This window comes from Pseudomonas fluorescens (assembly GCF_902497995.1).
Lineage (GTDB): Bacteria > Pseudomonadota > Gammaproteobacteria > Pseudomonadales > Pseudomonadaceae > Aquipseudomonas > Aquipseudomonas fluorescens_BK.
Map to the genome: position 1 here is coordinate 57,672 of NZ_CABVII010000008.1, position 57,671 is coordinate 115,342.

Genomic DNA, 57,671 nt, shown 5'->3' on the forward strand with positions numbered 1-57,671 from the left:
CCGGCCTGGGGTTGGTGATCAGCCGCTCCTTGTGCGAAATGATGGGCGGTCGCTTGCAGCTCGCCAGCGTTCCGGGGGAGGGCACCCGGATCGACGTCAGCCTGGGGCAGCTGAGCTTTCTGGGCCACCAGGTTCTCGAGGCCGAGGACGGCGAGCGCGGCGTGGCGCAATGGCGCGAGCATGAGTTCGATCTGGTCATCACCGACTGCAATATGCCGCGGATCAGTGGTTATGAATTGGCGGGGGCGATACGCGATGAGGAGCGGGCCCAGGGATTGCAACCGACGCTGATTCTGGGATTTACCGCCAATGCGCAGGCCGAGGAAAAGTTCCGCTGCATCGAAGCGGGGATGGACGACTGCCTGTTCAAACCCATCCGGCTGGCAGACCTGAGTGCATGGTTGGCCGCTAGGTTTGCGGGCGAACGGCCCAGGGTGATCGCAGCACCTGCAACGGCCGAGATCGACCTGAGCGGCCTGGAACACTTCGTCGGTGCAGACCACGAGATGATCGAACAATTGCTGCGCGATCTGGCCGTGACCAACCGCGATGACCGCGATCTTCTGCTGCAGCTCCATACCCGCGGCAATCTCCACGACTTGCCGATACTGGCGCACCGGATCAAGGGCGGCGCGCTCATGGTCCGCGCGGTCAGGCTGATCGAGTGTTGCGAGCAACTGGAGCGAGCGTGTGGCGAGGGGCGCGCGGCACTGATCGACGAGGCCGTCGATCAGTTGCAACAGGCCATGACGCGCCTGGATCAAAGCCTTGCGCAGGGCTGACGGTCAATCCCAGTTAGGGGCAATACCTTTGGGACTGGTCAGCCGTTGGCCGCGATCCAGGCCTGCGATCGAGGCCATGTCCGCGTCGCTCAACTTCATGGCGCAGGCTTTGAGGTTGCTGGCCAGGTTGGCACGTTTGGTCGACGAGGGAATCACGGCGTAACCCCGTTGCACGGCCCAGGCCAGGGTGACCTGTGCCGGTGTCGCCTGCAGGCGATCGGCGATCTGGCGGATGACCGGGTCCTTGAGTACTTCACCGTAGGCGAGGGTCATGTACGAAGTGATCCGAATGTCCTGGCTCTGCGCGAACTCGACGACCTTGCGGTTTTGCAGGTACGGGTGCAGTTCGATCTGGTTAGTGGCGATGTTCTCGGCACCGACTGCAGCGATGGCCTGTTGCATCAGGTCGACGGTGAAGTTGGACACGCCGATCTGCCGGGTCAGGCCGAGCTTCTTGGCTTCGAGCAGGGCGCCCATGAATTCTGCCACCGGCACCTGGTCTTCCGGCGACGGCCAGTGGATCAGGGTCAGGTCCAGGTAGTCGGTCTGCAGTTTTTGCAGACTCTCCTTGAGGCTGTCGATCAGGCGGTCCTTGGCGAAGTTGGCGACCCAGATCTTGCTGGTGATGAACAGTTCTTCACGGTCAATGCCGCTGGCGGCGATGGCTTGGCCGACCTCGGCTTCGTTCTCGTAGATTTGCGCGGTATCGATGGCCCGGTAACCGAGCTCAAGGCCAGCGTTCACCGAATCGATGACCACTTGGCCTTGCAAGCGAAACGTACCCAGACCGAATGCGGGAATAGACATCAATGACTCCAGGGTTGCAGGGGGAATGGACACGAGTATCCGCGCCTGCATCCTTGAGAAAAACCGCTGGATCGGCAAAGCAATGTTTACCGAAAGTCACGAATCGGGGGCGACCTGGGTATTGAAAGTGTTTGTTCTGGCGCCTTCGCGAGCAAGCCCGCTCCCACATTTGATCGGTGTCGTACACAAATGCTATGACCGAAATAGATCCAATGTGGGAGCGGGCTTGCTCGCGAAGGCCGCGACTCGGTCTAAAGCCATTACACCCGAGCTACAAGCATCATGCAGCCGGCAGACCCCGTCGCATACAACCGCCCATTCCCATCAAAAATCCACCCTCGGTCAGCGCCGCTCCCCTAGGCAATATCGCTATGGCTGAACTCCTCGCCCAGAAAGTCGATCAACGTCCGCACCGACGGCAGCAACCCGCGACGCGACGGGAATATCGCGTGGACGATCCCGCACTTGGGGGCCCAGCCCGGCACCAGCTCCACCAGGCGTCCGGCGGCGATGTCATCGCGCACCACCACGTTGGGCAGGTGGACGATGCCGATCCCGGCAAGCACCGCGTGACGCAGTGCCAACAGGTCATCGGTGACCATGCGCGGCGCGTGTCGAATCACCGCACTGGCGCCACCTGTGCCGAACAGTTCCCACTGATATTCACGCTGCGCCGTGCCCCAATGCAGGCTCGGCAGACCGCTGAGGTCGGCCGGGGCAGCGGGTGTCGACAGGCGTTCGCAAAAAGCCGGGCTGCCCACCAGGCTCTGGGTGCTGTTGCCCAGTATCTTCATCACCATGTCGGTGTTTTCCAGCGGCGGAAAGCGCACCCGCAGGGCGATGTCGAACCCTTCGTGGATCAGGTCGACCCGGCGGTTGGTGCTTTCGATGAACAATTCCACCAAGGGGTACTTGAGCATGTAGCGGGTCAGCATCGGCCCGACCCAGGAATTGAGCAGGGCGGTGGGACAACTGATGCGCACCAGCCCCTGGGGTTCGGAGCGGTTGCGTTCGATCAGTTCGGCGGCGCTTTGCGCTTCCACGCACATGGCCAGGCAGCGCTGGTAATAGGCCTGGCCGATTTCGGTCAGCGAACAATGCCGACTGGTGCGGTGCAGCAGGCGCACGCCGAGGCGCTCTTCGAGCTCGGCAATGCGTCGGCTGAGCTTGGACTTGGGCATGTCCAGCGCCCGCCCGGCCGCAGCGAAACCGTGGTGCTCCACCACTTGGGTGAAGTAGTAGAGGGTGTTGAGGTCTTCCACCATCGTTCTCCATATAGAACGCTAAGACTGATTTTTGCAGTCTAGTGCATCAAAGGCTTCAGTTTTAAGCTTTACCCATCGCGTCATATCACCGAATGGGAGGAAAGATGAAAAACATCATCGGTATCTACACCAGTCCACGGGCCCATTGGGTCGGCGACGGCTTTCCGGTTCGCACCCTGTTTTCCTACGACAATCTGGGCAAACACATCAGCCCGTTTCTGCTGCTGGATCACGCAGGCCCTGCCGAATTCACCCCGACCACCGAGCGACGTGGCGTTGGTCAGCATCCGCACCGCGGATTCGAAACCGTGACTATCGTTTATAAGGGCGAGCTGGAGCACCGCGACTCCACCGGCAGCGGGGGCAAGATCGGCCCAGGCGACGTGCAGTGGATGACCGCAGCGTCGGGGATTCTCCACGAAGAGTTCCACTCCGAAGGTTTCGCCAAGAGCGGCGGCACCCTGGAAATGGTGCAGCTGTGGGTCAACTTGCCGGCCAAGGACAAGATGGCCGACGCCGGTTATCAGACGATTCTCGATGGTGACATCCCGAGCATCCCGCTCAAGGACCAGGCCGGCAGCCTGCGCTTGATCGCCGGTGAGTTCGACGGCCACACCGGCCCGGCGCGTACGTTTACCCCGATTGACGTCTGGGACCTGCGCCTCAATGGCGGCAAGTTGCTGACCCTGGACCTGCACGAAGGTCGTAACACGGCACTGGTCGTGTTGCGTGGCACGGTTCAGGTCAACGGTGTGGAGCCGGTGCGGGAAGGGCAATTGGCGTTGTTCGAGCGCGACGGCAATCAGCTCAGCCTGGAAGCCGACAACGATGCTGTGGTGTTGCTGCTCAGCGGCGAACCGATCGACGAGCCGATCGTCGGTCACGGTCCGTTCGTGATGAATACCGAGCAGGAGATTCACCAGGCCTTCGCCGACTTCCAGTCCGGCCGGTTCGGCCAGATGAGCGGTTGAATCAATGCGACAGCGCTGTGGCGTGCCAGGTTTGGCTGACTACGCTTGCCTGGCCGCATTTGACGAAAAACAGAGTTCACTCACGCCGGCACCGTTCGGCATCGATTAAAAGCGAGGATTTCCCCATGACGACTTCTTACAAACGTCTCGACAAGGATAACGCCGCCGTTCTGTTGGTGGATCATCAGGCGGGCCTGCTGTCTCTGGTGCGCGACATCGAACCTGACCGTTTCAAGAACAACGTGCTGGCCCTGGCCGACCTGGCCAAGTACTTCAAGCTGCCGACCATCCTCACCACCAGTTTCGAAACCGGCCCCAACGGTCCGCTGGTGCCCGAGCTCAAGGCGCTGTTCCCGGACGCGCCGTACATCGCCCGTCCAGGCCAGATCAATGCCTGGGACAACGAAGACTTCGTCAAGGCGATCAAGGCCACCGGCAAGAAACAACTGATCATTGCCGGCGTAGTGACCGAGGTGTGCGTGGCGTTCCCGGCACTCTCGGCGTTGGCTGAAGGCTTCGATGTGTTTGTGGTGACGGACGCTTCCGGTACCTTCAACGAACTGACCCGTCAATCGGCCTGGGACCGCATGTCGTCCTCCGGCGCGCAATTGATGACCTGGTTCGGCCTGGCCTGTGAGCTGCATCGTGACTGGCGCAATGACGTGGAAGGCCTGGGCACGTTGTTCTCCAACCACATCCCGGATTACCGCAACCTGATGACCAGCTACAACACCCTGACCAATAGCAAGTAACCCGGCCAACACACATATCCTGTGGGAGCGGGCTTGCTCGCGAAGACGGCGGCCCAGTCAATATTGATGTCGCCTGACACACCGCTTTCGCGAGCAAGCCCGCTCCCACAGGTTTTGCATTGTTCTCAGGGCATCAATTGCTCCTACACTGTGCCCATCCGCACGTGTCTGGAGTCGCTCGATGCTGTCCCTGCTCACCGATCATCCATTGCTCTGCGCCCTGGTCCTGATCCTGATCGATCTCGGCCTGTGGCGGTTGATCAGTGCCAATGGCAGGCACTGGAAACTGGTGGTGCGGCTGGTGATTTTCTCGCTGTTCAGCGTCGTGCTGTTCAACGAAGGCCTGAACCCGCTGGAGCCGGCGCCCTGGGCCGACAACGTCCCATTGCACCTGGCGGCGACCGGTTTGCAGATCGGCTGGTGGCTGTTCGGCGCGCGAACCCTGACGGTGCTGATCGGCGCGGTGATGATGCAACGGGTCGGGCACACCGGGCGGTTATTGCAAGATTTGCTCGGTGCGGTGATCTTTTTGATCGCCGTCATCGCCGCGCTGGCCTATGTGCTCGAACTTCCGGTCAAGGGCATCCTGGCCACGTCCGGTGCGTTGGCGATCATCGTCGGCCTGGCCCTGCAAAGCACCCTCAGTGACGTGTTCTCCGGGATCGTCCTCAACACCACCAAACCCTATCAACTGGATGACTGGATCTCCATCGACGGCACCGAAGGCCGGGTCACCGACATCGACTGGCGCGCCACGCGCCTGCAGACCGCCCAGGGCAGCATGGCAGTGATCCCCAACTCACTGGCGGCCAAGGCCAAGATCATCAACTTCAGCCGCCCGAGCGACATTTTCGGCGTCTCGATCAGCTTGCAACTGAGCCCCCACGCCCGTCCGAACACGGTGATCGAAGCCCTGGAACGGGCCATGCAGGGCTGCCGTCAGTTATTGAGCAAACCGGCACCCAGCGTCTCGTTGAAAAGCTCCAGCAGCACCGGGATGGAATACGAGATCAGCGGTTTCGTCGAATCCATGGATCAGAAGCGCATGGTGCGCAATCAGCTGTTCGACCTGGCGTTCCGGCACTTGCATGCATCCGGTGTCAGCCTGTTGTCGAGCGTCGAATCGAATGCACAGGCCAACCTGTCACGGCCACGGGCATTGCTCGACACCTCGAACATTTTCTCGACCCTGCGTCAGGAAGAGAAGGAAACCTTCAGCCAGAACATGACACTGCAAACCTTCCGCGCCGGCGAACTGATTCTGCCGGCAGGGGAGGTCAGCGATCATCTGTTGATCATCGAATCCGGGGTGGTCTCGGTGGAGCTGAGCCGTGGCGGCGTCCTGTTCGAGTCCGGGCGCATGGGGCCGGGCGAGGTGATCGGCGAGGGCGGGATATTGTCCGATACGGCACTCCAGGCGCAGTTCACCGCCAAGACATTCTGCAGCCTGTACCGGATCGAGAAGGAATACCTCAAACCCTGCCTGGATGCGCGGCATGACATCGGCGAGGCGATGAAGGCGCTGCTGGATTTCCGCTTGAACAAGGCTCGCACGCTCACCGAGGAAGTGCCTAAGGCTGTGGAGAAGAGGGGTTTTCTGCAGTGGTTGCGCAACCGAGCGTAGGGGTTCGAAGGTCACGGGGGCGGGTGCAATCGAGTGAGCCGTCAGTCGGCGCCAGGCGAACAAGTTGTTCACCGACCAGGGTGCGGTCATCACTGTTCCAATCCTCGAACGGCGCATGTTGCCAAACCATGCCAACCGGGCCGGCCATCAATTGATGTCGGTGCAGTGATGGCAATTACCCATGTGGATTATTTTCGAGCCAGCCCATTGGCATCCTCGACTTCACAATAATTGGCTATTTGCTAGCTGTCGGTGCGGGATTAACGTAGCGCCACATCCTTTGTTACTGGAGCCCACCATGCAACCTCGTATCGATTTCTACACCGCTTCCCCCGACGCCCTCAAAGCCATGATCGCCCTGGAAACCGCCGTGTCGAAGCTGCCACTGGAAAAGTCGCTGATCGAACTGGTCAAGCTGCGCGCCTCGCAGATCAACGGCTGCGCCTTCTGCATCGACATGCACACCGCCGATGCAATCAAGGGGGGTGAAACGCCACGCCGCCTGTTCGCCGTGACCGCCTGGCGCGAGGCGCCGTTTTTCACCGAGCGCGAGCGCGCCGCCCTGGCCTGGACCGAATCCTTGACCCAGCTCAGCCTGACCCACGCGCCGGATGAAGACTATGAACTGGCGGCCGCCCAGTTCAGCCCCAAGGAAATGGTCGACCTGAGCGTGGCGATTTCCACCATCAACAGCTGGAACCGCCTGGCGGTAGGTTTTCGCAAGATGCCTCAGGAGTAACACGCAAGTCTCAATATTCACTCGCCACGGCCCGTAGTTGCACCTTGCGATCAAAGGCACCATCGCCGTGGCGAGGATGAAACGGACTATGGTCATCTGAAGGACGTTTCTGTAGGACCTATGTAGGAGTGTTCTGATTCTACTTTCAGCGTCGAGGGAGGTGCATTTTTTGACGTAATGCTGCGGTATATTGCGAACACATCTAATTTATCAAGTGTGTTCATATATGCGACTTTCTATCTTCCAGTATTTGCGATTGCTTGGGTTCATCGCCTGCTGTCTTATGGCAGTCACCCCGGCATTGGCCAATAACGATGGCGCAGACACCTCGGTCACAATCGAAAAAGATATTCGCAAGTATGTCATTAACGCAGATGGCAGCTTCATAGCCACCCATGACGTAGTGATCTTGATTAACGAAGAGCGGGCCGTTAAGGTTTATGCACAATATTATTTGAACTACAACCGAAGCCTTGAAAATCTGGAGGTTGTCGAGGCATTCACGCAAAAGCCGGATGGTCGCAAGTTTGTGGTCCAGCCTGACCAGATCAAAGAGCAACAAGAGCGCGGATCAGCAGACGCACCAATGTTTCAGGACACGTTGGTCAAGGTGGTCATCTTTCCCGACGTCGCTGTGGGTGACCGCCTTTTTATTCGATTCAAAACACATCGCAACACTGCATTGTTCCCACAGCACTTCGAGTCGTTATCACATCCCACGTTTCACCCTACCAAGCAATACACGCTTGTTTATGACTTGCCGCAGAGCATGCCATTGTACGCCGATGCTCGAGGCTTCAAGGCCAGCGATCCTGTCACTATGGCGGGACGAACCATTTACCGCTGGGACAATGTCCCTGAAAAAAAAGCTCGTATCGAAAATGGCTCTGTCGCTTATCAGGATTACGGCCAGTATCTAGCAGTTTCTACATTTCCTGACTTCCAGGCATTTGCCCAGGCTTACGATGCCCGGGCGAAGAGTCGTGTAACAGCAGAAATAAGTCAGTTGGCACAAACGATAACCGCCCATCTGGTTGACCCTCGGGACAAAGCGATTGCCCTGAATGATTGGGTACGAAAAAATATCCGCTATGTTGCAGTCTATGTAGGGGCGGGCAGTGTCGTTCCCAATCCGGTCGAAACGATTCTGGCCAATCGCTATGGAGACTGCAAAGATCACGTAGTGTTGTTGGAGTCATTGCTTGCGGCGGTGGCTATCGAGAGTACACCGGCGCTTCTAAATTCCGAGAATGCTTATACCTTGCCCAAGGTCCCAACCCTGGGTGTGATTAATCATGTTATTACCTATATTCCAGCACTGGATCTTTACCTGGACTCGACCGCAGAAGGGGTTGCGGGCGGTTATCTGCCTATTTTCAACCTGGATAAACCTGTCGTTTTCAGCAAGTCAGGAACGCTGGGACGCACACCTTCTACCCAAGGCGGAAAGATTGAGAGCAACACGGTGTTCAAGGTTCGCGCAAACGGTGAGGCTGACTTTACCCACTCATCCCGAATTACAGGTTGGGCAGCAGAACCCAATCGTTACGCTGTTAACGCCATGAGCGTTGTTGATAGAAATCAGTTGGTGCAAAAACTCCTGGCGAGCTACGGACAGAAGGGCAAAGGAGAGTTCAGCGCCACCCCACTTGAGGCCGGCAATAACGAACTTTCAATAGAAATGGTCGGTCTGTCGGAGAATCTGGTTGCCTTGCCGGGGCCTACGGGCGTTTTCACTATGAGCAGCTTCGTTGGAGGTATTGCGCAGAACGTTTTTACCTTCGCAGCGGAGAGCGACCGTGTTCAGGCCTTTACCTGCATCTCGGGAGTGACTGAAGAGCAGGCGCGTTTTGAATTTGCAAAAGAGGTCAGTATTGTCGCGGTGCCTAAGTCAATGACCTTGCGGCATGAGAAGTTCGAGTACACCTCCAGCTACTTAAAAGAGCCTGGTGCAGTGGTTGTTCGTCGCTACTTGAAATTTTACAACCCCAGTGCGTTGTGCAGTCCTGATGATTTCAAAGGTATGAGTTCAGTGATTGGCTCAATGGTAAGCGATTTGAAATCACAGATCGTGGTTCAGGTTCAATAGGGTTGGCGAGTTCGAGGTGTCGCAAAAGTGCCGGTATAAGAGGGTGCGTCGTAGTTGACTGGTTGATTGGAGGCCGCACAGCCTCCAGTGATATTGATCTAACGTATAGACCCACGAGCGTTCTCAATGACCATCCGCACTCGGCGCGGCCGGTGGATGCACCTTGCGCATCAAGGGCACCATCGCCGTGGCGAGGATGAAGCCGACCATGATCATCAGGAACGCGTCGCCGTAGGTTTGCGTCTGGGCCTCGCGGTAGGTCAGCAACCAGAGGTGGCGCAGGCTGGCGGTGACGCCGACGTCGCCGCTCTGGCCAAGGACGGCGAAGTTGTTGCCGACTTGGGCCAGCCACTGATTCAACGCTTCGTTGCTGCTATTGAGGTTTTCGGCCAGTCGGGTGAAATGCAGGTTGGTGCGGTCATTGAGGATGGTCGCGCACGCAGCGATGCCAATGGCGCCCCCCAGGTTTCGCATCAGATTGAACAGTCCCGAGGCATGCTTGAGCCGCGACGGCGCCAGTCCGCCGAGGGTCAGGGTAACGGCGGGCGGCACCGCCAATTGCTGGGCAATCCCGCGCAAGGCCTGCGGCAGCATCAATTCCCTGGCCCCCCAGTCATGGGTGATCGGGCTGAAATCCCACATCGACAGGGCAAACAGCCCAAGGCCGGTCATCATGATCCAGCGCAGGTCGATGCGGTTGGCCAGGAAGGCGTACAGCGGAATCGCCAGGATCTGGAACACCCCGGTGGAGAAAACCGCCAGGCCAATGTCCATCGCACCATAACCACGCACCCGGCCGAGAAACAGCGGCGTCAGGTAAATAGTGGCGAACAGGCCGATTCCGGTGACGAACGAAAAGAAACAGCCGAGGGCGAAGTTGCGGTCTTTCAGGGCCCGCAGGTCGACGATCGGATTGGCCACGTGCAGGGTGCGGCCGATGAAGGCGAGACCGGCCAGTCCGCTGATCCACGCCGTGGTCAGGATCGTGCTGTCGCTGAACCAGTTCCAGCGCGGGCCTTCTTCGAGGGTGTATTCCAGGCAGCCGAGGAACAGCGCCAGGAACAGCATGCTCAGGTAGTCGGCACCCTTGAGCAGCGACAGTTCCGGCTGGTCGATTTTGACCAGCATCGGCACCGCCACAGCGACGAAAATCCCCGGTACCAGGTTGATGTAGAACAACCAGTGCCAAGACGCAATGTCGGTGATCCAGCCACCGATCACCGGCCCCAGGGTCGGTGCCAATGAGGCCACCGCGCCGATGGTTGCAGCAGCGATCACCCGTTGTTTGCCGCTGAAGAAAATAAACGCGGTGGTGAACACCAACGGGATCATCGAACCGCCGAGAAACCCCTGCAGGGCACGGAAGGCGATCATGCTCTGGATGTTCCAGGCCGCGCCGCAGAGCAGGCTGGCCAGGGTAAAACCCACCGCCGAGGCGCAGAACAGCCAGCGAGTCGAGAACACCCGGGACAGCCAACCGGACAGCGGAATCACGATGATTTCGGCGATCAGGTAACTGGTTTGTACCCACGCGGTTTCGTCGGTGCCCGCCGAAAGTCCGCCGCCGATATCCCGTAACGAGGCGGAGACGATCTGGATATCCAGCAGGGCGATGAACATGCCGATGCACATGCTGGCGAAGGCGAAGACCTTGGTCGCCGTCGCCATGCTCGCGGCATCGAATGGTTGCGCGGGGGCGGCGAGGTCGCGGCTCATGGTGCGCTGGCCACGGCTGGGGTTTCAGGCGCCTGGCGGGTATCCACTTCAGCGGTCACCGACAGGCCCGGACGAAGATGGCCAAGCACGCCGTCGGCCGGGTCGAGCAGGATTCGCACCGGCACCCGCTGCACGATCTTGGTGAAGTTGCCGGTGGCGTTTTCCGGCGGCAGTACGCTGAATTGCGAACCGCTGGCCGGGGCGAGGCTGTCCAGATGACCGTGGAATGGCTGTCCCGAGAGCACGTCGGCATGAATGATCACCCGCTGGCCCGGCGTCATGCGTGCCAATTGATCTTCCTTGAAATTGGCGTCAACCCATAGCCCGCGGGCCGGCACGACCGACAGCTGTTGCGAACCGGCCTGGGCATAAGCGCCGGCTCGCGCCCGACGATTGCCAATCACGCCATCGATCGGCGCCCGCAGCTCGGTGTAGCCAACATTCAGTTGCGCCAGGTCACGCTCGGCCCGGGCCTGCATCAACGCAGCGCGGGCTTGTTGTTTTTGGGTTTCGATCACGACCAGCTGGCGTTGTGCGGCCAGCAGTTCGGCCTGGGCCCTGGCACTCAGCGCCTGGGCAGTCTTGAAGGTGGCGTCGGCGCGCTGGGCACTTTCCACCGAGACGGCATTGCTGCTGACCAGGCGTTTGTAGCGTGTATTGTCGTCCCGTGAACGGGCGGTTTCGGCGCCAGCGGCATCGATCCCGGCACGGGCCTGGCCGATCACCGCGTGTTGCAGTTGTTCGGTGGCGTCGAGGTTGGCGAGCAACGCTTGCTCGGCAGCCACCGCACCTTCGGCCTTGGCCAGGTTGGCGCGGTAGTCACGGGAATCGAGCCGAATCAGCACGTCGCCGGCCTTGACCTGCTGGTTGTCGGTGACCAGCACTTCTTCGATATACCCCGCGACCTTTGGCCCGATCACCGTCACGTCGGCACCGATGTAGGCATCGTCGGTTTCTTCGATGAAACGGCCGGCGGTCCACCAGTGACTCGCGTACAACCCCGCGATCACCAGGCCGGCGATGGCGGCAGTCAATAGCAACAGGCGCCTGAGCAGGGCAGGCCTGGGGGATTTCACTGGGAGCGCAAGGTCGGATTCAAGGCTGGGCATGCTGGTCATGGTGGATGGCCTGTCGAAATTTGTTATTACGACCATAATATGATGCATGTAATATTTCGTTGCAAATCATTTTCGCTGCCGATCGTCAGGTCGGATGTAGGAAGCCGAAATCTGGAAAAAACGAGGAGTGACGGAAGGGCTAGGCGGCCATGTAGGAAAAGTCGGCAAAAAGTCAGGCGCGAGTAGGAAACGAAACATAGAAAGTTGAATAAAGAGTAGGAAGCAAGAAAATTTAAGTAAGAAAGATGAAGTAAAAGTAGGGCGCTAGTTGAACTAGTACGCTTAAGGTGTTTAAGCAGTCGTCATTACCATGTTGAATAAATTCGGCAACTTTCCAATGATCCGTCGCATAGACGAAATGGCATTGCGCCCTTTCAGAGATGTCAGGAAGTCAGGTGCCGAATCCTATTCGCGTTGTACCTCGTCGTCCCACTCCGCGCTCGCCATTGTCAGCCTTGTTGCTGGGTTTGAGTATTTCACCACTCTATGCCGCCGAGTCTTCCGCCCCCGGACAGGAAGTATTACGCCAGCAACAACAGCAACAGCGCGACCTGCAACAGATGCAACTGGAACAACGCCGCCGACAACTGGAACGCGGCAGTTTCAGTGGCACACCGACCGCGCCAGAGAACTCCGACCCAGTGGCTGTCGATGAGCGATGCTGGTCCATCAGCGGGGTGCGCGTCGGTGGCGTCACGCTGATCAACCGCAAGACACTTAACCAGCGCATCACCCCGAAATTGTCGCCGTGCATGGGCGCAAACCAGATCAACCAGGTGCTGGCGAGCATTACCGAGCTCTATGTGCAAGCGGGTTACATTGCCAGTCGGCCCTACCTCGGTACGACGCCAGAGGCCGGGCAGTCGCTGGATATCCTGGTCGATGAAGGCTACGTCGAGTCCATCGAGCTGGCCGACCAGAGCCTGCCGGTTGCCCTCGGGGGAGCGTTTCCCGGGATGCTCGGCAAGGCGCTGAACCTGCGGGATCTGGAGCAGGGTCTGGATCAATTGAACCGCCTGCGTTCCGTGGACCTGAGCGCCGACATCGCCCCCGGCAGCGAGCCTGGCGCCTCGCGGATCATCTTGCGCTCGCGCTCCCGCGATCAATCGCGCTGGGCGTTGAACCTGGGCCTGGACAATCTCGGCGGCGCCAGCACCGGGCGCGACCGTAATACGCTCAGTCTTGGTCTGGACTCGCCGCTGCAAATCAATGATGTGTTCAATTTAAGCTTCGGCGACACCGTCAATCAGGGTGATCGCTACAGCCGCAGCGCCAGCCTGTACTACGCCATTCCCTACGGTTACTGGACCTGGAGCGTCTTTGCCAGCCATGGGGAATATCGTGCGCCATTCAAGCTCAGCAGCCTGACGTTTCACAGCACCGGCACGACCGATCAGCTCAGCCTGCGCGCCGATCGAGTGTTATGGCGCGGTCAGGGCCATCAACTCAGCGCCAACCTGCAACTGGCGCACAAAGAGGTCGACAGTTACCTGGAGCGCTCGCGCCTGGCGATTCAGAGCCCGACTCTGACCGTGGCCGAAGCCGGGCTGAATCTGTTCTGGCTCGACAGTGCGGTGTGGAACCTGGACCTCAATTACGCTCAGGGCCTGCGCTGGTTTGGCGCGGACGATGATGCCGAGCGCCGGTTCGACCGTCAGCCCAAGGCGCAGTTTCGCAAGTACCGCGCCAGCCTCGGTCAGTGGCGCAACGGCAGGTTGGGCCAGCAGGCCTGGCAATGGCAGAGCCAGCTCAACGTGCAATACAGCCCTGACCCTCTGCCGGCCATCGAGCAACTGCTGGCCACCGACGATTCGGCGGTGCGCGGATACCGGATCAACAGCGCGTCCGGTGCCAGCGGGGCTATCTGGCGCAACACCTTGCGCCTGCCATTGCAAACCGACTTGCCGGTGCAGATCACCCCGCGCCTGGGGCTGGACAGCGGCGCGGTCCAGGCCGGTCGCGGCGCCCCGAGCCAACGTATGAGCGGGGGCGGCGTCGGGGTCAACCTGAGCTGGAAAAACCTGCAAGTGGACCTCGATTACCAACGCAGCTTCAGCCTGCCCAGCCATTTCAAGCACGAGCCACCGACCTGGCTGATGCGCGTGGGATTGCAGATATGAATCTTACAAAACTGCCGATGGTGCTGTGCGCGCCAGCCACGACAGTCCTTCCAGCGCGCCGTGATACCGCACTTGAATCGAGAGGTTTTTATGTCAGCAAAACCCTTTGCGTTCCATCTTGCTCCCTGCGGCAAATTGCGCTGGGCGATTGCCAGCCTGTTTCTCATCGCGCCTGTGCCAAACGCCCTGGCGACGGGCGTGGTGGTCGCGCCCGGACCCGGCGGCACCGCGCAATTGCAGACCCGGGACGGCGTGCCCATCGTCAATATCGTTGCGCCCAACGGTTCCGGGCTGTCCCATAACCAGTTTCTCGACTACAACGTCGACCGCCAGGGCCTGGTCCTGAACAACGCCCTGCAAGCCGGGCAGTCGCAACTCGCCGGGGAACTGGCCGCCAACCCGCAGTTCCAGGGGCAGGCGGCCAGCGTGATCCTCAACGAAGTGATCAGCCGCAACGCCTCGGCCATCAATGGCCTCCAGGAAATCTTCGGCCGTGGCGCCGATTACGTCCTGGCCAACCCCAACGGCATTTCGCTCAATGGCGCTGGTTTCATCAACACGCCAAATGCACATTTCGTGGTCGGGCGCCCCGAGCTGAACGAAGGCAAGCTGCAAGCCCTGAGCACCCGCGATGCCACGGGTGAGCTGAACGTCCGGGGCGCGGGTGCACACAACAGTGAAGGCTCGATCAACCTGATCGCTCCGCGTATCGACAGCGACGGCAAGCTTGGCGCTCGCGATGACTTGAACCTCACGGTCGGACGCCATTCAGTGGACTACGCCAGCGGGCAGGTGCGGGACGTCGACCCCAGCGGTCACAGCAGCGACGGCCGCATCGACGCCAGTCTGTTCGGCGCCATGCAGGCCGGGCGCATCAATATTATCAGCACTGCAGAAGGCGCGGGCGTGCGAGTCGGCCCGGTGCAGGTTGCCGGTCGAGATGGCGTACAGATTCGTTCGTCCGGCGATCTCGTCATCAGCGGCGGGCTCGTGTCCGACAGCCTTGATGTGGTGAGAGCCGGCGTGCACAGCAGCCAGGGCGATGTCGGCTTGCACAGCGGCAAGGACCTGATGATGGCGGCCGTCGATGTCAGTGGTCGTGATGTCAAGGTCGGCGCCGGACGCAACCTGAAGCTGACGACTGTGGAAAGCCGTTGGCTCCAGGAAAAACGCAACACCTGGAGAAAAGACACCCTCGGCATCACCTGGGAAACCTTCGAGCAGACCCAAACCGAGGGCGATTCGCGGCAGCACGGCAGCCAGATCATTGCCCGCCGTGATGTGGATCTGTCCTCCGGCGGCGATACCGAACTCCAAGGCGCCCGGGTCGAGGCGGCGAAAGATCTCAGGGTGCAGAGCGGCGGTGATCTGCGCCTCACGTCAGCCATTGAAAGCAAGACGAAGTCCGATCGGGGCACACACCGCAAACACCTGTGGAAAGAAAGCTGGGACAACCGCAGCGAAGAGCAACGCAGCGTCACCACGCAATTGAAGGGCGACAACATCGCGTTGACCGCGACCGGGTTGCTGCGCTCTGAAGGCGCGCAAGTGACCAGTCCGAACGATGTCCTGCTCGCCGCAAAACAGGTGGAAATCACCACCGCCACCCGCACCGAGTTCAAACGCGACGATCGCTATTCGGGCGATCTGGTCGGCGGCGGGTTCTTTGGCAAGACCGGCGATACGGACCAGGGCAAGACCCTGCATCAGGGCAGCGCGATCAATGCCGCCGGCAAATTGATCGTCAAGGCCGACGGCGACGTGCGCATCACCGGCAGCCAGGTGCGCGGCACTACGGAGTCCAGCGTCATCACCGATAAGGGTTCACTGATCATCGATGGCGTGCAGGACAAGTCCCACCTCAACAACCACGACAAGGACAGCAAGTTTTTCGGCATCAGCAAAAATGAAACTCGCCAAAACACCCGGGACAGCACCACGGTGCGCAGCGAGTTGACGTCGGACACCAACCTCACCCTCAAGAGCGCCATGGACATCGAAGTCGCGGGCTCCACGGTCAAGGCGGGCGGTACGCTCAATGTGGACGCGGCGGGAGATGTGAAGGTGCATTCGGCGCAGGACACCGTCGACAGCAGCAATACCACTGCCAGCCGTGGCTTCGATGCCTACGCCAAAGAAAACGCGCCGGACGCCGGCCAGTACCGCGCAGGCGTGCGTTTTGAAGACAAGACGCAAACCCTGACCGGCAACGAAGTGCGCCAGCAAGGCTCCAGCCTGGCCGGCGCTGACGTGCAGGTGAAGGCCGGCGGCGAACTGACGCTCAAGGGCGCAGACGTGCAGGCCACCGCGGGCGATACGTCCCTGCAGGGCAAAACCGTTGCACTGCTGGCCGAACAGGACAGTCAACACACCTCGACGGACCAGCGCAACACCGGCGGCGGTCTTTACTACACCGGCGGCCTTGATCGCGTAGGCAGTGGCCTGGACTTCGCGCATTCGACCTCCCAGGACATCCGCGACACAACCACAGCCCAAACCAGCAAGGTCCAGAGCAGCGGCAAGCTGAACATCAATGCCGAAAAACTGATCACTGAAGGGGCGCAAGTCAGGGCTGGCAAAGACCTGGTGGTCGACGCCGGGGAAATTGACAACCGCGTGGCGCGGGACACGGACAGCAGTACGCACAAGGACCGCAACTGGTCGGCCGACATGGGTGTCAACCTCGAGTACAAGGACATCGCCAGGCCTATCGCCGATGCCGTAAAAAGCGCCATCGAGGCCAAGGTCCCGGACGTGGGCGCATTGGGCAAGCTCGGTCAGCCTGATCTCGGGATCGATGTCGCCATCGGGCATCAGAGTGCCGGCCGCCAAGTGCAAAACAGCGGCGATAGAGTCAGTCAGTTCCAGGGCGGTACCGTAGACGTCAAGGTCACCGGCCTGTTGCAGGACCAGGGCACCCGGTATGAGGCCAGCGCCGGGAAGGTCAATATCAGCGCCGGTCAGTTGATCGCCAACGCCGCGAGCATCACCCATGGCAGCACCGATAAGGCGCTGGACGCCAAGGTTGACGTACGGGTCTACACCAAGACCGGGGAAGACCTGAACGTGGCCGGCAGCGGTGAGGGTGGCAGCCTTCAGACACAGAAAAGCACGTCCACCGCAGTGGTCGGCCGCTACACCGGCAGCCAGGGGGTAAACATCAACCTGGGTGGCGACGGGCAGTTCGAGGGCAGCCAGTTCGATGGCGGGGAGGGCGGCGTGACGATCAAGGCCGGCGGCAACCTGGCGCTGAATCAAGCCAACGACCGTCAGGACAGCGACACGTCCAGCCTGCGCGGCAAAGCCTCGCTGAAAGTCGGCACCCTGCCTGGCACCAACGGCACCAATATCAATCTCGGTGCCGGTGCGCAGCTCGATTATAAAGGCGGCCAGACCCGGGACAGCCAGGCCCGCGTCGCCAGTATCGAGGGCCAGGGCCCGGTGACATTGAGCAGCGGCGGCGACCTGGTGCTGCAAGGGACCCGCATCGACTTGCCGGGGGCGATAGACCTGGACGTCGGCGGCAAACTGGATGTGCAAGCGGCGAGCGGTACCCATGTCGTCAAGAACAGCCATCTCGGCGGCGGTCTGACCGTGGGCGGCAGTAAAACCAGCAAGGAGAACAGCGTTGACAAGGCCGGAAACCTCGGCTTCAACCTCAACGCCGGTCGGGAGAATGAAGCGACGCGGACCTTGACTGGCGGCGAACTCAAGAGCGAGCAAAGGATCGGGCTCAGCGGCGATTCGATTTACCTGCAAGGCGCTCAAGTCAATGCGCCGGACGTACGTCTTGAGGCACAGAAGGGCGGGATCCAGCTGCAATCCGCGCAGTCCACGCATAACCGCGGCAGCTTGAGTCTTGAGCTGAAGGCCGGGGGCAACCTTGGCAGCAGTACACCCACCGCCAGCGAAAGCGTCGCGTCCAGCGACCTCGGATTGAATGCCGGGGCCAAGGTCGGGGTCGATTACCTCAACAGCACCACTGAGCAGAACAGCCGGATCAAGGCGGACAGCGCCGAACTCAACAGTGCGGGCGATGCGCAATTGGCGGGAGCGCGGATCGATGCCGGGAAGGTCAGTGGCACGGTCGCCGGCGATTTGAGCGTGCAAAGCCGTCAGGACCGCCAGACCACCGTCAAGGCTGATCTTGACCTGGGGCTGACCGGCAAGAAAGCCGCGCCGGTCGACCAGGACAAACTGGCGGCAAACGCCGGGCTCAAGGGTATGGATTACAAGCCGACCCTCAAGTTCGATGGTGCCTATGCGTACAAGGACAGCGTGGGCCAGGCTTCCGCTATCAGCGGTTCACAGGGAGTGAATCTCAAGGTCGGCGGCACGACGCAACTGACGGGGGCTCGGATTGCATCGGCTGAAGGCCGCGTGGGTCTGGGCGATTCCAACGTCGGCACCACGACCTTGAGCAACCTCGACTACAGCGTCAGGGGTGGACTCGATCTGCCGCAGAAACCGGCCACCGAGGGCAGCAAACCCGAGGTCTCGATTCCCGGTGAGCGCAGTATCAAAGTCGGTCCGGGGACCGTTGGCGGTCGTTTCGACAGACAATCCTTGCAATCGGGGATCGATGAGAACGCGAGTTGAGTAAACACCGTGCAACCCCGGATGGGGTCTGGATGACCGCTGGTTATCGTCCTGCCTCCTTCCTGGTGGTGCCTATGAGACTCGGCTGTATGTAAGAACGATTGTGTGGATTTCCCTTGGACGGGCAGACGAGCCGCAACTCGGCTGCCCGTCATTTTGCGTATGACCTGGATTGGCAAGGCAGGCCCCGGTCTGGAATCCATTGCGTCCGGTTAATAGGAAGCATTACTATTCACGCCCCGTCTTCACAGCACGCCGCAATGACCCCCAAGCTGCCCCGCAGACACCGCTTTTTCGAGCATTACGAAGAGTTGGTTGGCACCTGGACCCGTCGCCTGAGAAATCGTCATCAGGCCGAGGATCTGGCCCACGACACCTTCGTGCGGGTGCTTGAGTCCGATTCGGCAGCGGTGGTGCAACCTCGGGCGTACTTGCACCAGACCGCGCGCAATATCGCGGTGGATGGTTATCGGCGTGAGGATCGGCGGGGCGCCATGGAGTCGGAGGCGATCGATCACAGTGTGTCGTCGTCCGGCGACCCGGAGCATTTCATGCATGCGATCCAGTTGGCTGATTCCATCGAGCGGGCGCTCGCCGAACTTCCGATCAACTGCCGCAAGGTGTTCGTCTGGCAGAAGATCGAAGGCCTGACCCAGGCTGAAATCGCCGAACGCCTGGGGCTGTCCAAGAACATGGTGGAAAAGTATATGATCCGCACCCTGAGGCATCTGCGCGACCGTCTGGACGGGTTGCAACCATGATCGGCCGCGCTTTCTCATCCCCGGCCAGACAGGAACTTCCATGATGGATACTCGTGATTGCGCGTGCGGGCAAACAACGGTTCGCGACGAGGCGGCGCGGTGGTTTGTGCGTTTGCAGGAACCGGCCGTGGACGTCGAAGAACGTCGACGCTTCGAGCGTTGGCTGAACGAACACCCTCAGCATCGCGACGAATTTCAATTGATCGAGGGGCTGTGGACGGCGGCTGATCTGCTGCCTGCGGCGCGTCTGCAGGCCTTGTGCGAAGCCCCGGCGGCCCGTGGTAAACGTCGCCCGCTGCTGCGGTATGCGGTGGCCGCCGGTGTGTTGGCCGTGGCAGTCGGGTTGGGATTGTTCAGCCATTTGAATCAGTCGGCGAGCTACACCGCCGAGTTTTCCACGACCCTGGGTGAGCGACAGCAGGTGGCGTTGCCCGACGGTTCGGTGATCGACCTGAACAGCCGTAGTCGCGTCCAGGTGCGCTACGAACATGACCGGCGCCGCATCGAGTTGACGCAGGGCGAAGCGATGTTCAGCGTCGAACACGACAGTGACCGGCCGTTCGTGGTCGAGGCGGGCAGCGGCAAGGTCACGGTCACCGGCACCCGCTTCGACGTGCGTCGCAGCGCCTCTGAAACCCGGGTCGTGGTGGAGCAGGGCACGGTCAAGGTCCAGGGAAGGGACGCTGCCGACCACGATTTCATCAGCCTCACCGCCGGCCTTGGCACGCGGGTCGATACCCAGGGCAAAGTGGCCGCCGCCTATGCGGTCAATCCTGCGGAACTGACCGCCTGGCGCAGCGGCAAACTGGTGTTCAACAATGCCAGCCTTCGCGACGTCGCCGAAGAAGTGTCGCGCTATCGGGAGAAACCGCTGACCGTCGGCAACGACAAAGTGGGCAATCTACGCCTGACCAGTGTGTTCAAATCCGATAACACCGACGCCCTGCTCAAGGCCCTGCCGAGCATTCTGCCGGTGGTCGTGCGGACCCTGGATGACGGCAGCCAGCAAATAATTTCAAAATAGATTCAGGTTTTTTTCGAGTTCATCGTCTTCTAGTCCAACTGCAACTGGTTTGCATTAACAAACGCACACTCTTGCGATCCACAGGACTCCGTTCGACGTGAAAAAAACCACCGCTAAAAACAACAAATTCCCTTGGTTGCCCCTGGCCCTCGCCCTGGCGGTCAACGTTGCGCTGCCCCAGGCCTTTGCCGCCGACGCTATTCATATTCCGGCGCAACCCCTGGGCCAGGCCTTGAGTGAACTGGGCCAGCAAACCTCGCTGCAGGTGTTTTTCAGCCCGGAGCTGGTCGCCGGCAAGCAGGCCCCGGCGGTGGACGGCAACCTCTCGCCCGAGGACGCTGTGCGCCAGCTGCTGCAAGGCAGCGGTCTGCAGTACCAGATCGACGAAGGCTCGGTGACCTTGCTGCCTGCACCCAGTGCCGCAGTCAATGGGCCGCTGGAACTTGGCGTGACTGACATCAAGGTGGTCGGCGACTGGCTCGGTGACGCGGATGCCGCCGTGGTGCAAAACCACCCTGGCGCCCGTACCGTGATCCGCCGCGAGGCGATGATCGAGCAAGGCGCGATGAACGTGGGCGACGCGTTGAAGCGCGTGCCGGTGTGCAAGTGCAGGAGGCCAATGGCACCGGCGGCAGCGACATTTCCCTGAACGTCGGCGTGCGTGGCCTGACCTCGCGCCTGTCGCCACGCTCCACCGTGCTGATCGACGGCGTGCCGGCAGCCTTTGCCCCCTACGGTCAGCCGCAATTGTCCATGGCACCGATTTCTTCCGGCAACCTCGACAGCATCGACGTCGTTCGCGGTGCCGGTTCCGTGCGTTACGGACCGCAGAACGTCGGTGGCGTGATCAACTTCGTGACCCGCGCGATCCCGGAGAAAGCCTCCGCTGAAATCGGCAGCAACCTGGAAACCTCCCAGCACGGTGGCTGGAAGCATATCGACACGGCGTTCGTCGGCGGCACCGCGGACAACGGCATCGGCATGGCGCTGTTGTACTCGGGCGTGAACGGCAACGGTTACCGTGAACGCAACCACGGCAACGACATCGACGACGTGCTGCTCAAGACCCACTGGGCGCCCACCGATGTCGACGATTTCAGCCTCAATTTTCACTACTACGACGCCAGCGCCGACATGCCCGGCGGCCTGACCCAGGCGCAGTACGACGCCGATCCGTTTCAGTCCGACCGCAACAACGACAATTTCAGCGGGCGCCGCAAGGACGTTTCGTTCAAGTGGACCCGGCAGATCGACGACCGCACCCAGGCCGAAGTGCTGACCTACTACACCGACAGCTTCCGTGGCAGCAACATCGCCGCCCGCGACCAGAAGACCTTGGGCTCGTTCCCGCGCACCTACTACACCTTCGGCATCGAGCCGCGGGTGTCCCGTGTGTTCGACGTCGGCCCGACCACCCAGGAAGTCAGTGTCGGTTATCGCTACCTCAAGGAAGCCATGCACGAAGAGGCCAGCCGCCTGGCGCTGGTCAACAACGAGCCGGTGGTGCGTCCGGGTTCGGACGGGCATGTGTATCAGGATCGTACCGGCGGCACTGAAGCCAATTCGGTGTATGTCGACGACAAGATCGATGTGGGTAACTGGACAATCACCCCGGGCATCCGCTTCGAACACATCAGCACCGACTGGCACGATCGCCCGGTGCTCGACACCGCAGGCCGTCCGGTGCCGGAAAAGAACCGCAGCATCGAAAGCAACGAGCCGCTGCCGGCCCTGAGCGTGATGTATCACCTGTCCGATGCCTGGAAGCTGTTCGCCAACTACGAAACCTCGTTCGGCAGCCTGCAATATTTCCAGCTCGGCCAAGGGGGCACGGGTGACGAAACCGCCAATGGCCTGGAACCGGAAAAGGCCAAGACCTACGAGCTCGGCACCCGCTACAACGATGATGTATGGGGCGGCGAAGTGACGCTGTTCTACATCGACTTCGATAAAGAGTTGCAGTACATCAGCAACGACGCGGGCTGGACCAACCTCGGCGCGACCACGCACCAGGGCATCGAGGCGTCGGTGCACTACGACATGGCGGCACTGGACCCACGCCTCGATGGTCTGACCGCCAATGCCGGGTTCACCTACACCCGCGCCGTCTACGAAGGTGAAATTCCAGGCTTCAAGGGCCGTGACCTGCCGTTCTATTCGCGTCAGGTGGCGACTGCCGGCCTGCGTTACGACATCAACCGCTGGACCTACAACCTTGATGCCTTCGCCCAGTCCAAGCAGCGCTCGCCGGGCGTTGCGGTGAACGCCGATGGCAGCTTCAGCGGCAAATACATCACCGAAGGCACTGCAGATGGCCAGTACGGCGACATTCCGGGTTACGTCACCTGGAACGTGCGCGGCGGTTATGACTTCGGCCCGACGCTGTCGAACCTGAAAGTCGGCGCGGGGGTGAAGAACATCTTCGACAAGCAGTACTTCACCCGCTCCAGCGACAACAACTCGGGGATGTACGTCGGCGCGCCGCGCACGTTCTTTGTGCAGGCGAGTGTGGGGTTCTGATAGACCGAGGTGCGTTACAGGGATCTTCTGCGCATACAGCCGGTATGTACGACGCTGATCAAATGTGGGAGCGGGCTTGCCCGCGAAGGCTGCTTTCCTGTCGATAAAGATGTTGCCTGATGCACCGCTTTCGCGAGCAAGCCCGCTCCCACATTTGATCTGCGTCGAACACAAATTTTGTGTTCGCTGAAGATCCCCTGTAGGAGCGAGGCTTGCCCGCGATGCTTTTAAACCTTCAACACCTTCCCGCCAATCGCCACCGCCACCAGCAACACCGCCATCAGCCCAAAGGCAAAACTCAAACTGCTGCCATGGGCGATGAATCCGATCACCGCAGGCCCCGCAAGAATCCCGGCATAACCCAGGGTGGTGATGGCCGGCACCGCGATGCTTTCGGGCATGACCGTCTGTTTACCCACCGCGGTGTACAGCACCGGGACAATGTTCGAACAGCCAGCTCCCAGCAGCGCATAACCCACCAGCGCCATCTCCCAGTTTGGCGCGAACGTCGCCAGAAACAGGCCCGACGCCGCCGTCAGCCCACCGAACACAATCACCCGGGTGGCGCCCAGGCGCCGCACGATTGCGTCCCCGGTCAGGCGCCCGACGGTCATGGTCAGCGCAAACGCCGCATAACCCAGCCCGGCATAGGCGGTGTCGATCCCGCGTTCCTGCGCCAGGAACACCGCGCTCCAGTCCAGTGCCGCGCCTTCGGCGAGGAACACGATGAAACACATCCCGCCGATGAACAGCACGATGCCGTGGGGCATGGCAAACGCCGGTCCCGAACTTTCGCTGCCGTAGGGCAACAGGTGCGGCGCGGCCTTGCACAGCGCGATCAGCAGCAGCACGTCCACCACCAGCGTCGCCCCCAGCGGCGACACCCCCAGGCCAAGCAAGGCGCTGACGCCCGCCGCCCCGACGATGCCGCCAAGACTGAACAGGCCATGAAACCCCGACATCATGGTCTTGCCACTGGCCCGCTCGACGATCACCGCTTGCAGGTTCACCGTCGAATCCACCGTGCCCAGCCCGGCGCCGAACAGAAATAACGCTGCAATCAGCGCCGGAATCGAGGATACCGTCGCCAACAACGGCAGGGCCAGGCAGATCAGCAACGTCCCGCCGACCGCCACCCGGCGACAGCCGAAGCGCGTGGCCAGGATCCCGGCCATCGGCATGGCCAGAATCGAGCCCACCCCCAGGCACAGCAACAGCAAACCGAGGGTGCCTTCATCCAGCCCGGCCCGGGCCTTGGCGTAAGGCACCAGCGGCGCCCACGCGGCAATGCCTGCCCCAGCGATGAAAAAGGCGATGCGCGTGGACATCTGTTCCAGGCGCCCGGGAACGAATGAGGTCCGGGTGTTGAGGTTGGTCATATCAATCCTTGGCAAAAAACGTCGCGTCTCCAACGGACATTGACTCACCGGTGAGGTTCGATCAGCGTCCCGACGGGTTCGCGTTCAGGCAGGGTGACATCCTTGCACAGCCAGGCGCTGTTTCGCGATAGGTTGTGGTGGAGTCGGGTCAGCCTGTTTGGTACGGCGCGGTTGATGGGGTGATTTCGAGACCGCCTTCGCGGGCAAGCCTCGCTCCTACGGGATTTGAGTCATGTCGGATGTTTGCGACGAACATCAATCCTGTAGGAGCGAGGCTTGCCCGCGAAGAGGCCCACCGAGTCACCGCAAGATTCAGCCCTGATCCCCAAAAAACTCCACCACCGGCATCTGCCGCTTCATCAATACCTTGCCCGCGCGCACCGAGTACAGTGGCAAGCCCTGGCTGCGAATCACTTCGTAATCGCTGTCCGCCGACAGAATCAGCAAATTCGCCGGCCGCCCCCGTTCGAGTCCGTAACGATCACCCAGGGCCATGGCCTTGGCGCTGTTGTCGGTCACCAGGTCCAGCGCGCTTTGCAAATTGCGGTAACCAAGCATGTGGCAGATATGCAGCCCGGCTTCGAGCACCCGCAAGATGTTGCCGTTGCCCAGCGGATACCAGGGGTCGACGATCGAGTCCTGGCCGAAACACACGTTCATGCCCGCTTCGAGCAACTCGTTGACCCGGGTCACGCCACGGCGTTTCGGGAAGTTGTCGTAACGACCTTGCAGGTGAATGCTTTCGGTAGGACAGGAGACAAAACTGATCCCGGAATGCCCGAGCAGGCGAAACAGCTTGGCGCAGTAAGCGTTGTCGTAGGAGCCCATGGCCGTGGTATGGCTGGCGGTGACCCGTGAACCCATGTCGCGGCTGCGGGCTTCTTCGGCCAGCACCTCAAGAAAGCGCGAATGCGGGTCGTCGGTTTCATCGCAGTGCACGTCCACCAGGCACCCGGTGCGCTCGGCCAGGTCCATGAGGAACTTCACCGAACTCACCCCCTGGTCCCGGGTGTACTCGAAATGCGGAATGCCGCCGACCACATCGGCGCCCATGCGAATCGCTTCTTCCATCAGCTCCCGACCATTGCGGTACGACTCGATGCCCTCCTGGGGGAAGGCGACGATCTGCATGTCGACCAGGTGTCGGCTTTCTTCGCGCACTTCGAGCATCGCCTTCAGCGCCGTCAGTTGCGGGTCGGTGACGTCGACGTGGGTGCGCACGTGCTGGATGCCGTGGGCGGCGAGACTCTGGAGGGTTTTCCTGGCGCGGGTCCTGGTGTCTTCCCCGGTGATCGTTACCTTGCGCTCGCTCCAGCACTCGATGCCCTCGAACAGTGTGCCGCTCATGTTCCAGCGCGGCTCGCCGGCAGTCAGCGTCGCATCAAGGTGGATGTGCGGCTCGACGAAGGGGGGCACTACCAGATTGCCGCCGGCGTCCAGATCATCGGGACCCAGGGTCGGCGCCTCGGTCTGTCGGCCGATACTGCTGATCAGACCGTTTTTCAGGTGCAACTCATGCAACCCTTCTTGGTTGCGCAGGCGGGCGTTGATGATGTGCATCAGGCGAATCCTTTTATAGATCTTCTAGTGGTGCATTGGCGGTACGGGCGCCGAGTACCCCGGTCAATATCACATACGTTAGCGCGGCAGCGGCAATCCCTGCCAGAGGCGCGACCCATGGCGAACTGAACGCCGCGACAGTGCCGATCGCATAAGCGCTCAGGCCCGGCCAATTGAACGCCGGCAAGCGGGCATCGGCCAGACGTGGATATTGACCGCGGTAGCGATAAAAAAAGTCCGCCATGATCACGCCACCGATCGGCGGAATTACCGTGCCCAGCAGAATCAGGTACGGCACCAGATAGTTGTACATGCCCAGCAGCGCCAACAGCGTGCCGATCACTGCGCCGGCCAGGGTCACCGTTTTGCGCCGGCCGGTGCGCAGCAGGTTGCAGCCGGCGACGGCGAAGTTGTAGATGGTGTTGTCCTGGGTGCTCCAGATGTTGAGCAGCAACATCGCCATCGCGGCCATGGCGAACCCTTGCAACAGCAACACTTCGACCACATCCGGTTGCTGGTAGACAATGGCTCCGTAGGCGCCGATCAACACCATCAGGCCGTTGCCGATAAAGAAACCGATCAGGCTTGCCAGCACGGCGACCCTGGCCGAGCGCGAGAAGCGCGTCCAGTTGGTCGCCTGGGTCGCGCCACTGACAAAGGTGCCGAATACCAGCGTGAGGGCGGTCGACCAATCGAGGGTGGTCGTCGGCACGACCGCCAGCAAGCCATCGAGCCCGCCGACCCTGGTCGTGGCGACCCACATCGACAGCATCAGCAGCAACATCATGGCGGGCACCGCGATGTACGACAGAATTTCCAGTCCGCGATAACCGACATAGGCCGTGGCGCAAAACAGCAGGCCGAACAGCACCATCAGGCCCATTACTGTGCCCTCGCTCAATTCGAAATACTTGCCCAACACCACGGCGGCGGTTGCCGTGCCCCAGGCGTACCAGCCGATCTGGGTGAAGCCGAGGATCAGGTCGCTGAGCTTGCTGCCCATTTCACCGAAGCAGAAACGCCCCATCAGCACCGAATTGAGGCCACTCTTGAACGCAATGTAGCCCAGGCCGGCGGCGTAGATCCCCAGCAGCAGATTGCCGACGATGATCACCGCCATCATCTCGCCGAAACCGAACGCCACCCCGAGCTTGCCGCCGGCAAACATGGTCGCGGTAAAAAAGGTGAAACCCAGCAATACCATGGCCGTGGAGGTCAGGCCTTTGCGAGCGTGCATCGGGACTTCGCTGAGGGGGTAGTCGTTGCCGGGAGCGTTCTGCGTCATGGGGCGTTCCTTGCTGGGTGGGAAGACGCGAGGGTGCTGCAGCGGCCGTGCCAAACGGGGCAGGTGTTGTTATTTATAGACGAGGCAAAGGCGTTTGGTTCGGGGGATGGCGCGAAAACGGTGCCATCTGAAGGAACACACGTCCCATGTGGGAGCGGGCTTGCTCGCGAAAGCGGTGGCTCAGTAAACAAATGTATTGACTGACACACCGCTTTCGCGAGCAAGCCCGCTCCCACAGGGGATGTCGGTTGCTTCAGGGGGATTTTTGGAGCGGTAGAAACCGTAGCAACGCCGCGACGATGGCTTCAGGCGCATCCTCCTGAACAAGGTGTCCGGCATTGGGGATCGGATAGAATTGCGATCCCGGTATCATCCGGTGCAACGCCCGCCCACGCTCAATGGGAATCCACTGATCATCCTCCCCCCAAAGAATCTGAACCGGGCAGCGAATGGCCGGGCATTGCCCCTCGACCTCCCGGGTATAACGCTCATCCATCTGTGCGATCTGTCGATAAAACGCCGCTTGCCCCGGATCCCCCAGCCAGGGCTGAACATAAGGCGCGAGTTCATCGTCCGGGATGTCACGTTTGATCGCCCCACGAACATAGGTCGGTACGATTGCCCGCTGAATGTAATCAGGCAGCCCGCTGAACGCCGCCTCATGCTGACGCACATGCTGCACGAACGGCGACCCCCAGGGCGTCAGCGCCACCGGGTCGATCAGCGTCAGGCTGCGGTAATCCTTGCCATTGAGCAGATGCGCACGCAACACGGTAGCGCCGCCGAAATCGTGGGCCACCACGTCCGGGCAATCCAGGCCCCAATGCTCCAGCAGCCGGGCCAGCAATTCGTTCTGCACACCCAGGGACACGTCGCCCTCGACTTTCTCTGACAGCCCATAACCCAGCAGGTCGAAGTAATGCACCCGGTGGGTGGTGATGAAATGCGGCGCAATCCGGTGCCACACGTAAGAAGAGAAGGGCGTGCCATGCACGAATACCAGCGGCGGGCCGTCGCCCCGGACGGCGAAGCGCACGGAGTGCCCGTTGAAACGAAAGGTCTGAGCCAGCGGCCAGTCAGTCATGGGTGCGTCCTCTTGGCGTGTGCGAGCGAAAAAGCATAGGCATAAAAAAAACCATCGGTCTCGGCAGTTTTTTTGATCCATCGGATCAGCGCGACGAATACCTGTAATTTCTGACAGTAGACCGCTGCTGATTGCCAATGGTATCCATAGCCCATGGACACCATCAGCTTGCATCACAAGACACCCACCCTCGCGGTCATTGACCCGCGCCACCTTGCGGTGCGCAGCGTGGCGTATTGGCGTGCGGAGATTGAGCACACACCCGAGACTCGGGTGACGCGTCACGCGTTCGATGCGGCGGGGCGCGGGATTGATCAGTGGGACGCGCGGTTGTGGGCGAACGGTTGCGCTCCGGCGCTGAGCCATGGCTTCAGCCTCTCGGGGAAAGTAGTGGGGAGTGACAGCGCCGATGCCGGGTGGCGGTTATCGTTGTTGGGGCAGGCGGACGAAAGTTTGAGTCGGTGGGACAGTCGCGGCTCCCGGCAAGACACCGAGTACGACCGATCGCTGCGACCGCTGGCGGTGAAGGAACAGGCGTGCGGTAACGCGGCACGGGTGGTGGAGCGCTTCGAGTATGGCGCCGTTGATGCTGATTTCAGCCTCGGCAACCAGTGTGGCCGGGTGATCCGCCACGACGATCCGGCCGGTACCCGGCATATGCCCGAGTACGATGTGCTGGGGTTGGTGCAAAGTGAGATCAGCCACTTTCTGACCAGCCTCGATCCACCGGATTGGCCGTTGATGGCAAGCGAACGCGATGCATTACTTGAGCCTGGCCCTGGTTTCGAAAGCCGGTGGCGCTACAACCCCACCGGCGATCTGCTGAGTCTCACCGACGCCAAAAACCATCGCCGACACTTCACCTACACCGTGGCCGGACAGCTCAAGGCAGGTTGGCTGCAACCGGCGAATGGCGCCGCACCGGGGCAGTGTCTGGTGCATGACATCCGCTACAACCCCGGCGGCCAGGTCGAACGGGAAACCGCCGGCAATGGCGTGGTCACCGAAGCCAACTACGCGCTGGAGGACGGCCGGCTGCTGCGACTATCCGCCGGGTTGCCGGGGGCGGCCCCGCTGCAGGACCTGCAGTACCAGGTCGACGCAATCGGCAATATCCTGCAGATCGACGACCATGCCCTGCCGATCCGCTACTTCAAGAACCAGCGCCTCGAGCCCACCTGCCGCTACGGTTATGACACCCTGGGCCAGTTGATCCGCGCCAGCGGCTGGGAGGCTGAGAAAGCCGCGCTTCATCCCATCGCTGACTATCGAGCCTCGACGAATGCGAATGCCGTCCTCAACTACCAGGAAGCATACGATTACGACGCGGCCGGCAACATGACCGAACTGCGGCACCTGGGCGCGCAGCCGTTCACCCGGCGTTGGGCCGTAGCGGCTAACAGCAACCGCAGCCTGCTCGAAGATGACCAGCCGCCGGGTTTCGCCAACGGGTTCGACGACAACGGCAACCTGCAATGCTTGCAGCGTGGCCAAACCCTGACCTGGGACCTGCGCAACCAGTTGTCCAGCGTGTCGCCGGTGGTGCGTGACGGCGAAGAAGACGACCGCGAACGCTACCTCTATGGCGGCGGAGGCAAACGTCTGCGCAAGCTCCGCACCACATTGGCCGCCGCTCATACACTGCTCGCCGAAGTGCGCTACCTGCCAGGGCTGGAAATCCACTACCGCCAAGGCAGCCAGCAACACCAAGTGCTCGACCTCGACGCCGGGCGCAATCGGGTGAAATGGCTGCACGGGACGGATGCCCCGGCCTTTCGACTGCGTTATCACCTGACCGACCATCTCGGCTCCGGCACCCTGGAACTCGACGAACACGCCAACGTGCAGAGCCGCGAAGGGTATTACCCATTTGGCGGCACAGCCTGGGAGGACCACAGCGACCAGAGCGGCGCGTACAAAACCATTCGTTACTCGGGCAAGGAGCGCGATGCCACGGGGTTGTATTACTACGGTTATCGCTACTTCGCGCCGTGGCTGAGTCGCTGGATCAACCCCGACCAGCGGGGGCGGTGGATGGGTTGAATCTATATGGTTTTGTGGCGAACTCGCCGGTGAGGAGGGTGGATGCGGATGGGCGGGTGGGGTCATTGTTTGGGGATGAGTCCCAAGACTCGGTACCTGAAGCCGTGCTCAATAGCCTTGTAATGCCGAACGGGAGTCAGTTGAATCCAATCGAAATCGACGCGGGCGATTTCAACTCACCATCTTCCGCATTGAGTTTCGGTGGATTGTTTGAAGCGCCGGCGACTCTGACGGAGTTGAATTTTGGGAGGGCGTTGGCAGGAGAAATATCGCCTCCCCTGCCTGTTCAACCAGCCGGGGCTGGGGTGGTAGATCCGCTTGCTTGCCCCACATGCGGCAAAGTTTTTACACGAAAAGAAAACTTAAAAAGACATCAACGAGTGCATACAGGCGAAACGCCCTATCGCTGCGGTGAGGCGGGATGTAATAAATCCTTTAAGCATTCGTCTGAGTTAAAACAACATGAGCGAATTCATACCGGTGAAAAGCCCTACCGCTGCGGAGAGGCCGGATGTACCGAATCGTTTAGTCGGCTGAATAGGTTAAAGAGTCACGTGCTAATTCATACGGATGAAAAGCCCTATCGCTGCGGAGAGGAAGGATGTACTAAATCGTTTACAGATCCGTCTAATTTAAAAGCACATGAGCGAACTCACACAGGTGAAAAACCCTATCGCTGCGGAGAGGCCGGATGTAATGAGTCGTTTCTTCGGCGGAGTCAGTTAAGTCGTCACATGCGAACTCATACCGGTGAAAAGCCATTTGCTTGCATGGGCGCGGGATGTGATAAAAAATTTGCGCACGGATTCGATATGCTTAGGCATGCTCAAACTCATAAGCCCAAGCTCTATTGCACGGTGGGTGACTGTCATGTGGGAGTGGCAACTCACTACTCTCTAAAGCTACATGTCCAAAGAAAACATCCCGGCCAGCAGTTGTGAAACTTCATGGTTTTTTCTACCGAGCTCGATAAAAAACCACGCAGTCGGTGGTTTTTAACTGATAGCTCACTCCCCGCGATAAATACACCCACTCGTACAAGTCTCATGTATCCGAATCGCACTAAGCTCCGGCAACAACGGCTTCAACTCCCCCCAGATCCACTTGGCCAACACTTCACTGGTCGGATTCTCCAACCCCGGAATATCATTCAAATAGTTATGATCCAACCGCTCATACAGCGGCTTGAAGATCGCCTTGATTTCCGAAAAGTCCCGTATCCACCCAGTATGCGGATCAAGATCGCCACTCAAATGGATCGCCACTTTGAACGAGTGACCGTGCAGGCGACCGCACTTGTGGCCTTCCGGGACGTGGGGCAGGCGGTGGGCGGATTCGAAGGTAAACTCTTTGAAGATTTCCACAGTGGTTTGAGCTCTGTCAGGTGGCGATCGCCGCGGCGATGTGGGCAGACTGTGAGTTTAACAGTTTGCGTTTGGGCTTGCGGGAAAACACTGACTAAAGGGTCAGCAAGTGATTTCCGAGACGACCGTTGACGGCTAGTTCGAGGAACTCGTCACCCAGCCGACGACTTTCGTCCATCGCTGCGCGCCAGTATTTTTTTCGGTTCGGGGCATCGCCCGCGAAGCGCTTGAAATCATTACGGTCCGGCAGTTTGCCGTAGGGCAGGCGCGCGAGGTATTCCTTTGACGGTGCCAGCAGCAGGACATCCTGCAGGCGCGCAGGACAGGCGCGGCGCCATGGCAGGGTCTTGTCGAACCAGCCGGGAATGACCCGGTCGGTGAAATGTGGATAGAGCACGACGTCGGTGCCGCTGTAGGGCAGGTCGAGGTGATAGTCCAGCAGGCCGCCATCGCGGAAAGTTCCTGAGCCTGCGCCCGGCAGGTCGCGCACGCCTTCCATCACCATCGGGATCGAGCCCGAGGCCAACAAAGCCTGGCGCAGATTGCCGGCATCCAGCGCAACGAAGCGCGACGGGAAATCGTTCAACGCATTGAGCGGTGGCGCCAGGCGCGGGTCATGGAGGATCAGCCGTTCGAAATGCCGTGACAGTCGCGCGCGGCCGCGCAGGTTGTCGGCAATCACCGACGACAGCCCCAGCCCCAAGCGGCCGCGATGATCGTCCGCCAACAGACCGTGGCTCTTGACCACCATGATGTTCAGTCGGTAATGAGGGTTGTCGAAGATCGAGGTATCGCGGCCGTCGAGCAGTTCATCGAGCATGCGCCGGGAACTCTGGCTGATCTGCGCCATGGTCACGCCCTTGGCGAAATGCTGCTCGGTGTACAGATGACCGAGGCGGCGAATGCCTTCGGCGGCATCCGGCAGGCAGGCGCTGGCAAAGCGCCAGGCGCCCACCGAGGCGCCGATCAATGAGCGTTCCCTTGGCGCCGCCGGCAGCCATTCGCCGAACAGCGCCAGGTCCAGCCCTTGAATGCCCAGCGCCTTGGGGCCACCGGCGGCGCCGGGCAGCGTGCCGACGTCGGCGGCGCTCAAACCGTTTGCACGAATGCGTGCGAAGGCACGGGAACCGGCTTTAAGGGTCAGGGACGGGAACTTGATGTGGATGGCGGTCATACCGGTCTCTATTTCTGGCGAGCGGGGGATTATAAGCGCCCACGATCAATGTGCTTGTTCGCGACGGCGGTTAACGGTAACGCGGGGTGTCTGAAGTAACGCGGCGTCCTATCGTTCATCGCGAGCAAGCTCGCTCCTACAGGGGCGGGGCGTATCCGTGATGTTGTGGTGCTATCGCCAATGATGGCAATTCAGTTTCAATTAAGTTGAAATCGCTAAAGTGGCTCCCGTAAGCAGCACATAAAAATACGGAGACACCCATGAAAACCTTGACTGCCCTGTTCACCGCCACCCTCATCACCCTGACCGCCGGCATTGCCCAGGCTCGCGACCTGGGCCCCGATGAAGCCCTGAGACTGCGTGACGCTGGTACCATTGTGTCTTTCGAGAAGCTCAACGCCATCGCATTGGCCAAACATCCGGGTTCCACCATCACCGAAACCGAACTGGAAGAAGAGTACGGCAAGTACATCTATCAGGTGGAAATGCGCGATCCACAGGGCATTGAGTGGGACCTGGAACTGGACGCTGTCAGCGGGCAGGTGCTCAGGGATCATCAGGATACGTAATGAAGGTGCTTTGTTTTGCAAATCGGCGCGCCTGCAGCCGCCTGGCCTTGGCGCTTCTGGTTGTGTGCTCGGCGGTGATGGCCCGGGACCTGGATCAGGACGAAGCCCTGCGCCTGCGTCAGCAAGGGGTGATTCTGCCGCTGGAGCAGCTGTTGCAGCAGGCGCTGGACCGCTACCCCGGGGCCAAGCTGCTGGAAGCCGAGCTCGAGGAAAAGCACGATGTCTACGTTTATGAAGTCGAGCTGCTGACCGCCGACGGTGTGGTCCGTGAGCTGGACCTCGATGCCAGCACTGGCCAGTTACTGAAAGACAAGGAAGATTGACCCATGCGATTGCTCCTGGTGGAAGACCACGTGCCCCTGGCCGACGAACTGATGGCCGGCCTCAACCGCCAGGGCTATGCCGTGGACTGGCTGGCGGACGGTCGCGATGCGGTGTACCAAGGCAGCAGCGAGCCTTATGACCTGATCATCCTCGACCTCGGCCTGCCGGGTCTGCCAGGGCTCGAAGTACTGGCGCAATGGCGGGCCGGCGGCTTGGTCACACCGGTGCTGATCCTCACGGCCCGCGGCTCCTGGGCCGAGCGCATCGAAGGCCTCAAGGCCGGCGCCGACGATTACCTGACCAAACCTTTCCACCCTGAAGAATTGCACCTGCGGGTCCAGGCGCTGTTGCGCCGCTCCCACGGCCAGGCCAACCAGCCGACGCTCAAGGCGGCGGGTTTGCACCTGGATGAAGGCCGTCAGTGCGTGACCCGCGACGGCGCCGACATCCAGCTCACCGCGGCTGAATTCCGCCTGTTGCGCTACTTCATGTTGCACCCCGAACAGATCCTGTCCAAAAGCCACCTCGCCGAACACCTCTACGACGGTGAAACCGAGCGCGATTCCAATGTGCTGGAAGTCCACGTCAACCACCTGCGACGCAAACTGGGGCGAAGCGTGATCGAAACCCGTCGCGGCCAGGGTTACCTGTTCGGCGGGCAAGCCCGGTGAGGTCGATCCAGCGCCGCTTGAGCCTGGGGCTGATCAGCGTGATGGTGATCGTCGGCCTGGTGCTGGCGCAGACCAGTCTGTGGCTGTTCGAAATGGGTTTGCAGCGCTACCTCGAGGCCGGGTTGCGCAACGACAGTGAAAGCCTGCTGGTGGCGCTGGTGCGCGGGCCGCAGGGGTTGCAGCTGGATGAGCGGCACTTGTCGCCGGCGTATCAGCGCCCGTTTTCCGGGCATTATTTCCGCATCGATTTCGCCGACAGCCATTGGCGCTCCCGTTCGCTGTGGGATCAGGAACTGCCGCGCCTGGACCAGCCCGGCCTGCACAGCAACCTGCAACTGGGGCCGGAAGGGCAGCAGCTGCTGATATTGCGCTCGGACTATCGCCGCCTGGGCCAGTCGATTTCCATCAGCGTCGCCCAGGACTACACCCCGGTGCGCGAGAGCTTTTTGCGCATGCAACAGGTCGGTCTTGGCCTGGGCCTGGCGGGGTTGCTGTTGATTCTGGTGTTGCAGCGGGTCACCGTGCGCCGCGCCTTGCGTCCGCTGGAAAAGGCCCGTGAACAAATCGCCCAATTGCAGCAGGGGCAGCGCTCGCAACTCGATGACCGGGTGCCGGTGGAGCTGGAGCCGTTGGTGGCGCAGATAAACCATTTGCTGGCCCACACTGAAGACAGCCTCAAGCGTTCGCGCAATGCCTTGGGCAATCTTGGGCACGCCTTGAAAACGCCGTTGGCGGTGTTGTTGAGCCTGGCTTCAAGCGAGAAGCTCGATGCCCACCCGGAACTGCGCGAGGTGATTCAGGCGCAGCTCGAGCAGGTGCGGCAGCGGCTCGATCGCGAACTCAACCGCGCCCGGTTGTCCGGCGACACACTGCCGGGGGCGCTGTTCGATTGCGACGCGCAACTGCCGGGGTTGCTGGCGACCTTGAACATGATCCACGGTGAGCACCTGGACCTCAGCTACGTGGCGCCGCAAGGTTTGCAACTGCCGTGGGACCGGGAGGATTTGCTGGAGTTGCTCGGCAACCTGCTGGACAACGCCTGCAAGTGGGCGGATGCCGAAGTTCGCCTGAGCGTGGTCGAGACGGCGCAAGGGTTTGAGCTAAGCGTGGAAGATGATGGGCCGGGGATTCCCGAGGACCAGCGCGATCAGGTGTTCAGTCGCGGTACGCGGCTTGACGAGCAGACCGATGGGCATGGGTTGGGATTGGGCATTGTGCGCGACATCGTTGAAACGTGGGGCGGGGTGTTGCGGCTGGAAGAGAGCGAGTGGGGCGGGTTGAAGGTGGTAATCGAATTGCCCAAGCGCTGACCCCGATCTCAATCCCCCCGCGGGTCCCCTGTAGGAGCTGGCTTGCCAGCGAAGGCGTCCTGACAGCCAACATATGTGTTGGATGTGCTACCGCTTTCGCTGGCAAGCCAGCTCCTACAGGGGATCGCGCAGGGGCTTTGACATGGGGGTGACTCTGCGGCACAGTGCGCGCCCTCTAATAAAACCCACTCTTCAATCCGCTGGCGGCTCTCGCAGACTGCCGGCCGGACTCATTCCGTTTGTCTTGAGGTCTTGATGATGAATGCAGTAATTGCCGCGGTCGGCGTCATGCTGATACTCAGCCTGTCCCGCGTGCATGTGGTGATCGCGCTGATTGTCGGCGCGCTGGTCGGTGGTCTGACCGGTGGCCTGGGCATCGACGCGACGCTCAAGGCGTTCAACAGCGGCCTCGGCGGTGGCGCAACGGTGGCTTTGTCCTACGCCTTGCTCGGTGCGTTCGCGGTGGCGATTGCCAAGTCCGGCCTGGCCCATGCCCTGGCCGACAAGGCCCTGGCGATGGTCGATCGCCAGCACGCCAGCGGTGGCGGTCAGGTCAAGTGGCTGCTGATCGGCTTGCTCTGGGTGGTGGCCATCGCCTCCCAGAATATCTTGCCGATACATATCGCCTTTATTCCGCTGCTGGTGCCGCCGCTGTTATACGTGCTGACCAAGCTGCAACTGGACCGCCGGCTGATCGCCTGTGTCATTACCTTTGGCCTGATCACGCCGTACATGTTCCTGCCCGTTGGCTTCGGCAACATTTTCCTTAATGAAATCCTGCTGGCCAACGTTGCCCGCAGCGGCGTCGATATCAGCGGCATCAACGTCACCCATGCCATGGGCATTCCGGCGTTGGGCATGGTGTTCGGCCTGGGTGCAGCGTTTATCAGCTACCGCAGGAAGCGTGTCTACGATCTGGAAAAAATCGAACAGGTCGAGCAGGTCGCGGTGCAGTACAACCCGTTGAGCCTGATGGTGGCCGGCCTGGCCATCGCCGCAGCGTTCATCGTTCAGTTGCTGCTGGACTCGATGATCATCGGCGCGCTGGCAGGGTTTCTGATTTTTTCGGTGTCGGGCATCGTCAAATGGCGCGACACCGACGACTTGTTCACCGAAGGCATGAAGATGATGGCGATGATCGGCTTCATCATGATCGCCGCCTCAGGCTTTGGCGAAGTGATCAAAGCCACCGGGCAGGTGCAGACGCTGGTCGAAGCCTCAGCCTCGTGGATCGGCCACAGCAAGGCCGTCGGCGCGTTGCTGATGTTGCTGGTGGGCCTGTTGGTGACCATGGGCATCGGCTCGTCGTTTTCCACGGTACCGATCCTGGCGGTTATTTTCGTGCCGCTGTGCGTGCAACTGGGCTTCAGCCCGCTGGCGATCGTCAGCATCGTCGGTACGGCCGGCGCCCTGGGTGACGCCGGTTCGCCCGCCTCGGACTCGACTCTCGGCCCGACCTCCGGCCTTAACATCGACGGCCAGCATCACCACATCTGGGACACCGTGGTCCCGACTTTCCTGCATTACAACCTGCCGTTGCTGGGGTTTGGCTGGGTGGCGGCGATGGTCCTCTGACTTCACGTCGGCGTGTCGTTAAAGCCTTAACCACGCCAATCCACGGGGGGGGCGCCGCAGGTTCGGGCCGCGTTCGGACGATCTGTTGATTTTGCTTTTCAAAAACAAGATCAAAAGATCGCAGCCTGCGGCAGCTCCTACACTGGTATTACGGTGAGCATTACAGCCCCGGACGACCACCACAATGGAGTCAGACTCATGATCGACAGTGAAAGCATCTGCGACTGCCCCAAATGTTTCTGCAAGCTGGGCGAACATCCGATCGCTCGCCACGGCAAGCACTATTGCTGCGAAGCCTGCGCCAAGCACCATGAGCACGGCGAAGAGTGCGCCAGCAAAGGCTGCAAGTGCGCCCACGGCAAATAGCTCATCCAGGTAAAGTGGAGCCTATTCGGGCTCCACTTCCAGTTTCAGGCTTTGATCATCCAGTCGTTTGGTATGGCGGACGACGCCATTCAGTCGTCGTCCTTCAACCATGACCACCAGCGTTTTCGCCTGTTCCAGATCCGGCGGCAAGGGTGGCTGCACGCGTAACGCGAAGCGTGTCGGCTCATGTTCGACTTGTTCCAGCCCGACCTGACACTCGGCGCTTTTGGTGACTCGCCCGAACAGTGTATCGAGGCCGTAGTCGATGTGTGCCTGGCTGGTGAGCGGCGTCGTTGTCATGTACTGGTTCCTCCCAATGTCCGGAACGGGCGCGACCGGTCAATTCGCCGGCCGCCACTTGACGTTCTCCACGCCGAATTTCTCCGCCATCGGCTTGCTGGTCTTTTGCACCTTTTCCCGGCCGAAGCGCGGGATCCGACCCACGCCGGCGTCGCAGCTCGCCCAATGCCAGGCCTGCGCATTATCCATTTTTTCCAGGCGGATAATGAACGACTTGGGAGCGCCATGAAGGGTGTATTCAATGACGAAAAGATTTGCATTGTTCATAGAGCCCGTATTCCTCCCTGTGGTAATAGAGGGATCGTCGGCGTCGCGGAAAATTCATTCGGATTGTCGGACGGCTGCGGCAGCACCTGAAAATCGGGGTTGTTGTAGACTCTTGGGCTATGACTTCACGAGGTGTTCCCCCAATGAGCGAGCCGATCCGTCTGACCCAGTACAGCCACGGCGCAGGCTGTGGCTGCAAGATTTCTCCCCAGGTGCTGGAGGTGATCCTGGCCGGCAGCGGGGCGCAGAACCTTGATCCGAAACTCTGGGTCGGCAACGCCTCACGCGATGACGCAGCGGTGTATGCCATCGATGAAGAGCGCGGCGTGGTATCGACCACCGACTTCTTCATGCCGATCGTCGACGATCCGTTCGATTTCGGCCGCATCGCCGCGACCAATGCCATCAGCGACATCTACGCCATGGGCGGCGATCCGCTGATGGCGATTGCCATCCTCGGCTGGCCGGTCAATGTACTGGCGCCGGAAATTGCCCGGGAAGTGATTCGCGGCGGGCGCTCGGTGTGCGATGAGGCGGGGATCCCGTTGGCCGGCGGGCATTCCATCGACGCGCCGGAGCCGATCTTCGGCCTGGCCGTGACCGGGCTGGTGGAAAAGCGCCACATGAAGCGCAACGACACCGCCACCGCCGGTTGCCTGCTCTACCTGACCAAACCCCTGGGCATCGGTATCCTCACCACCGCGGAGAAAAAGGGCAAGTTGCGCCACGCCGACATCGGCCTGGCTCGTGACTGGATGTGTACCCTGAACAAACCCGGCAGCCGATTCGGCAAGCTCGATGGCGTGACCGCGATGACCGACGTCACCGGTTTTGGCCTGCTGGGGCATCTGGTGGAAATGGCCGATGGCAGCCAGTTGACCGCGCGCATCGAATACGACCGTGTGCCGCGCTTGCCGGGTGTCGAGTACTACCTTGAACAGGGCTGCGTTCCCGGTGGCACCTTGCGCAATTTCGACAGCTACGCCAGCAAGCTCGGACGCCTGCAGGAACTGCACAAACGCGTGCTCTGCGACCCGCAGACCAGCGGCGGCCTGCTGATCGCAGTCACCCCTGAAGGCAACGCACACTTCCTCGAAGTGGCCGCCGGACTGGGCCTGAATCTTGAGCCGATCGGTGCATTGATCGAGCGACAGACCCACGCGGTCGAGGTGGTTTGATGTCACTCGCCTGTACCGATTACCGCGACATCTTCCTCAATGACCGGCCGATGATGGATGCCCGTGCGCCGGTCGAATTCCTCAAGGGTTCATTCCCCGGCGTGGTCAACCTGCCGCTGATGAATGACCACGAGCGGCAGCGGATCGGTACCTGCTACAAGCAGCACGGTCAGCAAGCCGCCATCAGCCTGGGGCATCAATTGGTCTGCGGCGAGATCAAGGCCGAGCGCATCCGGGCCTGGGCCGATTTTGCCCGGGCGCATCCCGATGGGTATTTGTACTGTTTTCGCGGCGGCTTGCGCTCGCAGATCGTCCAGCAATGGCTCAAGGACGAGGCGGGGATCGACTATCCACGAGTCGGTGGCGGCTACAAGGCGATGCGCACGTTCTTGCTGGACACGGTCGAGCAAGCCATTGCCCAGTGCGATTTCGTGTTGCTGGGCGGTATGACCGGCACCGGCAAGACCGAAGTGCTCACGCAATTGAACAACGCGCTGGACCTTGAAGGGCACGCCAATCATCGCGGCTCCAGCTTCGGCAAACGCGCCACCGGCCAACCCTCCAACATCGACTTTGAAAACCGCCTGGCCGTGGACGTGCTGAAGAAGCGCGCCCGTGGCATCGAGCAGTTCGTGCTGGAAGACGAGAGCCGCGCGATCGGCAGTTGCGCGCTGCCGTTGCCGCTGTATCAGGGCATGCAGCAGTTTGCGATGGTCTGGCTGGAAGACAGCCTGGAGGGACGGGTCGAGCGGATCCTGCGCGACTATGTGGTGGATTTGTGCGCCGAGTTCGTGGGGGCGCATGGCGATGAAGGCTTCGGGCTGTTTTCCGAGCGGTTGCTGGCGAGCCTGAATAATGTGCAGAAGCGCCTGGGCGGTGAGCGTCATCGGCGGATGCTGATCCTGATGGAAGATGCCCTGGCGGAGCAGGCGCGCAGTGGGGCGGTGGATCTGCACCGGGGCTGGATCGAAGGGTTGTTGAGCGAGTATTACGACCCGATGTATGCGTTTCAGCGGGAGAAGAAGGGGGCGCGGATCGAGTTTGCGGGGGAGCGGGGGGCTGTGCTTGAGTACCTGCGCGAGCGTGTCAGCCTGCGAGGTTGATGGTGTTTGTGCCGACCCCATCGCGGGCAAGCCCGCTCCCACAGTGGTCTGTGGTGGAACACAGATTTTGGATCGACGCTGCCCCTTGTGGGAGCGGGCTTGCCCGCGATGGGGCCGGCACAGGCACTACAAAACTCGAAACACCGCCAAAATCACAACTCAGGTCGGACAAGTCTCCAGACCATTATCCAGCCCTTGCTTGTAGCTGTGGCTCACCAGACTGGCCTTGCCTTTGTGCCAGGTCAGCGTGAGCACGTACAGCGAGTCGTAGTCGCTGGAATCCCAGTCATCGGTGATGTTCTGCTTCTTGCCGACGGCTTCGCCAGCGACCTTGTTGATCAGTTCCGGCAGGTAGCCGTGGGACCAGGCGGTGTAGATGACCGAGTTGTGGTACTTGTCGTGCAGCAGTTCATCGGCCAGGTCGCTGGTGTCGTTGGCCGAAAAATTGATGTTCACCGGCAAACCGAGCTTGATGGCGCTGGGGCTGATGGTCATCAAGGGACGGATGTAGCTGTAGGAATTGTCCAGCTCGCCTTCTTCGACATTGCGCGTCGGGTTGGCGGCAAACACGTAATTGGCCTTGCCGAATTTTTCCGGCAGCAAGGTGGCCAGATCGATGGCGCGGTTCAAGCCCTGGCAATTGAGCTGGCCCAGGCCGCCGGCAGGTTTTTCCGCGTGGCGCAGGAATACCAGCGTCTGGGTGCCGTCCGCCGGTTGGGCGCGGCTTTCGCTCGATTCCAGCGACAGGAACAGCGCGCTCACTGCCAGCAAGGAGGGCAGGAAAATGTACGCGCGATGTTTGAAGCGTTTGGCGAATTTCAAAGGGTTCATCATGTGTATAGGTGATCTTCGGCGCATTCGGTTAAGGCTGACAAACCTCTACACCGCGAGCAGCCCGGCTGCGGGTGTTTTTCCATGTCATGGGGGCCGGTCCCTTAGAGTCTCCCGGGCCCATTTGGTTCGATCCGAGCGCAGCACTTTAGCGGCAATCTTGATCGGATTGGGGCAAAGGTTATTGACAGAATGTTGCGGATTTATGGACAGGGTACAGGTGATGGCGATAACGAATGTGGCGATTTTTTGATCTTGCCCATCAGCAATATCGATAACGCCAAAAGATCGTAGCCTCCGCCAGCGCCTGCATTATGATCAACGGTCTCAATTTTGCCGTGGATTCTGCCCCATGACCGATCTGTCCGCGTTCCCGATCACCCGAAAATGGCCGGCCCAATACCCCGAGTGGATCCAGCTTTACTCCTTGCCGACCCCCAACGGCGTCAAGGTCTCGATCATGCTCGAAGAGATCGGGCTGCCCTACGAGCCGCATCGGGTGGGCTTCGATACCAACGATCAGCTGTCCGCCGAATTTCTGTCCCTGAACCCCAACAACAAGATTCCCGCCATCCTCGATCCCCATGGACCGGGCGACCAGCCGTTGCCGCTGTTCGAGTCCGGGGCGATCCTGATCTACCTCGCCGACAAGAGCGGGCAATTGCTGGCCCAGGAGTCGGCCGCTCGTTACGAGACCCTCCAGTGGCTGATGTTTCAGATGGGTGGTATCGGGCCGATGTTCGGTCAGGTCGGCTTTTTCAATAAATTCGCCGGCAAGGACTACGAGGACAAGCGTCCCCGGGATCGCTACGTTGAAGAAAGCAAACGCCTGCTCAAGGTGCTCGACGAACGTCTGGAGGGACGCGACTGGATCATGGGCGAGCGCTACACCATCGCCGACATCGCGACCTTTCCCTGGGTGCGCAACCTGATCGGCTTCTATGAGGCCGGGGATCTGGTGGGCATCAAGGACTTCGCCAACGTCACACGGGTGCTGGAGCGCTTCCTGGCGCGGCCGGCGGTGATGCGCGGGCTGGAAATCCCCAAACCAGTCTCAAATTAACCTGGACCCCTGTGGGAGCGGGCTTGCTCGCGAAGGCGGTGTGTCAGTCGACACATGTATTAGTTGACACACCGCCTTCGCGAGCAAGCCCGCTCCCACATTTGGACTGTGGTGAATCAAAGAGAACCGAAAAACGGCCTGATCCCGTGATCCCGGAAATACCGCTCGATCACCTTCGGATCGGAGCACGTCTCGGCAATCGCCACGTAGGTATCCGGCCGCAACAGATAAAACCCGCTGCGCCCCAGGCCCGCCGCTTCAAATGCCGGACGCCAGCCAAACAGGTGCAACGGCAAATGATGTTCGTTGCACCAGGCAATCATTTCATCGCTGGTGTCGCCATACACATGCACCTGCCAGGTCAGGCACTTCAGCGATTCGAAATTGTCCCCCTCACTATCGTGGGCCCACGGTAACCGGTCGCCACCATGCACATGCCCGGCCACGCCTTTGCTCAACGGCATCGCGCGATAATCAAGGGTGATTTGCGACACCGTGCGAAAGAGGAACTCGCGGCTCGTTTCCAGTGACGCCACCTTGGGGATCAGAAACGGCGCCACCCGCGTGCGCAACAAATCGGCCAGGCGTCCTTCGGCGGTGACGAAACTGAACACGCGGTCGGTGGTGGCAACCAGTTTGCGGGCAAACGCCATGCGCTCGGGTTCGTAGGTGTCGAGCAGTCGGGCCTCGGCACCACCGCTCAATACCGCGGCGAGTTTCCAGGCCAGATTGATGGCATCGCCGATCCCGGTATTCATGCCCTGGCCGCCGGCGGGGCTGTGGACGTGGGCAGCATCGCCCAACAGAAATGCGCGCCCGGTGCGGAAGTGATCCGCCACCCGATGGTGCACGCGATAGGTCGAGAACCAGTTCAGCTGTTCGATTTGTACCTGCATGTGCTCGATGGCCCGGCTGCTGACGTCTTCGAAACGCAGGGTTTCGGCGCGCTCGGCGCGTTCATCGCGCACCGTGCCGATCAGCCGGGCACGACCTTCACCGGCCAACGGAAACACCGCGAGAAAATCCGCCTCATCGAGGTCCACGTGCAATTCGCCATTGAACGTCGGCCCACTGCCTTGCACGTCGGCGACGTAGAAAATCTGCTGATAAGTGCCACCGGGAAATCCGGTGTCCAGGGTCTTGCGCACGATCGACCGGGCACCGTCGCAACCGGCCAGGTAACAGGTCTGGCAGATTTCCAGCTGGCCATCGGGCAAGCGCAGGCGGGCACTGATGCCGTCGCCGGTTTCCTCGAAACCCTCCAGCTCGGTAGTGCGTTCGACCCTGATGCCAAAAGCTTCCAGGCGTTCTATCAGCAGCCGTTCATGCTCGTCCTGTGGGTATATTTCGAGGAATGCGTAGGGTGTCAGACCCTCGCCGATGCTGCTCAGTGGCAAGCGCGCCACCGGTTCGCCCTTGACCCAGAAGTTCGCCGCGCCGACTCGATGGCCGTTCTGCACCACGGCCTGACTGAGGTCGAGCTGGCGATACAGCTCCAGGGTCCGCGCCTGCACCGCCAGCGCCCGCGACGTGGTGCCGGGGCTCGACGACTTGTCGATAATGCGCACGCGGATCTTGAGTTTGCTCAGCCACAGCGCCAGTACCAGTCCGGTCGGGCCGGCACCGATGATCAGTACGTCGCTACGGTTCATGCGCCGGTCCTCCTCGATCTATGGATCAAGTATGGTCCAGTCCATGCATAGGGGCAGGCTGACTGCCCAATGGAAAAGGGAACAGAGCCTCGTCGGCACAGTCATAGCCTGCGCCATGCCATTGATCGTATGGTTAACCCGGCTCAACGGATTTGATGGAGCACCATGCAAGCCAATCGATTGATCATGAGTATCGCCGCGCTGCTGGTCCTGGCCGGTTGCGGTACTCAACGCATCCAGGAGCCACCGGCGCGCAAGCCCGCCGAGGTCAGGGCCGAGATCGTGCGCCTGCTGCCGGCCAAAACCGTCGACCGCCAGGGTTGGGCCACCGACATCCATGCTGCCTTTTTCGCCCAGAACATCTACCCCTCCACGCAAAACCTGTGTTCGGTCCTGGCGGTCACCGAGCAGGAGTCGACCTTTCAGGTGGATCCCCCGGTGCCAGGCCTGGGCAGGATCGCCCGCGACGAAATCGACCGCCGGGCCGCCAAGGCCCACATCCCCGGCCTGCTGGTGAGCGGTGCGTTGCAGGTGAGTTCCAGCAACGGCAAAAGCTACAGCGACCGCCTGCAAGCCGCGCGCAGCGAAAAAGAGCTCAGTGCGATCTTCGATGATTTCATCGGCATGGTGCCCATGGGCCGCACGTTGTTCGGCGGTTTCAACCCGGTACACACCGGCGGGCCGATGCAGGTCAGCATCGATTTCGCCGAGGAGCAGGCCCGGGAGTATCCGTACCCGGTGGACGGCTCGATTCGTCGTGAAGTGTTCAGTCGTCGCGGTGGCCTGTATTTCGGCATCGCCCACTTGCTCGGTTACCCGGTGAGCTACAAGCAGCCGCTGTACCGCTTCGCCGATTTCAATGCCGGTTGGTACGCCAGCCGCAATGCCGCGTTCCAGAACGCGGTGAGTCGTGCGACGGGCATTCCGCTGGCGCTGGATGGCGATCTGGTCCGCTATGATTCGATCATGCCCGGCACCACGGAATTGGCGGTGCGCACCCTCGGCAAGCAATTGGGCATGCGCAATCCGACCATCCGCAATCAGCTGGAGGAGGGCAAAAGCCTCGAGTTCGAGGACAGTGAGTTGTATCGGCAAGTCTTCGAGCTGGCCGAACAGGCCGAGGGGCGTTCATTGCCACGAGCGGTGTTGCCGGGGATCGTGCTGCAGAGCCCGAAAATCACCCGCAAACTCACCACGGCGTGGTTTGCCAAACGGGTCGATGAGCGTTATCAGCGGTGTATGGCGCGGGCCAGGTAGGAAGCCGGCTTGCTGGCGAAGGCGTCTTCAAGGGCACTGCAAGACTCGAGGCCGCCTTCGCTACGGTGCGGCGATCCGACAAGCCAGCTCCTATAGGGGCGGGCATCGCATGAGTCGCGGATTATTGCCGACATTCCTGCGCACTTCTACACTGTTAGCGGGCGATGTTCGCTCAATGAAGTGGAGCGAGGGCGGGTGAGCGCGCCTCTACTGACTATATTCTTGCCTCGCCAGGGGGGCCGCACCATGTACCAGCTCTACGGACACCAGAACTCCGGCGCGGCCGCGATCGAAGCAGCACTCGAGCTCTGCGAGATTCCTTACCGCTTCATCGATGTCGAGTCGTCCCCGCAGGACGCCATGGCGCTGGAGAAACTCAACCCGCTCAAGCAGATTCCAACCTTGCAACTGCCCGATGGTCGCATTCTCACCGAGAGTGCAGCGATCCTGATTCACCTGGGGCTGACCTTTCCCGCTTCGAAGCTGCTACCGGAAAAAGCCCCCGAGCGTGATCAGGCCATCCGCGGCCTGGTGTACATCGTCAGCAATTGCTACGCGGCCATCGGCATCATCGATTACCCCGAACGCTGGTTGGCCCAGGCGGATGAAGCGTCCAGGCACAACCTCATGGCCGGCGCTCGCAAGCGCCTGCATTGGAGCTGGGAGGTGTTTGCCGATCAGTTCTCGGGCGAGTTGTATCTGGGCGATGAAACCCCCAGAGCCCTGGATGTACTGGCGGCGGTGGTGACGCGATGGGCGGGCAGTCGTGAGCATTTGCGCAGTACCCGGCCGGGATTTTTTGCGTGGCTGGAACGAATCGACCGCCACCCGACGCTGGCTCCGGTCTTTGCCCGGCATTGGCCGTCCTGAAAACACCACCCACAGTTGATGGGTGGTGTTTTGAGGTTATTCCCCGCGAATGTACTGCTCCAGCTGCCGAATCAGCTCGGCCTGTTCGGCGATGGCTTCCTTGACCAGGTCGCCGATCGACAGCAAGCCGATCAGCGCACCGCCTTCCACCACCGGCAGGTGCCGCAGGCGTTTGTCGGACATGATGCTCATGCAGGTTTCCACGGTTTGGTGGGTGTCCACGGTGATGACCGGTGACACCATGATGTCTTCGACCGGCGTACCGACGGACGAACGGCCCTTGAGCACCAGTTTGCGCGCATAGTCACGCTCGCTGATGATGCCGACGACCTCGCCATTCTTCACGACCGGTAATGCGCCGACGTTTTTCGCGGCCATGACCATCAGCGCTTCCAGCACCATTTGATGAGGCGCAATGGTATGGACTTCCTGATTTTGCTGGGCCTTTAACTTTAGCAGTTGGGCGACGGTTTTCATGGCGGTTACTCAGGTGTTGTCGTTGTCCTTGAAGAATCGTAGACCCAGGCGCACGAAGCAAGGCAGAAAGCGGCAGATAACACGCAAAAAACGCCATTCAGCGGTTTTTTTGCGCCGCAGGCTACGATGTTTGGCTTTTAGCTCAACTCGAGCCAGATCGGCGCATGGTCCGAGGGTTTTTCCATCCCGCGCAGTTCGTAATCCACGCCCGCATCCTTCACCCGCGGCAACAAGCCACGGGACGCCATGATCAAATCGATTCGCAGCCCGCGCTTGGGCTCATCCTCAAAGCCGCGGCTACGGTAGTCGAACCAGCTGAAGCGGTCAGCCACCTCAGGGTTGAGGTGACGGAAGCTGTCCACCAGGCCCCAGTTCTTCAAGCGTGCCATCCACTCGCGCTCTTCGGGCAGGAAGCTGCATTTGCCGGTTTTCAGCCAGCGTTTCATGTTGTCCGCACCGATGCCGATGTCGCAGTCTTCCGGGGAAATGTTCACATCACCCATCACCACCAGCGGCTGATCATTGCTGAACTGACTTTCCAGCAATTGCTGCAAATCGCCGTAGAAGCGCTCCTTGGCCGGAAATTTGGTGGGGTGGTCACGGCTTTCGCCCTGGGGGAAATAGCCGTTCATGATGGTCACCGGCACGCCATTGGCGTCGGCGAACGTGCCCCAGATGAAGCGGCGCTGAGCGTCTTCGTCATCGGTGGCAAAACCCTTGTGCAGCGCCAGGGGCTCTTGCCGGGAGAGCAGGGCGACACCGTAGTGGCCCTTTTGCCCATGGAAATACACGTGATAGCCCAGGGCCTGCACCTCGGCCAGGGGGAATTGCTCGTCGTGGACCTTGGTTTCCTGCAGCCCGATCACGTCAGGTTGGTGCTTCTCGATCAGCGCCGCCAGCTGATGCGGGCGAGCGCGCAGCCCGTTGATGTTGAAGGAGACGATCTTCATGGTCGACAGTCCTGGCAAAAGGGCGATGCTAGCTGACATGGAGCAGTGGGGCCAGTCTGGGTGAAGTGATTGGTCTGGCAGGAAGGCTTGTGTTGCCAGTCCCGGCCTCTTCGCGGGCAAGCCCGCTCCCACAGTGGATTTGTGCATGGACCCTATAATGTCTCCCACACTGGATATGTGTGTGGACCAAATGATTTCTTCAGCCTGGTCTATACCTTGTGGGAGCGGGCTTGCTCGCGAAGGCGGCCTATGCACTTGCACTGATTTCGGATCAGCACGGAACTGTGCCGGCGCTGAAGGGCTCGTACCCATAAGAACGCAGCCTTTTGAGCTGCGCCCCGGGGAGATAAACCGTTATGCCCGAAACCTCGACCGCCACCGCCGATATCCACATGCTCGACAGCGGCTATTCCCGCGAAGCCCGCTCCTTGTTGTACCAGGCTTATCGGCACGAGCCGACCTTCGGTTATCTGTTCGAAGCCGAACGCCCCGGTTATGAACAACGGGTTCGCGCCACGGTGCGCGAACTGGTCAAACAACACTTTCTGCAGGACTTGCCGGCCATCGGCCTGCTGGTCAACGACCGGTTGATCGGCATCGCCCTGATCGCGCCGCCGCAACGGCGCCTGGGCATCACCGAAAGCTGGGCCTGGCGCCTGCGCATGGTGCTCAGCACCGGCTTTCGCTGCACCCGCCGTTACCTCGACTATCACGAAGCGGTGATGGCGTGCGTGCCGTCCGATTCGGTGCACCTGCTGCCGTTGCTGGGGATTCATCCGCAATTTCAGGGCAAGCACTTCGGCGAACAGCTGCTCCAAGCGGTGCATAACTGGTGCGCGGTGGATGAACACTCTCAGGGCGTCGTCCTCGATACCGGGAATCCTCGTTATCTGGAGTTCTATAAGCGTCAGGGCTATGAGGAAATCGGCGAGGTGGCCGTAGGACCGATCCGCGAGCACGTGTTTTTCCACGCCAATCCCCAGGTGTTACAAACAGCAACGGCATAAAACGGCATACAGATAGAACTTTCGGGCAAAGCGAGGCTCTATCACGCTCCCAAGCTCGTGATAGCATCCGCGCCTATGAAGTTTCCAGGAAGATTTACCAGCGGCGTGCTGATGCTGATCACCAGCTACGCGGCGCTGGCGCAAAGTGAATTGGATGTGCGGATCAAACCGTCCAACGATGAACTCAAAGCCAATATAGAGGGCTATATCGGCAGCCTCGGCGATCGCGACGAGGAAGCCTTGCTGCGCTTCAGTCGGGGCGCCGAGGAACAGGCGCGCAAGGCCGCCCAGGCCCTGGGTTATTACCAGCCGCAGATCGAAAGCGACGTGAAGGGCGGCAAGACGCCGCGCCTGGTGCTGAACATCGATCCCGGCGAGCCGGTGCATTTGCGCAACGTCACCGTGCGCGTCGAGGGTCCGGCCGCGTCCTTTAAATCCTTTCGTGTGCCCAAGAGCGCTGCGCTGAAAACCGGCGCGGTGCTTAACCACGGGCATTACGAAGACGCCAAGCGCCTGATCCAGAATCAGGCCTCGCGCTACGGTTTTTTCAGCGGACGCTTTACCAGCCAGAAACTGGCGGTAGACCCGCGAGCCGGCGTCGCCGACATCGAGTTGATCTACAACAGTGGTCCACGCTACTCCCTGGGCAAAGTCAGTTTCGAAGGCGATACCCCCTTCGACGAAGACCTGCTGCAGCGCATGGTGCCGTTCAAGGCGGGCGCACCCTATGACTCCGAACTGATCGCCGAACTCAATCAGGCCCTGCAATCGAGCGGTTATTTCGAAGGCGTGCGGGTCGATGCGGCGCCCACCGCGTCCAAGGACAATGTGATCCCGGTGGACGTCAAACTCGACACCCGCAAGCCGCGGACCATGGGTCTCGGCCTGGGCTACTCCACCGACGTCGGCCCACGGGTCAAGGCCAACTGGACCCGACATTGGGTCAACCCCCAGGGGCACAGCTACGGCTGGGAAACCGAAGTCTCGGCCCCACGGCAAAACGTCGGGCTGTTCTACGACGTTCCGCTGGACCCGCCGCTGACCGACAAACTGCGCTTCGCCGGCGGCTATCAATATGAAGAAATCGCCGATAAGGACAGCCTGAGCAAGCTGTTGACCCTCGGTCCCGAGTGGCACAGCAAGTTGCCCAGCGGCTGGCAACGGGTGGTGTCGCTCAAATGGCAACGGGAAGAATACCGACTCGGCGACGACTCGGGGCTCAGCACCTTGCTCATGCCCGGCGTCAGTTATTCCTATCTGAAAAGCGACAACCGCATCGACCCGCACAACGGCTATCGCCTGGCGTTCGAGACCAAAGTGGCCAAGGAAGGGCTGGGCTCGGATAACAACCTGCTGTACGGCACGGCGCTGGTGAAAGGCCTGACCACCGTCTTCGACAAACACCGCTTACTCGGTCGGGTGCAGGTCGGCGGCAGCGCCACCAACGGCTATAAATCGGTGCCGCCGTCACTGCGCTTCTTCGCCGGTGGCGATCAGAGCGTGCGCGGTTACGATTATCAGAGCCTGTCCCCGGAAAACTCCAAAGGCGACCGCATCGGTGGTCGTTACATGGTGGCCGGCAGCGTCGAGTATCAGTACGCCGTCGCCGAAAAATGGCGGGTGGCGACCTTCGTCGACCAGGGCAACTCCTTCAATACACTGGAACTGCCGAACCTCAAGACCGGCGTCGGTATCGGCGTGCGCTGGGTGTCGCCGGTGGGGCCGATCCGCCTCGACCTGGCTCACGCGATGAACGACGACGGCGGCATTCGACTGCACTTTTCCATGGGGCCCGAGCTGTGAAGCGTGGTTTGAAAGTAACATTGCTGGCGATTCTGGCGCTGCTGATGCTGGTCGTCCTGACGCTGGTCGCGGTGTTGGGCACGGCGACGGGCAGTCGCTGGGCACTCGGGTTTGTGCCAGGTCTGACCGTGGAGAATTTTCAGGGGCGACTGGGCGGGCAATGGAGCGCCGACCATCTGTTGTGGCAGCAGGACGGCAGCCGGGTTGAGCTGAGCCAGGCGATTTTCGCCTGGTCGCCGTGGTGCCTGGCGCGCATGACCCTGTGCATCGAGCAATTGCAGGCCGACCAGGTCAGCCTGCAATTCCCCCTGGGCGAGGAAGAGGAGAGCAGCGGCCCCATCACGCTCCCGGACCTGACATTGCCTCTGGCGATCGAGTTGGGCGATGTCCGGGTCGCCAGTCTGCTGTTCAATGGCAGCGAAGCGCTCAAGGGCCTGCAACTGGCGGCGCACTGGACCGAAAAAGGTTTGCAGATCGATTCCGTGCAACTGCAACGGGATGAACTGAGCCTGAATCTTTCCGGCCTGCTGCAACCCACCGGTAACTGGCCGCTCAAGGCCGAAGGCAAACTGACCCTGCCGTCGCCGGGCGCCGAGCCTTGGGCGCTGGCGCTGAAGGTCGACGGCGACCTGCTGAAAACCCTGAACCTGAAAGCCGACAGCAGCGGCTACCTGAACGGACAACTGACGGGAGAATTGCAACCCCTGGTGGAAAACCTGCCGGCCAAGGTGCGCATCACCGCCGACGGCTTCAAGGCCAGCGCCGACCTGCCGGACACCCTGCAACTCAATCAGCTGGAGCTCACCGGCGACGGCGACCTGAAACAGGGTTACCAGCTGCTCGGCAAGGCCACGCTGCCCGCCGAGCAAGGCCCGGTCGCTTTGTCGCTGCAAGGCAAGGTCGACGCCAATGGCGCGCAGATCGCCGGCCTGGACCTGACGGCCAACGACAAGCAGAGCCTCAAGCTCAGCGGGCAATTGGACTGGAGCAAAGGCCTGAACGCTGATGCGAAAATCGATTGGCTGGATTTCCCCTGGCACCGCCTCTATCCGCTGATCGATGAACCGCAAGTGGCGTTGCGCAGCTTCAACGGTGAAGTCTCCTACACCGACGGTAAATACCTCGGCAACTTCAAGGCGGCGCTGGATGGCCCGGCCGGAGCGTTCAGCCTGAACAGCCCATTCGCTGGCGACCTGACGAAAATCTACCTGCAACAAATCCAGCTCGAAGCGGGGCAGGGCAAGGCCCAGGGCCACCTGAACCTGCAATTCGCCGATGGCATTGCCTGGGATACCGCGCTGGACCTGTCGGCGATCAATCCGGCGTACTGGGTCGCGGAATTGCCGGGCACCCTGGCCGGGCCGTTACGCAGCAAAGGCGAGCTGAAGAACGAAAAACTCAGCCTGAATGCAGACCTGGATTTGAAGGGCAAGCTGCGCGGTCAACCGGCAGTGATCCAGGCCAAGGCCGATGGCGGCGGCGAGCAATGGAACCTCAGTGCGCTGCAGATTCGCCTGGGCGACAACAGCATCAACGGCAAGGGCAGCCTGCAACAGAAGCTCGCCGGCCAGATCGACATCAAGCTGCCGCGCCTGGCGCAGCTCTGGCCGCAATTGCGCGGTCAGCTCAACGGCCGGGTCGATGTCGCCGGCACGCTCAAGGCACCGCAAGGCAAACTCGGGCTGCAAGGTACGCAGCTGGCGTTCGAAGACAATCGCCTGCAAAGCCTGAACCTGGACGCGACGCTCGACAGCGCGCAACGGGCGAAAATCGATCTCAGGGGCAGCGGCATCCAGGCCGGCGACACCTCGCTGGGCACGCTGACCGCCAGTGGCCAGGGCGATATCAGGAAGCAGAAGCTGAACCTCGACCTGCAAGGGCCGAAGCTGAAACTGGCGCTGGGACTGGACGGTACGCTGGACCAGGGCAGCTGGCGCGGACGTCTGGCCAGTGGCGATATCCAGGCCGGTGGCCAGGATTGGAAGCTGCAAGGCCCGGCGAAGCTCGAACGGCTGGCCGACGGCAAGATCAACTTCGGCGCCCACTGCTGGATGTCCGGCCCCGCCAGCCTGTGCGGTGAAGACCAGCGCCTGATGCCGGAGCCGAAGTTGCGTTATCACCTCAAGCAATTCCCGATCGACAGCCTGGCGCAGTGGTTGCCGAAGGATTTTGCCTGGAAGGGCCGGCTCAACGCTGACCTGCAACTGGACATGCCCGCCAGCGGCCCGAACGGTCAGATCAGCATCGATGCCAGCGGCGGCACCCTGCGCGTGCGCGAGAAAGAGCAGTGGCTGGACTTCCCGTATCAGACCCTGAAACTCTCCAGCAAACTCACGCCGAAGCGCATCGACACCGACTTCAACTTCGTTGGCGGCAAGCTCGGCGAATTGATGGTACAGGCACAGATCAATCCGTTGCCCAAGGACAAGCCGCTGACCGGCTCTTTCCGTTTGAATGGACTGGACCTGTCCGTGGCGCGGCCATTTGTGCCCATGGTCGAGAAAATGACCGGGCGCTTGAATGGCAGCGGCACGATTTCCGGTGCATTGCTGGCGCCTCAAGTCAACGGCAGTCTGCTGCTCAGCGACGGCGAGATTTCCGGGCCTGAACTGCCGATGGACCTTGAAGCCTTGCAGGTACGGGCGCTGATTGCCGGCAACAGCGTGCAATTGGATGGCAGCTGGAAAAGCGGCAAGGCCGGGCAGGGCAGCTTGAATGGCGACATCGCCTGGGGCCAGGCGCTGGTGGTGGATCTGGTGCTCAAGGGCTCGCAGTTGCCGGTGACCGTCGAGCCATATGCCAAGCTGGAAATGGCGCCGGACCTGAAGATCTCGGTCAAGGACGACAAACTGTCGGTTGCCGGCAAAGTGCGGGTGCCCAAGGGTGAAATCATCGTGCGCGAGTTGCCGCCGTCGACGGTCAAGGTTTCCGATGACACGGTGATCATCGGCCAGCAGACCGAAGAGGGCAAACCGCCGATGGCCATGGCGATGGACATCGATGTGGTGGTGGGCGAAGACAAACTCAGCTTTGCCGGGTTTGGCCTGACCGCCAATCTGCAAGGGCATGTGCACATCGGCGACAACATGGACACCCGCGGCGAGCTCTGGCTCAACGACGGGCGTTACCGTGCCTACGGCCAGCGGTTGACGGTGCGCCGGGCACGCTTGCTGTTTGCCGGTCCTATCGATCAGCCCTACCTCGACATCGAAGCCATTCGCCAGACCAATGAAATCATCGCGGGTATTCGTCTCAGTGGCAGCGCCGAGCAACCGACCACGCAAATCTTCTCCGAGCCGGCCATGAGCCAGGAGCAGGCCTTGTCCTATCTGGTGCTGGGCCGTCCGATCAGTACCACGGGTGAAGACAACAACATGCTCGCCCAGGCCGCCCTTGGGTTGGGCTTGATGGGCAGTTCCGGTGTGACCGGCGGGTTGGCGAAGAACCTGGGCATCCAGGACTTCCAGCTCGATACCGAGGGTAGCGGCAACGAAACCAGCGTGGTGGCCAGCGGCAATATCTCGGAAAAACTCAGCCTGCGTTACGGGGTTGGCGTGTTTGAGCCCGCCAACACCATCGCCTTGCGTTACAAGCTGAGCAAGAAGGTTTACCTCGAAGCCGCGGGTGGCGTGGCCAGTTCGCTGGACATTTTCTACAAGCGGGATTTCTAAGCCCCGAGTCTCCTCCGGAACCGAGTCGCTCCCTTCGCGAGCAAGCCCGCTCCCACATTGATCGCATGCATATGCAGCGACTCGGTCGAATGTGGGAGCGGGCTTGCTCGCGAAGGCGTCGGCGTGGACGCCACATAATCCGGCGCCATTTATCAACAAAATAGCAAGCAACCTAACTATTACGTTGACATTCGCTGCCTAAGCAGTAACATCTCGACATACATTCTCTGCCTAGGCAGCTAATTGGTGGTCAGATGAAACATTTCACCCCGGACGAATTCCAGCATTGCCATCTCGGCCTCCTGCTCGGGCGCGCGGCGCTGCTCAAGGACCGGATCATCGACACCCACATGGAACCCCACGGCATCACTTCGGCGCAGTTCAAGGTGTTGATCATCATGGCCCAGTTCGGCGTCGATACCCCGGCCGAGCTCTGTCGTCACCTGTCCCTGGACAGCGGTTCGATGACGCGCATGCTCGACCGTCTGCAACAGAAAGGTTTCCTCGCCCGCCAGCGTTCCGAGGCGGACCGCCGCCAGGTGCAGTTGGTGCTGACTGAAGAGGGGCAGAAGCTCGCCGACCGCCTGCCACACATCGGCGCCGACGCCATGAATGAGCTGGCCGGCGCCATCACCCCGGAAGAACTGAACACCCTGGAACAGATCCTGAAGAAAATCCTGGTGGCAGCCGGCGACTCGATCACCCTGCTGCGGGTAGGTGACAAATGAACAGTAAAACCTTGCGCACCGGCCTCAGCCTGGTGCTGCTGGCCATGACCCTGGCCGGTTGCGCCAGCTACAGCGGCCTGAACACCGAAGGCGTCAGCCTCGAGGCGAAAAACCTCAAGGCCGGACAATCCCTCAGCGGCGTGACCCTGTCGCCGGCAGCCTGGCCGAAAAGCGACTGGTGGAAAAGCCTCGGCGACCCGCAGCTCGACGGGCTGATCCGCGAAGCCCTGCACGATAGCCCGGACATGCAAATCGCCGACGCCCGCGCCCATCAGGCCAGCGCCGCCGCTTACGCCGCCGACGCCGAGCGCATGCCCACCCTCGATGCCGGCGCCGGCGTCAGCCGCTCCCGCCTGGCGCGGGATCAGGATCCGAACGGTCAGGGTGATGCCTACTCCACCGTGCGCAACATCGGCGCCAGTTTCAATTACAACTTCGACCTCTGGGGCGGCCAGCGCGACGCCTGGGAAGCCGCACTGGGCCAGGCCCGTGCCGCCGAAGTGGACCGGCAGGCGGCGCAGTTGACGCTGGCGGCCGACGTCGCCCGCGCCTACAGCGATCTGGGGCAGGCGCACATCGTCCATGACCTGGCCAGCGAAGACCTCAAGCGCACCCGACAAATGCTCGACCTGAGCCAGCGGCGCTTGAGTTCGGGGATCGACAGTCAGTACCAGTTCCAGCAGACCGAAAGCCTGCAAGCTTCGTCGGAAGCCAGCCTGATCGACGCCGAAAAACGCCTGCAAAGCGCGAAAATCGCCTTGGCCGTGTTGCTCGGCAAAGGGCCTGATCGCGGGAATGACATCGCCCGGCCGAACATCCTCCAGGCCAGCGCCGTGGCACTGCCATCGGTGTTGCCGGCCGAGCTGCTCGGCCGGCGTCCGGACCTGGTGGCGGCGCGCTGGCGGGTCGAGGCGGCGAGCAAGAACATCGACGCCGGCAAAACCCGCTTCTACCCCAACCTCAACCTGAGCGCCGCAGCCGGTGCCGAGTCGTTGCTGGGCGATGCGATGTTCGGCTCCGCCAGTCGTTTCTTCAACATTGCGCCGACGATCTCCGTGCCGATTTTCGACGGCGGTCGCCTGCGTGCCGACCTCGATGCCCGCGACGCCGATTACGACCTTGCGGTCGCGCAGTACAACAAAAGCCTGGTCAAAGCCCTGGGCGATGTCAGCGACACCATCAACCAGTTGCGCGATATCGGCCGGCAGATCGGCGCCCAGCAACACGCCACCGACATTGCCCAGCAGTCATACGACACCGTGGTCCAGCGCTACGGTTCCGGCATCGGCAACTATCTGGACGTGCTCAGCATCGAGCAGCAATTGCTCCAGGCCCAGCGTCAGCTGGCCAGCCTGAATGCCGAGCAGATCGACCTGTCGATCCAACTGATGCAGGCCCTGGGGGGCGGTTTTCAGGGCGAGACCCTGACCGCAGCCAACCCGACCCCAGCCACGCAGCATAACTAATTCAAGGTACTCGTCATGGCTACTGCCGATACAACTCAAGCCCCTGACACCCCGCAAGACACGAACAATCAACGCAAGCGCAAAGTCATGCTGGTGGTACTGGCGCTGGTGGTGATACTCAGCGGCCTCGGCGCCTGGGGTTATCACCAGTTTTACGGGCGCTGGAACGAAAGCACCGACGACGCCTATGTGAACGGCAACGTGGTGGAAATCACCCCGCTGGTCACCGGCACCGTGGTCAGCATCGGCGCCGACGATGGCGACCTGGTACATGAAGGCCAGGTGCTGATCAACTTCGACCCGAACGATGCCGAAGTCGGCCTGCAAAGTGCCCAAGCCAACCTGGCCCGCACCGTGCGCCAGGTGCGCGGCTTGTACAGCAACGTCGACGGCATGAAAGCCCAGGTCAATGCGCAGCAGGCCGAAGTGCAAAAGGCCCAGGACAACTTCAACCGCCGCAAGAATCTGGCGGCCGGCGGGGCGATTTCCCAGGAAGAGCTGTCCCACGCTCGTGACGACCTGAGCTCGGCGCAAAACGCCCTGGCCAACGCCAGGCAGCAGCTGAAAACCACCAGCGCCTTGGTGGATGACACCGTGGTGTCGTCGCATCCGGATGTGATGTCTGCTGCCGCGCAATTGCGTCAGGCCTATCTGAACAATGCACGCAGCACCTTGATCGCACCGGTCACCGGCTACGTCGCCAAGCGCACCGTGCAGCTCGGTCAGCGGGTGCAGCCGGGGACGGCGCTGATGGCGGTGATCCCGCTGGACCAGCTGTGGATCGACGCCAACTTCAAGGAAACCCAGCTGCGTGACATGCGCATCGGCCAGCCGGTGGACATCGAGGCCGACCTGTACGGCAGCGACGTGAAATACAGCGGCACCATCGACAGCCTCGGCGCCGGCACCGGCAGTGCCTTTGCCCTGTTGCCGGCGCAGAACGCCACCGGTAACTGGATCAAGATCGTCCAGCGGGTGCCGGTGCGGATCCACATCAACGCGCAAGAGTTGGCCAGGCACCCGTTGCGTGTTGGCCTCTCGACCCGCGTCGATGTGAACCTGCATGACCAGAGTGGCCCGGTGCTGGCGCAACAGCCGCCGCAGAAGGCTTCGTTCAGCACCAGCGTCTACGACCGTCAATTGGTCGAGGCCGACGCGATGATCGCCCGGTTGATTCACGACAACAGCGCTGCGGTCAGCAAGACCGCGCAACGCTGACACCCCACCCTGTGGGAGCGGGCTTGCTCGCGAAGGCGGTGGTTCAGTCAACAGAGATGCTGAATAGAGAACCGCCTTCGCGAGCAAGCCCGCTCCCACAAGGTCAGCGGCGTCTTTAACAGGCGCAGCGCCCATCAGGTTTCAAAGGATTCGCGATGAGCAACGACGCATCTTTCACGCCGCCCAGCCTGCTGCTCAGCACCATCGGCCTGTCGCTGGCGACTTTCATGCAGGTGCTC

46 protein-coding genes and 1 pseudogene (2 of these 47 cut by a window edge) are annotated in these 57,671 nt (G+C 61.1%); 31 read left to right on the forward strand and 16 right to left on the reverse strand.

Going from position 1 to position 57,671, the window contains the following annotated elements; genetic code table 11:
* Positions 1-782: the 3' portion of a transporter substrate-binding domain-containing protein gene (locus tag F8N80_RS11465; RefSeq protein ID WP_150783894.1), read on the forward strand. It extends 2,332 nt beyond the left edge of the window; the window shows 782 of its 3,114 coding nt (coding positions 2,333-3,114); the start codon falls outside the window, past its left edge; it ends in the stop codon at positions 780-782.
* A 3-nt stretch (positions 783-785) separates the two neighbouring features.
* Here F8N80_RS11465 and dkgB read toward each other — a convergent pair whose 3' ends face one another.
* Both dkgB and F8N80_RS11475 read right to left on the reverse strand, forming a co-directional pair.
* Positions 786-1,589, reverse strand: coding sequence for a 2,5-didehydrogluconate reductase DkgB (gene dkgB / locus F8N80_RS11470; RefSeq protein WP_150783895.1), 804 nt, complete (start codon positions 1,587-1,589; stop codon positions 786-788).
* A 356-nt stretch (positions 1,590-1,945) separates the two neighbouring features.
* Entirely contained in the window at positions 1,946-2,854 is a 909-nt protein-coding gene (locus F8N80_RS11475; RefSeq protein WP_150747339.1) for a LysR substrate-binding domain-containing protein, read from the reverse strand.
* A gap of 104 nt (positions 2,855-2,958) precedes the next feature.
* Here F8N80_RS11475 and F8N80_RS11480 point away from each other — a divergent pair, with 104 nt between their 5' ends.
* The 5 genes from F8N80_RS11480 (at position 2,959) to F8N80_RS11505 (ending at position 9,029) form a co-directional block, all read left to right on the forward strand.
* Entirely contained in the window at positions 2,959-3,825 is an 867-nt protein-coding gene (locus tag F8N80_RS11480; RefSeq protein ID WP_150783896.1) for a pirin family protein, read from the forward strand.
* Positions 3,826-3,950: 125 nt separating this feature from the next.
* Positions 3,951-4,577 (forward strand): isochorismate family cysteine hydrolase YcaC, encoded by a 627-nt coding sequence (gene ycaC / locus F8N80_RS11485; protein WP_150747341.1) that lies wholly within the window; start codon positions 3,951-3,953, stop codon positions 4,575-4,577.
* Between the two features lie 181 nt (positions 4,578-4,758).
* Positions 4,759-6,201, forward strand: a complete 1,443-nt coding sequence (locus tag F8N80_RS11495; protein ID WP_150783897.1) for a mechanosensitive ion channel family protein — start codon at positions 4,759-4,761, stop codon at positions 6,199-6,201.
* Positions 6,202-6,499: 298 nt separating this feature from the next.
* Positions 6,500-6,940 (forward strand): carboxymuconolactone decarboxylase family protein, encoded by a 441-nt coding sequence (locus F8N80_RS11500; RefSeq protein WP_150783898.1) that lies wholly within the window; start codon positions 6,500-6,502, stop codon positions 6,938-6,940.
* Positions 6,941-7,166: 226 nt separating this feature from the next.
* A complete protein-coding gene (locus F8N80_RS11505) occupies positions 7,167-9,029 on the forward strand; it encodes a DUF3857 domain-containing transglutaminase family protein (protein ID WP_150747345.1) in 1,863 nt (620 codons plus the stop codon).
* A gap of 123 nt (positions 9,030-9,152) precedes the next feature.
* Here the strand turns inward: F8N80_RS11505 and F8N80_RS11510 are convergent, their stop codons facing one another.
* Together F8N80_RS11510 and F8N80_RS11515 are read right to left on the reverse strand one after the other, a co-directional pair.
* Positions 9,153-10,745: a DHA2 family efflux MFS transporter permease subunit gene (locus F8N80_RS11510; protein ID WP_150783899.1), complete on the reverse strand. Its 1,593-nt coding sequence runs from the start codon at positions 10,743-10,745 to the stop codon at positions 9,153-9,155.
* Complete coding sequence (locus F8N80_RS11515; protein ID WP_150783900.1) at positions 10,742-11,863, reverse strand: HlyD family secretion protein; 1,122 nt, start codon at positions 11,861-11,863, stop codon at positions 10,742-10,744. Before F8N80_RS11515 ends, F8N80_RS11510 begins: the two co-directional genes overlap by 4 nt.
* 380 nt (positions 11,864-12,243) lie before the next feature.
* Here F8N80_RS11515 and F8N80_RS11520 point away from each other — a divergent pair, with 380 nt between their 5' ends.
* The 5 genes and pseudogenes from F8N80_RS11520 (at position 12,244) to F8N80_RS11540 (ending at position 22,887) form a co-directional block, all read left to right on the forward strand.
* Complete coding sequence (locus F8N80_RS11520) at positions 12,244-13,983, forward strand: ShlB/FhaC/HecB family hemolysin secretion/activation protein (RefSeq protein WP_150783901.1); 1,740 nt, start codon at positions 12,244-12,246, stop codon at positions 13,981-13,983.
* Positions 13,984-14,073: 90 nt separating this feature from the next.
* Entirely contained in the window at positions 14,074-18,582 is a 4,509-nt protein-coding gene (locus tag F8N80_RS11525) for a hemagglutinin repeat-containing protein (protein WP_150783902.1), read from the forward strand.
* Between the two features lie 260 nt (positions 18,583-18,842).
* A complete protein-coding gene (locus F8N80_RS11530; protein WP_150783903.1) occupies positions 18,843-19,343 on the forward strand; it encodes a sigma-70 family RNA polymerase sigma factor in 501 nt (166 codons plus the stop codon).
* Positions 19,344-19,383: 40 nt separating this feature from the next.
* Positions 19,384-20,367: a FecR family protein gene (locus F8N80_RS11535; protein WP_150783904.1), complete on the forward strand. Its 984-nt coding sequence runs from the start codon at positions 19,384-19,386 to the stop codon at positions 20,365-20,367.
* 97 nt (positions 20,368-20,464) lie between these two features.
* A pseudogene (locus tag F8N80_RS11540) lies at positions 20,465-22,887 on the forward strand (TonB-dependent siderophore receptor).
* Between the two features lie 227 nt (positions 22,888-23,114).
* On the opposite strand, the gene F8N80_RS11545 reads toward F8N80_RS11540, so the two are convergent.
* The 4 genes from F8N80_RS11545 to F8N80_RS11560 all read right to left on the reverse strand — a co-directional run bounded on the left by F8N80_RS11545 (position 23,115) and on the right by F8N80_RS11560 (position 28,195).
* On the reverse strand, positions 23,115-24,266 hold the full coding sequence (locus tag F8N80_RS11545) for an MFS transporter (RefSeq protein WP_150783905.1): 1,152 nt from the start codon (positions 24,264-24,266) through the stop codon (positions 23,115-23,117).
* A gap of 312 nt (positions 24,267-24,578) precedes the next feature.
* Positions 24,579-25,826: a cytosine deaminase gene (gene codA / locus F8N80_RS11550; protein WP_150747354.1), complete on the reverse strand. Its 1,248-nt coding sequence runs from the start codon at positions 25,824-25,826 to the stop codon at positions 24,579-24,581.
* A 13-nt stretch (positions 25,827-25,839) separates the two neighbouring features.
* Positions 25,840-27,111: a cytosine permease gene (gene codB / locus F8N80_RS11555; protein WP_150783906.1), complete on the reverse strand. Its 1,272-nt coding sequence runs from the start codon at positions 27,109-27,111 to the stop codon at positions 25,840-25,842.
* Positions 27,112-27,364: 253 nt separating this feature from the next.
* On the reverse strand, positions 27,365-28,195 hold the full coding sequence (locus F8N80_RS11560) for an alpha/beta fold hydrolase (protein WP_150783907.1): 831 nt from the start codon (positions 28,193-28,195) through the stop codon (positions 27,365-27,367).
* Positions 28,196-28,348: 153 nt separating this feature from the next.
* Here F8N80_RS11560 and F8N80_RS11565 point away from each other — a divergent pair, with 153 nt between their 5' ends.
* Complete coding sequence (locus F8N80_RS11565) at positions 28,349-30,238, forward strand: RHS repeat domain-containing protein (RefSeq protein ID WP_224790671.1); 1,890 nt, start codon at positions 28,349-28,351, stop codon at positions 30,236-30,238.
* Positions 30,239-30,378: 140 nt separating this feature from the next.
* On the forward strand, positions 30,379-31,179 hold the full coding sequence (locus F8N80_RS31515; protein ID WP_224790672.1) for a C2H2-type zinc finger protein: 801 nt from the start codon (positions 30,379-30,381) through the stop codon (positions 31,177-31,179).
* A gap of 66 nt (positions 31,180-31,245) precedes the next feature.
* On the opposite strand, the gene queD is transcribed toward F8N80_RS31515, so the two are convergent.
* Both queD and F8N80_RS11575 read right to left on the reverse strand, forming a co-directional pair.
* The gene (gene queD / locus F8N80_RS11570) at positions 31,246-31,602 is read right to left on the reverse strand and encodes a 6-carboxytetrahydropterin synthase QueD (protein WP_017339724.1); all 357 of its coding nucleotides are present in this window, start codon (positions 31,600-31,602) and stop codon (positions 31,246-31,248) included.
* 94 nt (positions 31,603-31,696) lie between these two features.
* Positions 31,697-32,776 carry a patatin-like phospholipase family protein gene (locus F8N80_RS11575; protein WP_150783908.1) on the reverse strand — a complete coding sequence of 360 codons (1,080 nt, stop codon included), beginning with the start codon at positions 32,774-32,776 and terminating at the stop codon, positions 31,697-31,699.
* Between the two features lie 260 nt (positions 32,777-33,036).
* Between F8N80_RS11575 and F8N80_RS11580 the strand changes: the two genes are divergently transcribed.
* From F8N80_RS11580 to F8N80_RS11605, 6 genes are all read left to right on the forward strand, one after another.
* A complete protein-coding gene (locus F8N80_RS11580) occupies positions 33,037-33,345 on the forward strand; it encodes a PepSY domain-containing protein (protein WP_150747358.1) in 309 nt (102 codons plus the stop codon).
* On the forward strand, positions 33,345-33,668 hold the full coding sequence (locus F8N80_RS11585; protein ID WP_150747359.1) for a PepSY domain-containing protein: 324 nt from the start codon (positions 33,345-33,347) through the stop codon (positions 33,666-33,668). The genes F8N80_RS11580 and F8N80_RS11585 overlap by 1 nt, the downstream gene beginning before the upstream one ends.
* Positions 33,669-33,671: 3 nt before the next feature.
* Positions 33,672-34,340: a response regulator transcription factor gene (locus tag F8N80_RS11590; RefSeq protein WP_150747360.1), complete on the forward strand. Its 669-nt coding sequence runs from the start codon at positions 33,672-33,674 to the stop codon at positions 34,338-34,340.
* Positions 34,337-35,650: a sensor histidine kinase gene (locus F8N80_RS11595; protein ID WP_150783909.1), complete on the forward strand. Its 1,314-nt coding sequence runs from the start codon at positions 34,337-34,339 to the stop codon at positions 35,648-35,650. Before F8N80_RS11590 ends, F8N80_RS11595 begins: the two co-directional genes overlap by 4 nt.
* A 258-nt stretch (positions 35,651-35,908) precedes the next feature.
* Positions 35,909-37,225 carry a Na+/H+ antiporter family protein gene (locus F8N80_RS11600; protein WP_191632909.1) on the forward strand — a complete coding sequence of 439 codons (1,317 nt, stop codon included), beginning with the start codon at positions 35,909-35,911 and terminating at the stop codon, positions 37,223-37,225.
* A 198-nt stretch (positions 37,226-37,423) separates the two neighbouring features.
* Positions 37,424-37,591: a metallothionein gene (locus tag F8N80_RS11605; RefSeq protein ID WP_150783911.1), complete on the forward strand. Its 168-nt coding sequence runs from the start codon at positions 37,424-37,426 to the stop codon at positions 37,589-37,591.
* Positions 37,592-37,612: 21 nt separating this feature from the next.
* Here the strand turns inward: F8N80_RS11605 and F8N80_RS11610 are convergent, their stop codons facing one another.
* Both F8N80_RS11610 and F8N80_RS11615 read right to left on the reverse strand, forming a co-directional pair.
* The gene (locus tag F8N80_RS11610; RefSeq protein ID WP_150747363.1) at positions 37,613-37,891 is read right to left on the reverse strand and encodes a hypothetical protein; all 279 of its coding nucleotides are present in this window, start codon (positions 37,889-37,891) and stop codon (positions 37,613-37,615) included.
* Positions 37,892-37,930: 39 nt separating this feature from the next.
* Complete coding sequence (locus F8N80_RS11615) at positions 37,931-38,158, reverse strand: DUF6555 family protein (protein WP_150747364.1); 228 nt, start codon at positions 38,156-38,158, stop codon at positions 37,931-37,933.
* A 143-nt stretch (positions 38,159-38,301) separates the two neighbouring features.
* On the opposite strand from F8N80_RS11615, the gene selD reads away from it, so the two are divergent.
* Positions 38,302-39,336 carry a selenide, water dikinase SelD gene (gene selD, locus F8N80_RS11620; protein ID WP_150747365.1) on the forward strand — a complete coding sequence of 345 codons (1,035 nt, stop codon included), beginning with the start codon at positions 38,302-38,304 and terminating at the stop codon, positions 39,334-39,336.
* On the forward strand, positions 39,336-40,439 hold the full coding sequence (gene mnmH, locus F8N80_RS11625) for a tRNA 2-selenouridine(34) synthase MnmH (RefSeq protein ID WP_150783912.1): 1,104 nt from the start codon (positions 39,336-39,338) through the stop codon (positions 40,437-40,439). The genes selD and mnmH overlap by 1 nt, the downstream gene beginning before the upstream one ends.
* 159 nt (positions 40,440-40,598) lie before the next feature.
* On the opposite strand, the gene F8N80_RS11630 is transcribed toward mnmH, so the two are convergent.
* Positions 40,599-41,270 carry a histidine phosphatase family protein gene (locus F8N80_RS11630; protein WP_440131184.1) on the reverse strand — a complete coding sequence of 224 codons (672 nt, stop codon included), beginning with the start codon at positions 41,268-41,270 and terminating at the stop codon, positions 40,599-40,601.
* A gap of 352 nt (positions 41,271-41,622) precedes the next feature.
* Here F8N80_RS11630 and F8N80_RS11635 point away from each other — a divergent pair, with 352 nt between their 5' ends.
* Entirely contained in the window at positions 41,623-42,333 is a 711-nt protein-coding gene (locus F8N80_RS11635; RefSeq protein WP_150747368.1) for a glutathione binding-like protein, read from the forward strand.
* A gap of 116 nt (positions 42,334-42,449) precedes the next feature.
* On the opposite strand, the gene F8N80_RS11645 is transcribed toward F8N80_RS11635, so the two are convergent.
* Complete coding sequence (locus F8N80_RS11645; protein WP_150783914.1) at positions 42,450-43,985, reverse strand: FAD-dependent monooxygenase; 1,536 nt, start codon at positions 43,983-43,985, stop codon at positions 42,450-42,452.
* A gap of 165 nt (positions 43,986-44,150) precedes the next feature.
* On the opposite strand from F8N80_RS11645, the gene F8N80_RS11650 reads away from it, so the two are divergent.
* Both F8N80_RS11650 and F8N80_RS11655 read left to right on the forward strand, forming a co-directional pair.
* Positions 44,151-45,242 carry a DUF1615 domain-containing protein gene (locus F8N80_RS11650; protein WP_150783915.1) on the forward strand — a complete coding sequence of 364 codons (1,092 nt, stop codon included), beginning with the start codon at positions 44,151-44,153 and terminating at the stop codon, positions 45,240-45,242.
* 246 nt (positions 45,243-45,488) lie between these two features.
* Positions 45,489-46,112 (forward strand): glutathione S-transferase, encoded by a 624-nt coding sequence (locus F8N80_RS11655; protein ID WP_150747371.1) that lies wholly within the window; start codon positions 45,489-45,491, stop codon positions 46,110-46,112.
* A gap of 36 nt (positions 46,113-46,148) precedes the next feature.
* Here F8N80_RS11655 and F8N80_RS11660 read toward each other — a convergent pair whose 3' ends face one another.
* Positions 46,149-46,589: a CBS domain-containing protein gene (locus tag F8N80_RS11660; protein WP_150747372.1), complete on the reverse strand. Its 441-nt coding sequence runs from the start codon at positions 46,587-46,589 to the stop codon at positions 46,149-46,151.
* Between the two features lie 137 nt (positions 46,590-46,726).
* Positions 46,727-47,539 (reverse strand): exodeoxyribonuclease III, encoded by an 813-nt coding sequence (gene xthA, locus F8N80_RS11665; RefSeq protein ID WP_150747373.1) that lies wholly within the window; start codon positions 47,537-47,539, stop codon positions 46,727-46,729.
* Between the two features lie 356 nt (positions 47,540-47,895).
* Between xthA and F8N80_RS11670 the strand changes: the two genes are divergently transcribed.
* The 7 genes from F8N80_RS11670 to F8N80_RS11700 form a co-directional block, all read left to right on the forward strand.
* Positions 47,896-48,546, forward strand: a complete 651-nt coding sequence (locus F8N80_RS11670) for a GNAT family N-acetyltransferase (RefSeq protein WP_150747374.1) — start codon at positions 47,896-47,898, stop codon at positions 48,544-48,546.
* 75 nt (positions 48,547-48,621) lie between these two features.
* The gene (locus F8N80_RS11675) at positions 48,622-50,349 is read left to right on the forward strand and encodes an autotransporter assembly complex protein TamA (protein WP_150747375.1); all 1,728 of its coding nucleotides are present in this window, start codon (positions 48,622-48,624) and stop codon (positions 50,347-50,349) included.
* Positions 50,346-54,020, forward strand: coding sequence for a translocation/assembly module TamB domain-containing protein (locus F8N80_RS11680; protein ID WP_150783916.1), 3,675 nt, complete (start codon positions 50,346-50,348; stop codon positions 54,018-54,020). The genes F8N80_RS11675 and F8N80_RS11680 overlap by 4 nt, the downstream gene beginning before the upstream one ends.
* 254 nt (positions 54,021-54,274) lie before the next feature.
* Positions 54,275-54,748: a MarR family winged helix-turn-helix transcriptional regulator gene (locus tag F8N80_RS11685; protein WP_150747377.1), complete on the forward strand. Its 474-nt coding sequence runs from the start codon at positions 54,275-54,277 to the stop codon at positions 54,746-54,748.
* A complete protein-coding gene (locus tag F8N80_RS11690; protein ID WP_150783917.1) occupies positions 54,745-56,214 on the forward strand; it encodes an efflux transporter outer membrane subunit in 1,470 nt (489 codons plus the stop codon). Before F8N80_RS11685 ends, F8N80_RS11690 begins: the two co-directional genes overlap by 4 nt.
* A 15-nt stretch (positions 56,215-56,229) precedes the next feature.
* Positions 56,230-57,432 (forward strand): HlyD family secretion protein, encoded by a 1,203-nt coding sequence (locus F8N80_RS11695; RefSeq protein ID WP_150783918.1) that lies wholly within the window; start codon positions 56,230-56,232, stop codon positions 57,430-57,432.
* A 155-nt stretch (positions 57,433-57,587) separates the two neighbouring features.
* On the forward strand, positions 57,588-57,671 hold the 5' portion of the coding sequence (locus F8N80_RS11700; protein ID WP_150783919.1) for a DHA2 family efflux MFS transporter permease subunit. It continues 1,446 nt past the right edge of the window; the window shows 84 of its 1,530 coding nt (coding positions 1-84); it begins with the start codon at positions 57,588-57,590; its stop codon lies off the right edge, out of view.

Coding starts and splice junctions, on each gene's coding strand:
- dkgB (WP_150783895.1), bottom strand. CDS start 1,589: ATGTCTATTCCCGCATTCGGTCTGGGTACGTTTCGCTTGCAAGGCCAA.
- F8N80_RS11475 (WP_150747339.1), bottom strand. CDS start 2,854: ATGGTGGAAGACCTCAACACCCTCTACTACTTCACCCAAGTGGTGGAG.
- F8N80_RS11480 (WP_150783896.1), top strand. CDS start 2,959: ATGAAAAACATCATCGGTATCTACACCAGTCCACGGGCCCATTGGGTC.
- ycaC (WP_150747341.1), top strand. CDS start 3,951: ATGACGACTTCTTACAAACGTCTCGACAAGGATAACGCCGCCGTTCTG.
- F8N80_RS11495 (WP_150783897.1), top strand. CDS start 4,759: ATGCTGTCCCTGCTCACCGATCATCCATTGCTCTGCGCCCTGGTCCTG.
- F8N80_RS11500 (WP_150783898.1), top strand. CDS start 6,500: ATGCAACCTCGTATCGATTTCTACACCGCTTCCCCCGACGCCCTCAAA.
- F8N80_RS11505 (WP_150747345.1), top strand. CDS start 7,167: ATGCGACTTTCTATCTTCCAGTATTTGCGATTGCTTGGGTTCATCGCC.
- F8N80_RS11510 (WP_150783899.1), bottom strand. CDS start 10,745: ATGAGCCGCGACCTCGCCGCCCCCGCGCAACCATTCGATGCCGCGAGC.
- F8N80_RS11515 (WP_150783900.1), bottom strand. CDS start 11,863: ATGACCAGCATGCCCAGCCTTGAATCCGACCTTGCGCTCCCAGTGAAA.
- F8N80_RS11520 (WP_150783901.1), top strand. CDS start 12,244: ATGTCAGGAAGTCAGGTGCCGAATCCTATTCGCGTTGTACCTCGTCGT.
- F8N80_RS11525 (WP_150783902.1), top strand. CDS start 14,074: ATGTCAGCAAAACCCTTTGCGTTCCATCTTGCTCCCTGCGGCAAATTG.
- F8N80_RS11530 (WP_150783903.1), top strand. CDS start 18,843: ATGACCCCCAAGCTGCCCCGCAGACACCGCTTTTTCGAGCATTACGAA.
- F8N80_RS11535 (WP_150783904.1), top strand. CDS start 19,384: ATGATGGATACTCGTGATTGCGCGTGCGGGCAAACAACGGTTCGCGAC.
- F8N80_RS11545 (WP_150783905.1), bottom strand. CDS start 24,266: ATGACCAACCTCAACACCCGGACCTCATTCGTTCCCGGGCGCCTGGAA.
- codA (WP_150747354.1), bottom strand. CDS start 25,826: ATGCACATCATCAACGCCCGCCTGCGCAACCAAGAAGGGTTGCATGAG.
- codB (WP_150783906.1), bottom strand. CDS start 27,111: ATGACGCAGAACGCTCCCGGCAACGACTACCCCCTCAGCGAAGTCCCG.
- F8N80_RS11560 (WP_150783907.1), bottom strand. CDS start 28,195: ATGACTGACTGGCCGCTGGCTCAGACCTTTCGTTTCAACGGGCACTCC.
- F8N80_RS11565 (WP_224790671.1), top strand. CDS start 28,349: ATGGACACCATCAGCTTGCATCACAAGACACCCACCCTCGCGGTCATT.
- F8N80_RS11575 (WP_150783908.1), bottom strand. CDS start 32,776: ATGACCGCCATCCACATCAAGTTCCCGTCCCTGACCCTTAAAGCCGGT.
- F8N80_RS11580 (WP_150747358.1), top strand. CDS start 33,037: ATGAAAACCTTGACTGCCCTGTTCACCGCCACCCTCATCACCCTGACC.
- F8N80_RS11585 (WP_150747359.1), top strand. CDS start 33,345: ATGAAGGTGCTTTGTTTTGCAAATCGGCGCGCCTGCAGCCGCCTGGCC.
- F8N80_RS11590 (WP_150747360.1), top strand. CDS start 33,672: ATGCGATTGCTCCTGGTGGAAGACCACGTGCCCCTGGCCGACGAACTG.
- F8N80_RS11600 (WP_191632909.1), top strand. CDS start 35,909: ATGAATGCAGTAATTGCCGCGGTCGGCGTCATGCTGATACTCAGCCTG.
- F8N80_RS11605 (WP_150783911.1), top strand. CDS start 37,424: ATGATCGACAGTGAAAGCATCTGCGACTGCCCCAAATGTTTCTGCAAG.
- F8N80_RS11610 (WP_150747363.1), bottom strand. CDS start 37,891: ATGACAACGACGCCGCTCACCAGCCAGGCACACATCGACTACGGCCTC.
- F8N80_RS11615 (WP_150747364.1), bottom strand. CDS start 38,158: ATGAACAATGCAAATCTTTTCGTCATTGAATACACCCTTCATGGCGCT.
- selD (WP_150747365.1), top strand. CDS start 38,302: ATGAGCGAGCCGATCCGTCTGACCCAGTACAGCCACGGCGCAGGCTGT.
- mnmH (WP_150783912.1), top strand. CDS start 39,336: ATGTCACTCGCCTGTACCGATTACCGCGACATCTTCCTCAATGACCGG.
- F8N80_RS11630 (WP_440131184.1), bottom strand. CDS start 41,270: ATGAACCCTTTGAAATTCGCCAAACGCTTCAAACATCGCGCGTACATT.
- F8N80_RS11635 (WP_150747368.1), top strand. CDS start 41,623: ATGACCGATCTGTCCGCGTTCCCGATCACCCGAAAATGGCCGGCCCAA.
- F8N80_RS11645 (WP_150783914.1), bottom strand. CDS start 43,985: ATGAACCGTAGCGACGTACTGATCATCGGTGCCGGCCCGACCGGACTG.
- F8N80_RS11650 (WP_150783915.1), top strand. CDS start 44,151: ATGCAAGCCAATCGATTGATCATGAGTATCGCCGCGCTGCTGGTCCTG.
- F8N80_RS11655 (WP_150747371.1), top strand. CDS start 45,489: ATGTACCAGCTCTACGGACACCAGAACTCCGGCGCGGCCGCGATCGAA.
- F8N80_RS11660 (WP_150747372.1), bottom strand. CDS start 46,589: ATGAAAACCGTCGCCCAACTGCTAAAGTTAAAGGCCCAGCAAAATCAG.
- xthA (WP_150747373.1), bottom strand. CDS start 47,539: ATGAAGATCGTCTCCTTCAACATCAACGGGCTGCGCGCTCGCCCGCAT.
- F8N80_RS11670 (WP_150747374.1), top strand. CDS start 47,896: ATGCCCGAAACCTCGACCGCCACCGCCGATATCCACATGCTCGACAGC.
- F8N80_RS11675 (WP_150747375.1), top strand. CDS start 48,622: ATGAAGTTTCCAGGAAGATTTACCAGCGGCGTGCTGATGCTGATCACC.
- F8N80_RS11685 (WP_150747377.1), top strand. CDS start 54,275: ATGAAACATTTCACCCCGGACGAATTCCAGCATTGCCATCTCGGCCTC.
- F8N80_RS11690 (WP_150783917.1), top strand. CDS start 54,745: ATGAACAGTAAAACCTTGCGCACCGGCCTCAGCCTGGTGCTGCTGGCC.
- F8N80_RS11695 (WP_150783918.1), top strand. CDS start 56,230: ATGGCTACTGCCGATACAACTCAAGCCCCTGACACCCCGCAAGACACG.